The 56,489-nt window shown below is 67.5% G+C and carries 52 protein-coding genes and 2 pseudogenes (1 of these 54 running past the window's edge); 39 read left to right on the top strand and 15 right to left on the bottom strand.

Translation table 11 applies throughout. The features are described from left to right. From AP428_RS11925 to ptsP (AP428_RS11900), 6 genes are all read left to right on the top strand, one after another. Nucleotides 1–1,021: the 3' portion of an ammonium transporter gene (locus AP428_RS11925; protein ID WP_006477712.1), read on the top strand. The gene continues 482 nt to the left of window position 1, outside the view; the window shows 1,021 of its 1,503 coding nt (coding positions 483–1,503); its start codon lies off the left edge, out of view; the stop codon is at nt 1,019–1,021. A gap of 243 nt (nt 1,022–1,264) precedes the next feature. Further along, the gene (gene gshA / locus AP428_RS11920) at nt 1,265–2,554 is read left to right on the top strand and encodes a glutamate--cysteine ligase (RefSeq protein WP_006477713.1); all 1,290 of its coding nucleotides are present in this window, start codon (nt 1,265–1,267) and stop codon (nt 2,552–2,554) included. 27 nt (nt 2,555–2,581) lie between these two features. Beyond that, a complete protein-coding gene (gene gshB / locus AP428_RS11915; RefSeq protein ID WP_054928066.1) occupies nt 2,582–3,538 on the top strand; it encodes a glutathione synthase in 957 nt (318 codons plus the stop codon). 237 nt (nt 3,539–3,775) lie between these two features. Then, a complete protein-coding gene (locus AP428_RS11910) occupies nt 3,776–4,246 on the top strand; it encodes a PTS sugar transporter subunit IIA (protein ID WP_006477715.1) in 471 nt (156 codons plus the stop codon). A gap of 74 nt (nt 4,247–4,320) precedes the next feature. Next, nucleotides 4,321–4,590 carry an HPr family phosphocarrier protein gene (locus AP428_RS11905; RefSeq protein ID WP_006477716.1) on the top strand — a complete coding sequence of 90 codons (270 nt, stop codon included), beginning with the start codon at nt 4,321–4,323 and terminating at the stop codon, nt 4,588–4,590. 201 nt (nt 4,591–4,791) lie between these two features. Next, the gene (gene ptsP, locus AP428_RS11900) at nt 4,792–6,564 is read left to right on the top strand and encodes a phosphoenolpyruvate--protein phosphotransferase (protein ID WP_027807186.1); all 1,773 of its coding nucleotides are present in this window, start codon (nt 4,792–4,794) and stop codon (nt 6,562–6,564) included. Between the two features lie 68 nt (nt 6,565–6,632). Here the strand turns inward: ptsP (AP428_RS11900) and AP428_RS11895 are convergent, their stop codons facing one another. The 3 genes from AP428_RS11895 to gpmA form a co-directional block, all read right to left on the bottom strand. After that, complete coding sequence (locus AP428_RS11895; RefSeq protein ID WP_054928065.1) at nt 6,633–7,385, bottom strand: molybdopterin-synthase adenylyltransferase MoeB; 753 nt, start codon at nt 7,383–7,385, stop codon at nt 6,633–6,635. Nucleotides 7,386–7,489: 104 nt separating this feature from the next. Beyond that, entirely contained in the window at nt 7,490–9,037 is a 1,548-nt protein-coding gene (locus AP428_RS11890) for a S41 family peptidase (RefSeq protein WP_011546283.1), read from the bottom strand. Nucleotides 9,038–9,293: 256 nt separating this feature from the next. Continuing rightward, complete coding sequence (gpmA, locus tag AP428_RS11885; RefSeq protein WP_012329275.1) at nt 9,294–10,040, bottom strand: 2,3-diphosphoglycerate-dependent phosphoglycerate mutase; 747 nt, start codon at nt 10,038–10,040, stop codon at nt 9,294–9,296. 135 nt (nt 10,041–10,175) lie between these two features. Here gpmA and AP428_RS11880 point away from each other — a divergent pair, with 135 nt between their 5' ends. The 5 genes from AP428_RS11880 to AP428_RS11860 all read left to right on the top strand — a co-directional run bounded on the left by AP428_RS11880 (nt 10,176) and on the right by AP428_RS11860 (nt 13,099). After that, nucleotides 10,176–10,598: a rhodanese-like domain-containing protein gene (locus AP428_RS11880; protein WP_006477721.1), complete on the top strand. Its 423-nt coding sequence runs from the start codon at nt 10,176–10,178 to the stop codon at nt 10,596–10,598. Further along, nucleotides 10,595–10,855, top strand: coding sequence for a glutaredoxin 3 (gene grxC / locus AP428_RS11875; protein ID WP_006477722.1), 261 nt, complete (start codon nt 10,595–10,597; stop codon nt 10,853–10,855). Before AP428_RS11880 ends, grxC begins: the two co-directional genes overlap by 4 nt. Before the next feature lie 107 nt (nt 10,856–10,962). Next, nucleotides 10,963–11,457 (top strand): protein-export chaperone SecB, encoded by a 495-nt coding sequence (gene secB / locus AP428_RS11870; RefSeq protein ID WP_006477723.1) that lies wholly within the window; start codon nt 10,963–10,965, stop codon nt 11,455–11,457. A 26-nt stretch (nt 11,458–11,483) separates the two neighbouring features. After that, nucleotides 11,484–12,482, top strand: a complete 999-nt coding sequence (locus tag AP428_RS11865; protein WP_054928064.1) for an NAD(P)H-dependent glycerol-3-phosphate dehydrogenase — start codon at nt 11,484–11,486, stop codon at nt 12,480–12,482. A gap of 92 nt (nt 12,483–12,574) precedes the next feature. Beyond that, on the top strand, nt 12,575–13,099 hold the full coding sequence (locus AP428_RS11860) for an O-acetyl-ADP-ribose deacetylase (protein WP_027807188.1): 525 nt from the start codon (nt 12,575–12,577) through the stop codon (nt 13,097–13,099). A gap of 34 nt (nt 13,100–13,133) precedes the next feature. On the opposite strand, the gene trmL is transcribed toward AP428_RS11860, so the two are convergent. Both trmL and AP428_RS11850 read right to left on the bottom strand, forming a co-directional pair. Then, a complete protein-coding gene (gene trmL / locus AP428_RS11855; RefSeq protein ID WP_006477726.1) occupies nt 13,134–13,604 on the bottom strand; it encodes a tRNA (uridine(34)/cytosine(34)/5-carboxymethylaminomethyluridine(34)-2'-O)-methyltransferase TrmL in 471 nt (156 codons plus the stop codon). A 95-nt stretch (nt 13,605–13,699) separates the two neighbouring features. Further along, nucleotides 13,700–14,497 (bottom strand): ComF family protein, encoded by a 798-nt coding sequence (locus AP428_RS11850; RefSeq protein WP_054928063.1) that lies wholly within the window; start codon nt 14,495–14,497, stop codon nt 13,700–13,702. 81 nt (nt 14,498–14,578) lie between these two features. Here AP428_RS11850 and AP428_RS11845 point away from each other — a divergent pair, with 81 nt between their 5' ends. From AP428_RS11845 to AP428_RS11815, 8 genes are all read left to right on the top strand, one after another. Next, a complete protein-coding gene (locus AP428_RS11845; RefSeq protein WP_011546278.1) occupies nt 14,579–15,544 on the top strand; it encodes a methyltransferase domain-containing protein in 966 nt (321 codons plus the stop codon). Nucleotides 15,545–15,739: 195 nt separating this feature from the next. Then, nucleotides 15,740–16,264: a DUF2244 domain-containing protein gene (locus tag AP428_RS11840; RefSeq protein WP_011546277.1), complete on the top strand. Its 525-nt coding sequence runs from the start codon at nt 15,740–15,742 to the stop codon at nt 16,262–16,264. Between the two features lie 56 nt (nt 16,265–16,320). Further along, a complete protein-coding gene (gene coxB / locus AP428_RS11835) occupies nt 16,321–17,919 on the top strand; it encodes a cytochrome c oxidase subunit II (RefSeq protein WP_011694413.1) in 1,599 nt (532 codons plus the stop codon). Between the two features lie 43 nt (nt 17,920–17,962). Further along, complete coding sequence (gene ctaD, locus AP428_RS11830) at nt 17,963–19,570, top strand: cytochrome c oxidase subunit I (protein WP_006477731.1); 1,608 nt, start codon at nt 17,963–17,965, stop codon at nt 19,568–19,570. 80 nt (nt 19,571–19,650) lie between these two features. Further along, a complete protein-coding gene (locus AP428_RS37160; protein WP_011546274.1) occupies nt 19,651–19,791 on the top strand; it encodes a cytochrome oxidase small assembly protein in 141 nt (46 codons plus the stop codon). A 35-nt stretch (nt 19,792–19,826) separates the two neighbouring features. Next, a complete protein-coding gene (locus AP428_RS11825) occupies nt 19,827–20,435 on the top strand; it encodes a cytochrome c oxidase assembly protein (RefSeq protein ID WP_006477732.1) in 609 nt (202 codons plus the stop codon). Between the two features lie 16 nt (nt 20,436–20,451). Then, complete coding sequence (locus tag AP428_RS11820) at nt 20,452–20,652, top strand: DUF2970 domain-containing protein (RefSeq protein ID WP_011546273.1); 201 nt, start codon at nt 20,452–20,454, stop codon at nt 20,650–20,652. A gap of 182 nt (nt 20,653–20,834) precedes the next feature. After that, entirely contained in the window at nt 20,835–21,692 is an 858-nt protein-coding gene (locus tag AP428_RS11815) for a cytochrome c oxidase subunit 3 (protein WP_006477734.1), read from the top strand. Nucleotides 21,693–21,866: 174 nt separating this feature from the next. Here AP428_RS11815 and AP428_RS11810 read toward each other — a convergent pair whose 3' ends face one another. After that, a complete protein-coding gene (locus AP428_RS11810; RefSeq protein ID WP_006477735.1) occupies nt 21,867–22,076 on the bottom strand; it encodes a twin transmembrane helix small protein in 210 nt (69 codons plus the stop codon). A gap of 84 nt (nt 22,077–22,160) precedes the next feature. Between AP428_RS11810 and AP428_RS11805 the strand changes: the two genes are divergently transcribed. From AP428_RS11805 to AP428_RS11785, 5 genes are read left to right on the top strand one after another with little or no spacing between them, the layout of a single operon-like run. Next, entirely contained in the window at nt 22,161–22,871 is a 711-nt protein-coding gene (locus tag AP428_RS11805) for an SURF1 family protein (RefSeq protein WP_054928079.1), read from the top strand. Between the two features lie 60 nt (nt 22,872–22,931). Next, a complete protein-coding gene (locus AP428_RS11800; RefSeq protein ID WP_006477737.1) occupies nt 22,932–23,558 on the top strand; it encodes a cytochrome c oxidase subunit I in 627 nt (208 codons plus the stop codon). 25 nt (nt 23,559–23,583) lie between these two features. Beyond that, nucleotides 23,584–24,696: a heme A synthase gene (locus tag AP428_RS11795; protein ID WP_011546270.1), complete on the top strand. Its 1,113-nt coding sequence runs from the start codon at nt 23,584–23,586 to the stop codon at nt 24,694–24,696. An 8-nt stretch (nt 24,697–24,704) separates the two neighbouring features. Continuing rightward, nucleotides 24,705–25,607 (top strand): heme o synthase, encoded by a 903-nt coding sequence (cyoE, locus tag AP428_RS11790; protein WP_006477738.1) that lies wholly within the window; start codon nt 24,705–24,707, stop codon nt 25,605–25,607. A gap of 18 nt (nt 25,608–25,625) precedes the next feature. Then, nucleotides 25,626–26,243: an SCO family protein gene (locus tag AP428_RS11785; protein ID WP_050014818.1), complete on the top strand. Its 618-nt coding sequence runs from the start codon at nt 25,626–25,628 to the stop codon at nt 26,241–26,243. Nucleotides 26,244–26,396: 153 nt separating this feature from the next. Here AP428_RS11785 and AP428_RS11780 read toward each other — a convergent pair whose 3' ends face one another. Next, nucleotides 26,397–26,687: a YciI family protein gene (locus AP428_RS11780; RefSeq protein ID WP_006477740.1), complete on the bottom strand. Its 291-nt coding sequence runs from the start codon at nt 26,685–26,687 to the stop codon at nt 26,397–26,399. A gap of 227 nt (nt 26,688–26,914) precedes the next feature. Here AP428_RS11780 and AP428_RS11775 point away from each other — a divergent pair, with 227 nt between their 5' ends. Both AP428_RS11775 and AP428_RS11770 read left to right on the top strand, forming a co-directional pair. After that, nucleotides 26,915–28,552: a methyl-accepting chemotaxis protein gene (locus AP428_RS11775; RefSeq protein ID WP_011546269.1), complete on the top strand. Its 1,638-nt coding sequence runs from the start codon at nt 26,915–26,917 to the stop codon at nt 28,550–28,552. Between the two features lie 211 nt (nt 28,553–28,763). Continuing rightward, a complete protein-coding gene (locus AP428_RS11770; protein WP_006477742.1) occupies nt 28,764–29,579 on the top strand; it encodes a MetQ/NlpA family ABC transporter substrate-binding protein in 816 nt (271 codons plus the stop codon). A 79-nt stretch (nt 29,580–29,658) separates the two neighbouring features. Here the strand turns inward: AP428_RS11770 and AP428_RS11765 are convergent, their stop codons facing one another. Further along, a complete protein-coding gene (locus AP428_RS11765; protein WP_011694411.1) occupies nt 29,659–29,967 on the bottom strand; it encodes a VF_A0006 family four-cysteine protein in 309 nt (102 codons plus the stop codon). Between the two features lie 333 nt (nt 29,968–30,300). On the opposite strand from AP428_RS11765, the gene AP428_RS11760 reads away from it, so the two are divergent. The 11 genes from AP428_RS11760 (at nt 30,301) to nagE (ending at nt 46,388) form a co-directional block, all read left to right on the top strand. Next, complete coding sequence (locus AP428_RS11760) at nt 30,301–31,266, top strand: ABC transporter substrate-binding protein (protein WP_006486371.1); 966 nt, start codon at nt 30,301–30,303, stop codon at nt 31,264–31,266. A gap of 139 nt (nt 31,267–31,405) precedes the next feature. Beyond that, a complete protein-coding gene (locus AP428_RS11755) occupies nt 31,406–32,302 on the top strand; it encodes an ABC transporter permease (RefSeq protein WP_011546267.1) in 897 nt (298 codons plus the stop codon). 1 nt (nt 32,303) lies between these two features. Then, nucleotides 32,304–33,098: an ABC transporter ATP-binding protein gene (locus AP428_RS11750; protein ID WP_006477746.1), complete on the top strand. Its 795-nt coding sequence runs from the start codon at nt 32,304–32,306 to the stop codon at nt 33,096–33,098. Nucleotides 33,099–33,264: 166 nt separating this feature from the next. Then, nucleotides 33,265–33,972, top strand: a complete 708-nt coding sequence (gene imuA, locus AP428_RS11745) for a translesion DNA synthesis-associated protein ImuA (RefSeq protein WP_053525953.1) — start codon at nt 33,265–33,267, stop codon at nt 33,970–33,972. Continuing rightward, the gene (locus AP428_RS11740) at nt 33,905–35,401 is read left to right on the top strand and encodes a DNA polymerase Y family protein (RefSeq protein ID WP_054928062.1); all 1,497 of its coding nucleotides are present in this window, start codon (nt 33,905–33,907) and stop codon (nt 35,399–35,401) included. Before imuA ends, AP428_RS11740 begins: the two co-directional genes overlap by 68 nt. Nucleotides 35,402–35,407: 6 nt before the next feature. Beyond that, entirely contained in the window at nt 35,408–38,623 is a 3,216-nt protein-coding gene (locus AP428_RS11735; RefSeq protein ID WP_054928061.1) for an error-prone DNA polymerase, read from the top strand. 312 nt (nt 38,624–38,935) lie between these two features. Next, nucleotides 38,936–39,670: a GntR family transcriptional regulator gene (locus tag AP428_RS11730; protein WP_011546263.1), complete on the top strand. Its 735-nt coding sequence runs from the start codon at nt 38,936–38,938 to the stop codon at nt 39,668–39,670. 122 nt (nt 39,671–39,792) lie between these two features. Beyond that, nucleotides 39,793–40,896: an N-acetylglucosamine-6-phosphate deacetylase gene (nagA, locus tag AP428_RS11725; RefSeq protein WP_011546262.1), complete on the top strand. Its 1,104-nt coding sequence runs from the start codon at nt 39,793–39,795 to the stop codon at nt 40,894–40,896. Then, nucleotides 40,889–41,920, top strand: coding sequence for an SIS domain-containing protein (locus AP428_RS11720; RefSeq protein WP_011546261.1), 1,032 nt, complete (start codon nt 40,889–40,891; stop codon nt 41,918–41,920). Before nagA ends, AP428_RS11720 begins: the two co-directional genes overlap by 8 nt. A 15-nt stretch (nt 41,921–41,935) precedes the next feature. After that, complete coding sequence (gene ptsP, locus AP428_RS11715) at nt 41,936–44,518, top strand: phosphoenolpyruvate--protein phosphotransferase (RefSeq protein ID WP_011546260.1); 2,583 nt, start codon at nt 41,936–41,938, stop codon at nt 44,516–44,518. 100 nt (nt 44,519–44,618) lie between these two features. After that, the gene (nagE, locus tag AP428_RS11710; RefSeq protein WP_054928060.1) at nt 44,619–46,388 is read left to right on the top strand and encodes an N-acetylglucosamine-specific PTS transporter subunit IIBC; all 1,770 of its coding nucleotides are present in this window, start codon (nt 44,619–44,621) and stop codon (nt 46,386–46,388) included. A gap of 193 nt (nt 46,389–46,581) precedes the next feature. Here the strand turns inward: nagE and AP428_RS11705 are convergent, their stop codons facing one another. From AP428_RS11705 to rpoH, 6 genes and pseudogenes are all read right to left on the bottom strand, one after another. Beyond that, nucleotides 46,582–49,068, bottom strand: a complete 2,487-nt coding sequence (locus AP428_RS11705; protein ID WP_054928059.1) for a family 20 glycosylhydrolase — start codon at nt 49,066–49,068, stop codon at nt 46,582–46,584. 545 nt (nt 49,069–49,613) lie between these two features. Continuing rightward, nucleotides 49,614–49,736, bottom strand: a complete 123-nt coding sequence (cydX, locus tag AP428_RS34350) for a cytochrome bd-I oxidase subunit CydX (protein WP_006477761.1) — start codon at nt 49,734–49,736, stop codon at nt 49,614–49,616. 62 nt (nt 49,737–49,798) lie between these two features. Next, nucleotides 49,799–50,935: a cytochrome d ubiquinol oxidase subunit II gene (gene cydB / locus AP428_RS11700; protein ID WP_006477762.1), complete on the bottom strand. Its 1,137-nt coding sequence runs from the start codon at nt 50,933–50,935 to the stop codon at nt 49,799–49,801. A gap of 31 nt (nt 50,936–50,966) precedes the next feature. Next, nucleotides 50,967–52,547, bottom strand: coding sequence for a cytochrome ubiquinol oxidase subunit I (locus AP428_RS11695; RefSeq protein ID WP_006477763.1), 1,581 nt, complete (start codon nt 52,545–52,547; stop codon nt 50,967–50,969). Next, a complete protein-coding gene (gene cydP, locus AP428_RS11690) occupies nt 52,537–52,818 on the bottom strand; it encodes a cytochrome oxidase putative small subunit CydP (protein ID WP_027806881.1) in 282 nt (93 codons plus the stop codon). The genes AP428_RS11695 and cydP overlap by 11 nt, the downstream gene beginning before the upstream one ends. A gap of 361 nt (nt 52,819–53,179) precedes the next feature. Beyond that, nucleotides 53,180–54,116, bottom strand: a pseudogene (gene rpoH, locus AP428_RS11685) (RNA polymerase sigma factor RpoH). A 360-nt stretch (nt 54,117–54,476) separates the two neighbouring features. Here rpoH and pagL point away from each other — a divergent pair. Continuing rightward, nucleotides 54,477–55,046, top strand: coding sequence for a lipid A 3-O-deacylase PagL (gene pagL, locus AP428_RS11680; protein WP_011546256.1), 570 nt, complete (start codon nt 54,477–54,479; stop codon nt 55,044–55,046). 45 nt (nt 55,047–55,091) lie between these two features. Next, nucleotides 55,092–55,475: a nuclear transport factor 2 family protein gene (locus AP428_RS11675; RefSeq protein ID WP_006477767.1), complete on the top strand. Its 384-nt coding sequence runs from the start codon at nt 55,092–55,094 to the stop codon at nt 55,473–55,475. Between the two features lie 143 nt (nt 55,476–55,618). Here AP428_RS11675 and AP428_RS11670 read toward each other — a convergent pair. Continuing rightward, nucleotides 55,619–56,489 (bottom strand): annotated as a pseudogene (locus tag AP428_RS11670) (2-isopropylmalate synthase); the annotation flags it as partial.

The following is a 56,489-nucleotide window of genomic DNA, read 5'->3' as shown; positions in this document are numbered from 1 at the left end:
GCCGGGCAACGGCTTCATCGGCGGCCTGTCGCGTGCGTTCCTACACGGCATGAACTACATCAAGGGCGACAAGGCGACGACGCTGACCGTCAGCCATCTCGCGTCGACGATTCCGGAATCGGTCTACTTCGTCTACCAGATGACGTTCGCGATCATCACGCCGGCTCTGATCTGCGGCGCGTTCGCCGACCGGATGAAGTTCTCGGCGATGCTCGTGTTCATGACGCTCTGGTCGCTGATCGTCTATGTGCCGATCGCGCACATGGTGTGGGAGCCGACCGGCTGGCTGTCGGCCGACGGCGTGCTCGACTTCGCGGGCGGCACGGTGGTGCACATCAACGCCGGTATCGCGGGCCTCGTGTCGTGCCTCGTGCTCGGCAAGCGCGTCGGCTACGGCCGTGAATCGATGGCGCCGCACAACCTGGTGCTGACGATGATCGGTGGCTCGATGCTGTGGGTCGGCTGGTTCGGCTTCAACGCGGGCTCCGCGGTCGCGGCCGACGGCCGTGCCGGCTTCGCGATGCTGACCACGCAAGTGGCGACCGCCTGCGCGGCGCTCGGCTGGATGTTTGCCGAGTGGATCGCGAAGGGCAAGCCGTCGGTGCTCGGCATCGTGTCGGGCGCGGTCGCGGGTCTCGTGGCGATCACGCCGGCCGCCGGTTTCGTCGGCGTGGCGGGCGCACTGGTGATCGGTATCGCGGCGGGCGTCGTCTGCTTCTGGTCGGCTACCTGGCTCAAGTCCAAGCTCGGCTACGACGATTCGCTCGACGCGTTCGGCGTGCACGGCATCGGCGGGATTCTCGGCGCGCTGCTGACGGGCGTATTCGCGGTCAAGGACATCGGCGGCTTCGACGGCAGCCTGCTGCTGCAGGCCAAGGGCGTGCTGATCACGCTGGTCTACAGCGGCGTGCTGAGCTTCGTGCTGCTGAAGCTGATCGACCTGACGATCGGCCTGCGCGTGACCGAAGAGGAAGAGCGCGAAGGTCTCGACGTGATCCTGCACGGCGAGCACGTGGAATAAGTCACACGAATCAACGGCGGGCCGCCGCGACGACGGCGCCCGCCCCGAATGAGCGCAGCGACTTCGGCCCGCCTACCCGGCGGGCTTTTTTTCTCCTGTCACCCGCTGCCGTAGCGGATAACCCTTCACTCTATCGGGTCAATAGCCGAAAAGTTCCTCGATATCCTTGCGAAGCCGGGAACAATCCCCAAATGGGCAAGGCAATTGCTCTACAATCTTCATTCTCCCGCTCGCGAGTGATTCATGGTTCCCCACCTCGTTACCGCGTTGAACGGTCCGCTGCTCGAACTCGAGCAGAAGATCCTCGACGCGACGCCTGCGATCGAACGCTGGTTCAGGCTCGAATGGCAGGAACACACCCCGCCGTTCTATTGTTCGGTGGACCTGCGCAATGCCGGCTTCAAGCTGGCGCCCGTCGACGCGAACCTGTTTCCCGGCGCGTTCAACAATCTGCCGTCCGAAGTGCTGCCGCTCGCCGTGCAGGCCGCGATGGCCGCGATCGAGAAGATCTGCCCGGACGCGAAGAATCTGCTCGTGATTCCCGAGCTGCCGACCCGCAACGCGTTCTACCTGGAAAACGTCGCGCGCCTCGCGACGATCATGCGCCAGGCCGGCCTGAACGTGCGCTTCGGCTCGCTCGACCCGAGCATCACCGACATGACGCCGATCACGCTGGCCGACGGCCAGAAGATCGTGCTCGAGCCGCTCGAGCGTTCGCAGCGCCGCCTCGGCCTGAAGAATTTCGATCCGTGCTCGATCCTGCTGAACAACGACCTGTCGGCCGGCATTCCGGCCGTGCTGGAGAACCTGCACGAGCAGTACCTGCTGCCGCCGCTGCACGCGGGCTGGGCCGTGCGCCGCAAGTCGACGCATTTCTCGTGCTACGACGACGTCGCGAAGAAGTTCGCGAAGATGGTCGGCGTCGATCCGTGGATGGTGAATCCGTATTTCGCGCACGTGGAAGGCGTCGACTGGCAGGCGCATGAAGGCGAGCAGGCGCTCGCCGACGCGATCGACGGCGTGCTGAAGAAGATCGCGCGCAAGTATCGCGAATACGGGATCAGCGAGAAGCCGTACGTCGTCGTGAAGGCCGACGCGGGCACCGCGGGCCGTGGCGTGATGACCGTGCACGACGCGGCGGAGATCGGCCGCATGACGAAGGCCGAGCGCGCGCAGATGGCCGAATCGAAAGCCGGCCTCGCGGTGCGCGACGTGATCGTGCAGGAAGGCGTCTACACGTTCGAGCGCGTCGGCGACGAAGTGGCCGAGCCCGTCGTGTACATGATCGACCGCTACGTGGTCGGCGGCTTCTACCGCACGCACGGCGGCCGCGAGCGCGACCAGAACCTGAACGCGCCCGGCATGCACTACGTGCCGCTCGGCTTCGAGCACACCGCGCTGCCGGATGCAGGCGCCAAGCCGGGCGCCGCGCCGCCGAACCGTTTCTACATGTACGGCGTCGTCGCGCGGCTGTCGCTGATCGCGTCGTCGATCGAACTGGAAAAGACCGATCCCGAAGCCATCCAGGTGTAACGGACCTTCGCTACGTACAGGACCCGCATGGACATTCTTTTTATCGCCGACCCGCTCGAGCATTTCAAGATCTACAAGGATTCGACCTACGCGATGATGGCGGAGGCCGCCCGGCGCGGGCATGCGGTGTACGCGTGCGAGCCGCGCCATCTCGCCTGGACGGGCTCGGCCGTCGAGGCCGACGTGCGGCGCATCACGTTCGTCGGCGAGCTGGACGACCTGCATCGCGACATCTGGTTCGAAGCGGGCCCGGTCGACGCGCGCCGTCTCGAATCGTTCGGCGCGGTGCTGATGCGCAAGGACCCGCCGTTCGACATGGAGTACGTGACGTCGACGTGGCTGCTCGAGCTGGCCGAGCGTGCGGGTGCGCGCGTGTTCAACAAGGCGCAGTCGATCCGCGACCATTCGGAGAAGCTCGCGATCGGCGAGTTTCCGCAGTTCGTCGCACCGACGCTCGTCACGCGCGACGCGAAACGGTTGCGCGCGTTCCACGCCGAGCATGGCGACGTGATCCTGAAGCCGCTAGACGGAATGGGCGGGATGGGCGTGTTCCGCGTGAAGCCGGACGGCATGAACCTCGGCTCGATCGTCGAGATGCTGAGCCACGACGGCACGCGCTCGGTGATGGCGCAGAAGTTCATTCCCGAGATCAAGGCCGGCGACAAGCGCATCCTGCTGATCGGCGGCGAGCCGGTGCCGTATTCGCTCGCGCGGATTCCGCAGGGCAGCGAGGTGCGCGGCAATCTCGCCGCGGGCGGGCTCGGCGTCGCGCAGCCGCTGACGACCCGCGACCGCGAGATCGCCGACACGCTCGGGCCCGTGCTGGCGTCGCGCGGGCTGCTGCTGGTCGGGCTCGACGCGATTGGCGACTGGCTGACCGAGGTGAACGTCACGAGCCCGACGTGCTTCCGCGAGATCATGGAGCAGACGGGCTTCGACGTCGCCGCGATGTTCATTGACGCGCTGGAGCGCGCGGCCGCGTAGGCCCGACCCGTTTCCCGCGCAACCCCGGCGGCGGCCGCGCAGGTCCCCCGTCGCCGGAGCAGCTTGACCGGCCTGCTACAATGCCCGCTTGCCCGGTGCCGTGATCGGCGCACCGAAGGCCCGGCGGTCGGGCCGACACTGTTGCAAGGCTGAACATGAAACGTTCCCCACACTCGCTACGCTCATTGCCCCGCCGCGGGGTATCGGCCCGCCAGGGGCGGCCGGGAGCGATCTGACATGGCCGGAATCCTGATTATCGCGCACGCTCCGCTCGCCACCGCGCTGCGGGACTGCATCGCGCACATCTACGGCGGCGTGCCCGCCCGCATCGGCTGCATCGACGTGACGGCGGACAGCGATCCGGCCCAGGTGATGGCCTTCGCGCACGCGGAACTCGCGCGGCTCAAGGAAGAGAACGGCGTGGTCGTGCTGACCGACATGTATGGCGCGACGCCCGCGAACATCGCGGGCCAGCTCGCGAAGCTCGACAACGTGCGCGTGCTGGCCGGCGTGAACCTGCCGATGCTCGTGCGGGCCGTCTGCTACCGCACCGTGCCGCTCGACAAGCTGGTCGACAAGGCGCTGTCCGGCGGCGCGAAGGGTGTCCACGAGGTGTCGGCCGGCACGCCGCCGCCGCCGTCGGAAACCGGCTGCGGCCAGTGCGCGCCGATTCCGCCCGAACCGCAGCCGCGCACCGAATCGCACTGACCGCCCCGTTTTCCGTTTTAGACTGACCCGCCGACGCCCGTCGCCGGCGGCCTCGACCGACCCGACCGAGAATCATGCTTCAACAAGAAACCACCATCGTCAATAAATTGGGGCTCCATGCACGCGCATCGGCCAAGCTTACGCAACTGGCCGGCAACTTCCAGTCGGAAGTCTGGATGACACGCAACGGGCGCAAGATCAATGCGAAGAGCATCATGGGCGTGATGATGCTGGCGGCCGGCATCGGCAGCACCGTGACGATCGAGACCGAAGGGCCCGACGAGCGGGAAGCGATGGACGCGCTGCTGAAGCTGATCGCCGACAAGTTCGGCGAAGGCCAGTGATCGCCACGCGGAATCATTGCCGTTTCCAGTCAGAATGCCGCGGATGTCGCGGCATTTTTTTCGTCGGAAGCATTGATGCGGAATGCGCAATGCTGCGCTGCATGCAGTCAGCAGGGAGTCGCGGAATTTATAATCGCTAACCGGGGTCATAAGCGCATCGCAGCAGTGTGCCGCGGCTTTACTTGTACAGAGGAGGTGCGCGTGTCCTTCACGCTGCATGGCATTCCCGTCTCACGAGGTATCGCGATCGGGCGAGCGTATCTGATCGCGCCGGCGGCGCTCGACGTCGCCCATTACCTGATCGAGGCCAACCGGACCGACGCCGAAGTGGAGCGATTCCGCACGGCGCTCGACGTCGTGCGTCGCGAGCTCGAAGCGCTGCGCGCCGACCTGACCGACGACACCCCGAGCGAAGTCGGTGCATTCATCGACGTCCACACGATGATCCTGAGCGACGAGATGCTCGTGCAGGAAACCATCGACCTGATCCGCACGCGCCGCTACAACGTCGAATGGGCGCTGACCGAGCAGCTCGAACTGCTGACGCGCCATTTCGACGACATCGAGGACGAATACCTGCGCGAGCGCAAGGCCGACATCGAGCAAGTGGTCGAGCGCGTGCTGAAGGCGCTCGCCGGTGCGCCGTCCGCGTCGCAGGCGCTCGACGGCGCGGCCAGGAACGGCACGAACGACATGATCGTCGTCGCGCACGACATCGCGCCGGCCGACATGATGCAGTTCAAGACGCAGTCGTTCCAGGCGTTCGTCACCGATCTCGGCGGGCGCACGTCGCACACGGCGATCGTCGCGCGCAGCCTCGGCATTCCGGCCGCGGTCGGCGTGCAGCATGCGAGTTCGCTGATCCGCCAGGACGACCTGATCATCGTCGACGGCGACCAGGGCATCGTGATCGTCGATCCGGCGCCGATCGTCCTCGAGGAATATTCGTACCGCCAGTCCGAGAAGCTGCTGGAGCAACGCAAGCTGCAGCGCCTGAAGTTCTCGCCGACGCAAACGCTGTGCGGCACGAAGATCGACCTGTACGCGAACATCGAGCTGCCCGACGACGCGAAGGCGGCCGTCGAGGCCGGCGCGGTCGGCGTCGGCCTGTTCCGCTCCGAGTTCCTGTTCATGCACGAGAAGGAGATGCCGGAAGAGGAGGAGCAGTTCGCCGCGTACAAGCGGGCCGTCGAGTGGATGAAGGGCATGCCGGTGACGATCCGCACGATCGACGTCGGCGCCGACAAACCGCTCGAGGCGCTCGACGAAGGCTACGAAACGGCGCCGAACCCGGCGCTCGGGCTGCGCGCGATCCGCTGGAGCCTGTCCGAGCCGCAGATGTTCCTCACGCAGTTGCGCGCGATCCTGCGCGCCTCCGCGTTCGGCCAGGTGAAGATCCTGATCCCGATGCTCGCGCACGCGCAGGAGATCGACCAGACGCTCGACCTGATCCGCGAGGCGAAGCGGCAGCTCGACGACGCGGGGCTCGCATACGATCCGAACGTGCGCCTCGGCGCGATGATCGAGATCCCGGCCGCGGCGATCGCGCTGCCGCTGTTCCTGAAGCGCTTCGATTTCCTGTCGATCGGCACGAACGACCTGATCCAGTACACGCTCGCGATCGATCGCGCCGACAACGCGGTCGCGCACCTGTACGACCCGCTGCATCCGGCCGTGCTGCACCTGATCGCGTACACCTTGCGCGAGGCGAAGCGCGCGGGCGTGTCGGTGTCGGTGTGCGGGGAGATGGCGGGCGACCCGGCGCTCACGCGCCTGTTGCTCGGGATGGGGCTCACCGAGTTCTCGATGCACCCGAGCCAGTTGCTCGTCGTGAAGCAGGAGATCCTGCGCGCGCACCTGAAGGCGCTCGAGAAGCCGACGGCCGACGTGCTGGCCGCGTTCGAGCCGGAGGAAGTGCAGGCGGCGCTGCAGCGGCTGGCGGTCGCCGAGCCGCGGGCGGACGCGGCCGCGTAGGCGTTTTCGGCGTCGCTAACTGTAGCGAAGTGTCACGCATGGGCCGTTTGGCGCATGCCCGTCGCGCGTCAGTGCCGGTCCCCGCATACGGGGCAGTCGGCCTGGCGCGCGATTTTCATCGTCGTCCATTCCATCCGCAGCGAATCGAGCATCATCAGCCGCCCGTTGAGCGTCTTGCCGATGCCGCCGATCACGCGCAGCGCCTCGGCCGCCTGCATCGCGCCGATGATCCCGACGGTGGGCGCGAACACGCCCATCGTCGAGCACGCGACTTCCTCGAACGGCTGGTCTTCCGGAAACACGCACGCATAGCAGGGCGCGGCCGCGTCGCGGAAGTCGAACGTGCTGATCTGGCCGTCGAAGCGCAGCGCGGCGCCCGACACGAGCGGCACGCCGTGCGCGACGCACGCGCGGTTGATCGCATGCCGCGTCGCGAAGTTGTCGGTGCAGTCGAGCACGACGCTCGCGTGCGGCACGTGTGCGTCGAGCCACGCGTCGTCGACGCGTTCCGCGACCGCGTTCACCGTCACCTCGGGGTTCAGCTGCGCGAGCGTGTCGCGTCCCGATTCGACCTTGCTGCGGCCGACCGATGCCGTCACGTGCAGGATCTGCCGCTGCAGGTTCGTGAGGTCGACCGTATCGGCGTCGACGAGCGTGAGCGTGCCGACCCCCGACGCCGCGAGATACATCGCGGCCGGCGAGCCGAGGCCGCCCGCGCCGACGACGATCGCATGCGCGTCGAGAAAGCGCTGCTGCGCCTCGATGCCGATCTCGTCGACGAGGATGTGGCGGGAGTAGCGAAGGAGTTGATCGTCGTTCATGGGGAGTCGTGAGCGAGGCGGGCGGACGTTCGTTATTTTAGGCGCGCATGAAAAACGGGCCATCGCGGTCTTCCCGCGATGGCCCGTTGGATGCCGGCTGGCGCTTACTTTGGCGCGGATGCCGGCTTCGGTGCGGAAGCCGGCTTCGCGGCGCTGGCGCCCGATGCCTTCGCGGCTGCCTTGGCGGCCGGGCTCTTCGCCGTGCTCTCGGCGAGCAGCGACTTCGATTCCTGGACCGGCTTGCCTTCGAGCTTGTTGAGCGCCTGCTGCATCATGAAGTCGTCGGCGCTGCCGAACTCGATCGGCTTGCGATCGCGATCCTTCTGGCGCTGCTCCGGCGTCTTCTTGTCGTTCTGCTCTTCGAGAACGCGCAGCTGATCCATCCGGCGCTGCTCGCGCTCTTCCTGTTCCTTCTTCTCGTTCGGATCCTGCGTGTTCGCGAGGTGGTTCGTGTAGTCGACCTCGCGCGTCACGAGCACGTCGTCCGGATCGCCGTCCGCGTACTGATCGACCGGCACGTCCGGCGTGATGCCCTTGTTCTGGATCGAACGGCCGCTCGGCGTGTAGTAGTACGCGGTGGTCAGGCGCAGCGCGGTGTCGGCCGTCATCGGGCGGACCGTCTGCACCGAACCCTTGCCGAACGTCGTCTTGCCCATGATCTGTGCGCGCTTCGAATCCTGCAACGCACCGGCGACGATTTCCGACGCGGACGCCGAATATGCGTTCGTCAGCACGATCATCGGCACGGTCTTGAAGACCGGCGGCAGGTTCTTCAGCGGATCGCCGTCGAAGGACGGCAGGCGATAGTTGTCGTACGTATCGCGGTAGACCTGCTTCGAATCGGGGATCTGGCCGTTGGTCGACACGACGACCGAGTCGGGCGGCAGGAACGCGCCGGCCACGCCGACCGCGCTCTGCAGCAGGCCGCCGCCGTTGTTGCGCAGGTCGAGGATGAGGCCCTTCAGGTTCGGCTGCTGGCGCGCGATGTCCTGCAGCTTCTGCGCGAGATCGGGCGTCGTGCGCTCCTGGAAGCTCGTGATGCGGACATACGCGTAGCCCGGGTCGAGCATCTTCATCTTCACGCTCTGGACCTTGATGATCGCGCGCGTGACCGTGACCGGGAACGTGCGGTCGTCGCTCTTGCGGAAGATCGTCAGCGTGACCTTGGTGCCCGGCTCGCCGCGCATCTGCTTGACGGCCTTGTCGAGCGTCATGCCGCGCACCGGCTTGTCGTTGATGCGCGTGATCAGGTCGCCCGGACGGATGCCGGCGCGGAACGCGGGGGTGTCCTCGATCGGCGAGATCACCTTGACGAGGCCGTCTTCCTGCGAGATCTCGATGCCGAGGCCCGCGAAGCGGCCCTTCGTCTGCTCCTGCAGTTCGTCATAGTCGGTCTTGTCGAGGAACGACGAGTGCGGATCGAGGCTCGACACCATGCCCTTGATCGCCGCCGTCAGCAGCTTCTTGTCGTCGACCGGTTCGACGTACTCGCGCTTGATCTGCCCGAATACTTCCGCGAACAGGCGGAGCTGGTCGAGGGGAAGCGGCGCCGTGGCGGTCTGCTCGGCCGATGCGGAAACCTGCAGCGTGGCGAACACGCCCGTGGCGAGGCCCGCGGCAATCAGGCCGATGTTCTTCAAATTCATTCGCATAGAGAGTCTGGTGCGGTCGGGAAGCGCGTGGCGGTAGCGGGGATGTAGCGGACAAGTATAACTGTTCGTCCGATAACTCAGTGGAACGGCGCGAAAAGCGTCGAAAAGGCCGCAGAGGCCCCGGCGGGGCACCGCCAGGCGCGCTGCGGGGTTCGAAAGCGGGTTCGACCGCAGCGGGGCCGGGAAGGTTCGCGCGGCGTGCGGGCCGGGGCCCGGCACGCCGCGCCGGAACGCGGCCTGCTCGCCGCGCCGGGCGTCAGCCCGCCTTGCCCTGCTTCGCGACGGCGGCCTGCGCCTGCGCGATCGCGTCCTGGTCGCCGAGGTAATAGTGCTTGATCGGCTTCAGGTTCTCGTCGAGTTCATACACGAGCGGTACGCCGTTCGGGATGTTCAGGCCGACGATGTCGCTGTCCGAGATGCCGTCGAGGTACTTGATCAGCGCGCGCAGCGAGTTGCCGTGCGCGGCGATCAGCACCTGCTTGCCGGCGCGCACCGCCGGCGCGATCGACTCGTTCCACAGCGGCAGCACGCGCGCGACCGTGTCCTTCAGGCACTCGGTGAGCGGCAGTTGCTCGCGCGGCACCTTCGCGTAGCGCGGGTCGTTGAACGGCGCGCGCTCGTCGGTCGGCTCGAGCGCGGGCGGCGGCGTGTCGTAGCTGCGGCGCCACACGAGCACCTGCTCGTCGCCGAACTTCGCGGCCGTTTCCGCCTTGTTCAGGCCCGACAGCGCGCCGTAGTGGCGCTCGTTCAGGCGCCACGAGTGGACGACCGGCAGGTACATCAGGTCCATCTTGTCCTGCACGTGCCACAGCGTGCGGATCGCGCGCTTGAGCACCGACGTGTACGCGATGTCGAACGTGTAGCCGGCCTCCTTGAGCAGTTCGCCGGCCTGGTAGGCCTCGTTGCGACCCTGTTCGGTCAGGTCGACGTCGACCCAGCCGGTGAAGCGGTTTTCCTTGTTCCACGTCGATTCGCCGTGGCGGATGAGAACGAGTTTGTACATGGATCTTGCGGTCGGTAGTGATGGGAAGCGGGGCGCGCCGCACGGGACCGAACCGGGGCCCGACATCGCGCAAGACGGTTATTTTATAATGGCGGGATTGTCCTCATCCGATTTCTCTTTTTCCGGCGGCATTCCGTGACGTTCTTTACCAATTACACGAACCTGGCCCTTATCGCGATCCTGCTGGTTTCCGGCGGCCTGCTGGCATGGCCGGCCCTGCGCCGCGGCCGCGGCGGGCTGTCGGCTGCGGAAGCGACGCAGCTCATCAATCGCCGCAACGCGGTCGTGATCGACCTGCGTGCCGCCGCCGATTTCGCCGCCGGCCACCTGCCGTCGGCGCGCCAGGTCGCGGCGGGCGAGATCGGCGCGAAAATTGCGCAGGTCGCGAAGAACAAGAGCACCCCGGTGCTGCTCGTCTGCCAGAATGGCCAGCAGTCGCAGAAGGCGGCGCGCGAGGTCGAGGCGGCGGGCTACGCCGAGGTGCACGTGCTCGAAGGCGGCGTGGCCGCCTGGCAGCAGGCCGGGATGCCGGTCGTCAAACAAGGAGTGGCGAAGTGAACAAGGTTTTGATGTACAGCACGCAGGTGTGTCCGTATTGCATGCAGGCCGAGCGCCTGCTGAAGCTGCGCGGCGTCGAGCAGATCGAAAAGGTGCTGATCGATCGCGATCCGGCCCGCCGCGAGGAAATGATGACGCGCACGGGGCGCCGCACGGTGCCGCAGATCTATATCGGCGACACGCACGTCGGCGGCTACGACGATCTGTCGAAGCTCGACCGCGAAGGCGGCCTCGTGCCGCTTCTGCAAGCGGCCTGATTAGGGCAGAATGGCCGCCGGCCGCGCCGCGGGTCGGGCGCGCAGGATTCATCCGTGGCGGCCGGCGAACAGCCGGACCGCCCCGTCACCACTTTTAGGGAAACACCATGTCCGACGTCGAAAACCAACCGTTCTTCAACATCCAGCGCGTCTACCTGAAGGATATGTCGCTCGAGCAGCCGAATTCGCCGGCGATCTTCCTCGAGCAGGACATGCCGTCGGTTGAAGTCGAAGTCGACGTCAAGGCCGACCGTCTCGCGGAAAGCGTGTTCGAAGTCGTCGTGTCGGGTACCGTCACCGCGAAGGTGAAGGACAAGGTCGCATTCCTGATCGAAGCGAAGCAGGCTGGCATTTTCGACATCCGCAACATTCCGGACGAACAGCTCGATCCGCTCGTCGGCATCGCATGCCCGACGATCCTGTTCCCGTACCTGCGCTCGAACATCGCCGACGCGATCACGCGCGCCGGCTTCCCGCCGATCCACCTCGCGGAAATCAACTTCCAGGCGCTGTACGAGCAGCGTCTCGCGCAGCTTCAGCAGCAAGCCGGCGCCGCAGCAGGCGCACCGAACGGCGCGCCGAATGGCACGACGCTGAACTGACGTTTCACTCCGGACCGGTGCTGGGTATGAAAGTAGCCGTTCTCGGCGCCGGTGCCTGGGGCACCGCGCTCGCGGGCCATCTGGCCGCGCGGCACGATACGCTTCTGTGGGCGCGCGACGCCGCGCTCATCGCCGGGCTGCAGGCCCGGCACGAAAATTCCCGCTATCTGGACGGCATCGCGCTGCCTGACGCGCTGCGCTACGACGCCGATCTCGGCGCCGCGCTCGCGCATGGCGCCGCGGACGACGCGCTGTGCGTGATCGCCGCGCCGGTGGCCGGGCTGCGCACGCTGTGTCACGCGATGCGCGACGCGGGCTATGTGCCCGCGCACGTCGTCTGGGTCTGCAAGGGCTTCGAGGCCGACACGCATCTGCTGCCGCATCAGGTGATCGCGGCCGAACTGCCCGAACAGCAGAGCAACGGCGTGCTGTCGGGCCCGAGCTTCGCGCGCGAGGTCGGACAGTCGTTGCCCGTCGCATTGACGGTGGCCAGCGCGTCGGCCGAATGCCGCGAGCGCACGCTCGCCGCGTTCCATCACGGCGCGATGCGGATCTATACGGGCGACGACGTGGTCGGCGTCGAGGTCGGCGGCGCGGTGAAGAACGTGCTGGCGATCGCGACCGGCATTTCCGACGGCCTCGGCCTCGGGCTGAACGCGCGCGCCGCGCTGATCACGCGCGGCCTCGCCGAAATGTCGCGGCTCGGCGTGGCGCTCGGCGGCCGCGCGGAAACCTTCACGGGCCTCACGGGCCTCGGCGACCTGATCCTCACCGCGACGGGCGACCTGTCGCGCAACCGCACGGTCGGGCTGCAACTGGCGGCCGGCCGCACGCTGAACGACATCCTCGGCGCGCTCGGCCACGTGGCCGAAGGCGTGCGCTGCGCGCAGGCCGTGCTGGCGCTCGCGCGCGCGCAATCGATCGATATGCCGATCACGCAAGCCGTGTGCGGCGTGCTGTTCGATGGCATCGCACCGCGCGACGCCGTCAGCGGCCTGCTGCGCCGCGACGCACGCGCCGAGTAGCACGGGCTGGGTTCGCCCGGCACGGTTGCGCCGGGCGCGCGGCGCCAAAGCGGACTACGCTTGAACAGTCTTCGGCGTTCCGCGAGGTTGTCATGCTGCAGATCCATTCCACCACGCTCGATGCGCAGGTCGTCGACATCACGACGCTCGATGTCGATGCGATCGTCAACGCCGCGAACGGTTCGCTGCTCGGCGGGGGCGGCGTCGACGGCGCGATTCACCGCGCGGCCGGCCCCGGCCTGCTCGCCGAGTGCCGCACGCTCGGCGGGTGCGACACCGGCGACGCGAAGCTCACGCGCGGCCACGGGTTGCCGGCGCGCTACGTAATCCACGCGGTCGGGCCGGTCTGGTACGGCGGCGCGCGCGGCGAGGCCGAGCTGCTCGCGTCGTGCTACCGGCGCGCGATCGAGCTGGCCGAAGAGGTTGCCGCGACGTCGATCGCGTTTCCGGCGATCAGTTGCGGCGTCTACCGCTATCCGGCCGAAGCCGCCGTCGACATCGCGGTCGGCACCGTCGTCGAGATGCTCGCGCAGGCGCCGAACCTAGCACGCGTGGTGTTCGCGTGCTTTTCCCCCGACATCTACGACCTGTACCGCGCGCGGCTCGCGCGGACCTGACGCGTTCCGCGCCGCGGGCTACACCCGGCGAGTGTCAGGCGCCGCCTTCGAAGCCGGCCTGGCGCCACGCCTCGAACACGACCACCGCGACCGTGTTCGACAGGTTCAGGCTGCGGTTGTCCGGCCGCATCGGCAGGCGCACGCGCTGCTCGTTCGGGAAGCGTTCGAGCAGTTCGGCCGGCAGGCCGCGCGTTTCCGAGCCGAACACGAACCAGTCGCCGGGCAGGAACGCATGATCGTGGAAGCGGCCCGAGCCGCGCGTCGTGAACGCGAACATCCGCGCGGGATCGGGCGTTTCGGCGGCGACGAACGCATCCCAGTCGCGGTGCACGCGCATCTGCGCATACTCGTGATAGTCGAGGCCGGCGCGGCGCATCCGCGCGTCGTCGAGCGGAAAGCCGAGCGGCTCGATCAGGTGCAGATGCGCGCCGGTGTTCGCGCACAGGCGGATCACGTTGCCGGTGTTCGGCGGAATTTCGGGGGCGACGAGAACGACGTTGAACATGTTTCGGTTTGGCTGGGGCGGCCGGAGCGGCGCAATGCGCGTGCATCCGGCTGGCCGGTTCGTGACGGCCGCATGCGGGCGGCCTCTCTATCTAATTAATCCCTGGCGGTGCGCAGCGCAACCAGATTCGTCACGCGCGCGGCGCCCGCCGCCTTCAGCGCCTGCGCGGCCGCCGCGAGCGTCGCGCCGGACGTCATCACGTCGTCGACGAGCGCGATGTGGCGGCCGGCGACGCCGCCTGCCACCGCGAAAGCCGCCATCACGTTGTCGCGTCGTGCGTGCCGATCGAGCCGCGACTGCGGCGCGGTGTCGGCGACGCGCGTGAGCAAGGCTGCCTCCGCTGGCACGCCGAGCCGGCGCGCCAGCGGACGCGCGATCGCCCACGCCTGGTTGTAGCCGCGCGCGACGAGCCGCCGGTGCGACAGCGGTACCGGCGCGACGAGGTCGAAGCCCCCCGCGCCGCGCGTATCGTCGACCAGCCGTGCAAGCCGGGCTGCGAATTCACCACCGAGCGCGAGCTGTGCGTGAAATTTCAGGCCGCGCGCGAGCCCGTCGAGCGGCGCGCGGTAATCGGCAAGCGCGAGCGTCGCGTCGAACGGCGGCGGCGCGGTGCGGCACGCGTCGCACTGGTACAGGCCCGCGCGGCCGGCGCCGAGGCGACCGCCGCCGGCCGATCGCGCGTGTCCGACACCGAGCGGCAGCGCGCAGACCTCGCAGCGCAACTGCGCTTCATTCCAGTACGCGGCATCGCAGGCGCCGCAAATCACGGCGTGTGACAAATTGCCGCATAACGCGCAGCGATTCGGCAACGTGGCGGCGGCGACGCGCACGGCCAGCGTTCGAACCTGCGACAAAACGACGCGCAACGTGCGCTCGGCGGAACCGCGGACCATCGCAACACTCCTGGCACGCCGCCTCAATGAAGCTTGCGAGGCGAGCGAGTATACTTCGGGCTCTTCGCCAGTGTGCCCGACATGTCCCCAGCTTCGACTTCAACCGGCCGTCCGGCCAATGACACCAGGCGCCTGCGGCGGATCTTCGATCGCCGTGCCGCCACGTTCGATGCGGTTGCGTTCCTGCCGCGCGAGATCGCGCAGCGGATGAACGAGCGCCTCGAATACATCAAGGTGAGCCCCGCGGCCGTGCTCGATGCGGGCTGCGGCCCGGGCGACGACCTGCCGGCGCTGCGCGCGCGTTTTCCCGAAGCGCCGGTGTTCGGCGTGGACCTGTCCGGCGCGATGCTCGCGCGGGCCGGTCAGCGTGAAGTCGAGCAGACCACCTGGCGCCGCTGGCTGCCGGCGTCGCTCGGCCGGGCGCTGGGCCAGCGCGGCCCGCGCGTCGCGCAGGCCGATTTCGCCGCACTGCCGTTCCCGGGCGGCGCGTTCGACCTGATCTGGTCGAATCTCGCGCTTCACTGGCATTCGCGTCCCGATACCGTCTTCCCCGAATGGCAGCGCGTGCTGCGCGTGAACGGGCTGCTGATGTTCAGCACGCTCGGCCCCGACACGCTGCGCGAACTGCGCGCGGCCTGCGCGGACGCCGAAGCGGCGCTCGGCATCGCCCCGCCCGCCGCCCGCGTGATCGATTTCGTCGACATGCACGACCTCGGCGACATGCTCGTCGAGAGCGGCTTCGAGATTCCCGTGATGGACCAGGAAGTGCTGACCGTCACCTACAAGTCCCCCGATTCCCTGCTGGCCGACGTGCGCCGCTGGGGCGCCTATCCGTTCGAGCGGGCGACGCCGCAGCACGCGACGCGGCGCTTTCGCGCGGCGCTCGGCGACGCGCTGGACGCGCGCCGGCGCGAGGACGGCACGATTCCGCTGACGTTCGAGGTGATCTACGGCCACGCGTGGAAGGCCGTGCCGCGCACGACCGCCGAAGGGCACGGGATCGTGCGCATCGAGGACATCGGCAAGGGGCGTCCGAAGAATCGGTAAAGCGGTAAAGAGGGGTTTTGTTATGTCTGAAATTAGCGGCGCAAAGCGGGGTCGAATTGGCGGCCAAAACGGCCGGAAAGCTTGTCGCGCTTGGCTTGGCGGGCGATAGGCGCTTGCTTGTGGATGCCATTGAACCCGCCTATAATGCGTCAGCTTGTCGTCCCGGGGTCCCCGCAATACGGGGCGACGAGTCCGATGCAGGCATGCATCGCATGCCATTCGCGTGAGGCGGCGATGGAAGCAGCGAGGGTTTTGGCGGAGACGGCGGACAGCGAACCGGTCCTCGAAGACTGGCTCATGAAACGCAACTGTTCGGTGTCGCCACGCCAGTTCGTGCTGTTTTACGCGTCGCTCGCGGGCTTCTCGCTGGCGATCGCGGCGTTGCTGTTGTGGAGAGGGGTCTGGCTCGTCATGCCCTTTACCGGAATCGAGTTGCTGGCGGTGGGTGTCGCATTTGCGATCTATGCTCGCCATGCGGTCGATTACGAGCGCATCAGGCTGTTTCCGCACCGGCTCGTGATCGAGCGGATGGATGCGGAGCGGCTCACGCAGATCGAATTCAACCCGCGCTGGGTGCGGGTCGAGCCGGGTGCGACGCCACGCGATCCGATTCGGCTGGTATCGCGCGGGCAGACCGTCGTAATCGGGCAGCATCTCGCGCAGTACAAGCGTGCGCAGTTCGCCGACGAGCTGCGCGTGTCGCTCAGGCGCTGCGGCTGACGAGGCGCGGTCATTGGCCGGACGAGGCTGGTGGCTTGCGACGGGGGAGGGTTTGAATGGAAATTTTGGGTAAGGATGCTATGAAAACAATCAAGCGAGCCCTCACGGGCGTGCTGGCATGCAGCGGATTGCTCTTTGCCGGTGCGGCCCTGGCGGTCGGTGATAGCCCGGGCGGCCCCCGTGTCAACGAGATCAACTTTCAGCCGCCTGTCACGAAGATCGCCGAGGAGCTCTACGATCTCCACACGATGATGCTGATCCTGTGTACGGTGATCTTCGTCGGCGTGTTCGGCGTGATGTTCTATTCGATCTTCGCGCACCGCAAATCCAAGGGCCACAAGGCCGCCAATTTCCATGAAAGCACGACCGTCGAGATCATCTGGACGATCGTGCCGTTCGTCATCGTCGTGCTGATGGCGCTGCCGGCGACGAAGGCCGTCGTCGCGATGAAGGACACGACGAACGCCGATCTCACGATCAAGGTCACCGGCTACCAGTGGAAGTGGGGCTACGACTACGTGAAGGGCCCGGGCGAGGGCATCGGCTTCCTGTCGACGCTGACCACCCCGCGCGACGAAGTGATGGGCAAGAAGCCGATCACCGACACCTATCTGCAGGAAGTCGACAACCCGCTCGTCGTGCCGGTCAACAAGAAGATCCGCATCATCACGACCGCCAACGACGTCGTCCACTCGTGGTACGTGCCCGCGTTCGGCGTGAAGCAGGATGCGATCCCCGGCTTCGTGCGCGATACGTGGTTCAAGGCCGACAAGGTCGGCACGTTCCGCGGTTTCTGTACCGAGCTGTGCGGCAAGGAGCACGCGTACATGCCGGTCGTCGTCGAAGTCCTGTCGGACGACGACTACGCGAAGTGGGTCAGCGCGCAGAAGGCGAAGCTGGCCAGCGCGGCGGTCGACCCGAACAAGGTCTACACGATGGCCGAACTCGTCGCGCACGGCGAGGAAGTCTACAAGGCGAACTGCGCGGCCTGCCACCAGGTGAACGGCAAGGGCCTCGGCGCGTTCCCGGCGATGGACGGCAGCCCGATCGTGAACGGCCCGATCGCCGCGCACGTCGAGCGCGTGCTGCACGGCAAGGGCGCGATGCCGTCGTGGGCGTCGCTGTCGGACCTCGACATCGCTTCGGTCGTCACGTACGAACGCAACTCGTGGGGCAACCACAAGAACGACCTGCTGCAGCCGAAGCAAGTGGCTGACGCACGCAACGGCAAGCTGCCGGAAGACACGGCGGGCGCGGCAACGGCAGCGGCCCCGGCAGAAGCGGCTTCGGCACCGGCGCAAGCCGCGTCGGGCGCCGAGCAGCCGGCGGCAGCGGCATCGGCCGCGCTGTCGACGATCTACTTCGAGACGGGCAAGAGCGTGCTGCCGGCCGACGCGAAGGCGGCGATCGCCGCCGCGGCCGACTATGCGAAGGCACATCCGGACGCGAAGCTCGCGCTGTCGGGCTTCACCGACAAGACGGGCTCGGCCGACGCGAACGCCGAACTGGCGAAGCATCGCGCGCAGGCCGTGCGCGATGCGCTGAAGGCAGCAGGCGTGGCGGAAGACCACATTATTCTCAAAAAGCCGGAAACGATCACGGGCGGGGCTGACGCGAAGGAAGCCCGGCGTGTCGAGATCGGCCCGGCGGCTTGACGTGTCGCTGAGTTAGTCGACGTATTCGCATTAGGAGATTCTCATGTCTAGCATCGGGCACGACGTAGCCGCGGACCACGCGCACGACGACCACGCGCACGAAGCCCCGCACGGCTGGCGTCGCTGGCTGTTCGCCACCAACCACAAGGACATCGGTACGCTGTACCTGCTGTTCTCGTTCATCATGTTCCTGTCGGGCGGCGTGATGGCGCTCGGCATCCGTGCCGAGCTGTTCGAGCCGGGCCTGCAGATCATGCGTCCGGAGTTCTTCAACGAACTCACGACGATGCACGGCCTGATCATGGTGTTCGGCGCGATCATGCCGGCGTTCGTCGGCTTCGCGAACTGGATGATTCCGCTGCAGATCGGCGCATCCGACATGGCGTTCGCGCGGATGAACAACTTCAGCTTCTGGCTGCTGCCGGTCGCGGCCGTGCTGCTGGTCGGCTCGTTTTTCGCGCCGGGCGGCGCGACGGCCGCCGGCTGGACGCTGTACGCACCGCTGTCGACGCAGATGGGCCCGGGCATGGACTTCGCGATCTTCGCGGTCCACATCATGGGCGCATCGTCGATCATGGGCGGGATCAACATCGTCGTGACGATCCTGAACATGCGCGCACCGGGCATGACGCTGATGAAGATGCCGATGTTCGCGTGGACGTGGCTGATCACCGCGTACCTGCTGATCGCCGTGATGCCGGTTCTGGCGGGCGCGATCACGATGGTGCTGTTCGACCGCCACTTCGGCACGTCGTTCTTCAACGCGGCAGGCGGCGGCGACCCGGTGATGTACCAGCACATCTTCTGGTTCTTCGGCCACCCCGAGGTGTACATCATGATTCTGCCGGCGTTCGGGATCGTGTCGCAGGTGATCCCGGCGTTCGCACGCAAGACGCTGTTCGGCTACAGCTCGATGGTGTACGCGACGGCATCGATCGCGATCCTGTCGTTCATGGTCTGGGCGCACCACATGTTCGCCACGGGCATGCCGGTCACCGGCCAGCTGTTCTTCATGTACGCGACGATGCTGATCGCGGTGCCGACGGGCGTGAAGGTGTTCAACTGGCTCGCGACGATGTGGCGCGGCTCGATGACGTTCGAAACCCCGATGCTGTTCGCGATCGGCTTCCTGTTCGTGTTCACGTTCGGCGGCCTGACGGGCCTGATGCTCGCGATGGCGCCGCTCGACATCCAGTATCACGGCACCTACTTCGTGGTCGCGCACTTCCACTACGTGCTGGTGGCCGGCTCGCTGTTCGCGCTGTTCTCGGGCTGGTACTACTGGGCGCCGAAGTGGACGGGCTGGATGTACAACGAGACGCGCGGCAAGATCCACTTCTGGGCGTCGATGATCTTCTTCAACCTGACGTTCTTCCCGATGCACTTCGTCGGTCTCGCGGGCATGCCGCGCCGCTATGCGGATTACCCGGCGCAGTTCACGGACTTCAACCAGGTGGCGACGATCGGCGCATTCGGCTTCGGCCTCGCGCAGGTGTACTTCCTGTTTGCGGTCGCGCTGCCGGCCTACCGTGGCGGCGGCGAGCTGGAAAAGGCGTCGGACAAGCCGTGGGATGGCGCGACGGGCCTCGAGTGGACGGTACCGAGCCCGGCTCCGTTCCACACGTTCGAGCAACCGCCGCACGTCGAATAAGTTTCACCGAGCGTTCCGCCGCTGCCTGCCGCGCAGGCAGGCGCGGCGGGCGCGGAACGGAAGTTTCAGCGAAGTTTCAGATGACCCGGAATCCACCAGAAAGACGAACGCCCGAGCAGATCCGCGCGGGCAACAAGCGGCTCGGCCTCACCCTGCTCGTCATCGCCGCCGTTTTTTTCGTGGGTGTCGTGATCAAGCAGTGGTGGCTGTCCACCCACTGATGCAGTAACTGACGCAGTAGCGAGGAAGTCGTCGTATGTCGAAGCCGGAAGAGGGCGCCGTGGATCGTGCGTTCAATCGTTCGATGCTGGTGAAGCTCTTCGTCGTGGCCGGGCTGATGTTCGGTTTCGGCTTCGCGCTGATCCCGATGTATCGGGCGATCTGCCAGATCACCGGCATCAACAACCTGGTGCAGCGCGATGTCAGCGAGCGCGAGGTGAAGAACTCGCAGGTCGACACCAGCCGCACGGTGTCGGTCGAGTTCGATGCGAACGCGCGCGGGCCACTCGGGTTCAAGCCGGAGCACAACAGCCTCGACGTGCATCCGGGCGAACTGACGACGATCGTGTACGACGTGACGAACGGGCAGGGCCGGCCGGTCGTCGCGCAGGCGATTCCGAGCTACGCGCCGAAGCAGGCCACGGAGTTCTTCAAGAAGATCGAGTGCTTTTGCTTCACGCAGCAGACGCTGACCGCGAACGAGTCGCGCAAGATGCCGGTGGTGTTCGTGATCGACCCGAAATTGCCGAAGGACGTGAAGACGATCACGCTGTCGTACACGTTCTTCGAGCTGAATACTCCGGCCACGCCGGCACCGGCGCAGCGCAGTACGGCGGCGCAGGGTGCGGCGAAGCCGGACGCATGACGAAGGAGACGGGGCGATGACGGAGGTCAAGCGGAGCGGAACGTTCGGTCAGGCGCTGAAAGCGGTGCTGTGGTCGTTCTTCGGGGTGCGCAAGCGGCGCGACCTGGAGGCCGACGCGACGCAGCTCAATCCGCTGCACGTGCTGATCGTCGCGTTGCTCGCGGCCGGCGTGTTCATCGGCGTGCTGATCCTGATCGTGCGTGCCGTCGTGGGTTGAGGGCGCACGGCTAGTGGCGTGCGGCTAGCGGCGCACGGCTTAGCGGCTAGCAACGACGAAAGAATGCAGTGCGCGGCGCCACGGCGCGGCGTGCGGGAAAGCGCGGCGGCGGTCTCGCCGCGCAAGAAATAAAGCCGGAGCGGTTTCCGGTACACAAATTGGACTGAAGTGGAGAATCAAGCATGAGCGGTCAAAACCAGACCCCGTACTATTTCGTGCCGCATCCGTCGCAGCATCCGATCAGCGCGGCCATCGGCCTGCTGGTCATGCTCGGGTCGGCCGCGCTGTGGATCAACGGTCACGACTGGGCGCCGTTTACGGCGCTGCTCGGCCTGCTGTGGTTGCTCTTCACGCTGTATCACTGGTTCGGCGACGCGATCGCCGAATCGGAAGGCGGTCATTACGGCAAGAACGTCGACAAGTCGTACCGCTGGAGCATGAGCTGGTTCATCTTCTCGGAAGTCATGTTCTTCGGCGCATTCTTCGGCGCGCTGTTCTATGCGCGTGAAATCGCGCTGCACCAGCTCGGCAGCCTCGATTACAAGCTGATCTGGCCGGACTTCTCCGCCGTGTGGCCGAACGAAGGCCCCGCCGCGCTCGCCGGTCACTTCAAGACGATGGGTCCGTGGCCGATCCCGACGCTGAACACCGCGTTCCTGCTGTCGTCGGGCGTGACGCTGACGATCTCGCACCACGCGCTGCGCGACGATCATCGCAAGAAGGCGATCGCCTGGCTGGCCGCGACGCTCGTGTTCGGTATCTGCTTCCTGTTCCTGCAGGGTTTCGAGTACTACCACGCGTACAACGAACTGAACCTGACGCTGAACTCGGGCGTGTACGGTTCGACGTTCTTCCTGCTGACGGGCTTCCACGGCTTCCACGTGTTCCTCGGCGGCACGATGCTCGCGGTGGTCCTGGTGCGGATGATCCGCGGCCACTTCAAGCCCGATCATCACTTCGCCTTCGAAGGCGCCGCGTGGTACTGGCACTTCGTCGACGTCGTCTGGCTCGGCCTGTACGTCGTCGTCTACTGGCTGTAAATGGAACGACGGCCCGCGCAGCGATGCGCGGGCCGTTTTCATTGGTGTCGTGGCCGCGGCGGCGAAGCCGCGAGCGATACCACCCTGGCGCCGCCGCGACTCAGTCAGGCGGCGCTTTTGCTTGGTGGCGCGGCCGTGCGGCTAAATGTCACAGCGGCCGGCGCGGCAACGGCATCAACGCCCGATCGGCAGGCCGGTCGAATGGATCCAGCCCATCCAGTTCGCGAACAGGATGAGCAGGAACAGCGACACCGACAGCCCGACGCGGGTGGCGAGCGACCAGACCATGCGCTTCGTATGGCCGCGGTCGTGCATCATGAAGTAGAGCGCCGAGCCCATGCTGGCAATGATGAGGACGAAGGCGATGGGAACGAGTATGTGCATGACACGAACCGGACGACGGCAATTCGAAAGGAAGAGGATAATTATCGCACTTCGCTTTCGCGCAGGTGCCGGGCGGGCCGCATGATGAAGATCCGCTGGCTGCCCGCGCTGCTGATCCTCGTCGTCGTCGCCGTCACGATCCGTCTCGGCTTCTGGCAGCGCGACCGCGCGCACCAGAAGGAAACGCTGCAGGCGAGCATCGAGCGCTACGAACGGGCGGCGCCCGTCGACATCGGCGCGCAGCCGGTGCCGCTCGCGTCGATCGAGTTTCATCGCGTACGGGCAAAGGGCCGTTTCATGCCCGAGCAGGCGGTGTTCCTCGACAATCGGCCGTATAACGACCAGCCGGGTTTTTACGTCGTGATGCCGTTTAAACTCACGGGCGGCGGCGTCGTGCTCGTGAACCGCGGCTGGCTGCCGCGCAACATCGCCGATCGCACGGCGATCGAACCGTTCGCGACGCCGGCGGGCGACATCGAGATCGTCGGCATCGCACGCGCCGACGCGTCGCGCGCGTTCGAGCTCGGCGAAGGCGGGTCGGCCGCGCATCAGAAGATCCGGCAGAACCTCGACGTCGCCGCGTATGCGAAGGAAACGGGGCTGCCGCTGCAGCCGTTCGTGATCCAGCAGACGAGCGACGACGGCGACAAGCTCGTGCGCGACTGGCCGGCGGCGACGACCGGCGTCGAGCGCAATTACGGTTACATGTTTCAGTGGTGGGCGATGGCGGCGGCCGCGCTCGGCTTCGGCCTGTACGCCGCGCGGCGTGCGGCGAAGAAGTCGGCCGGCGCGTGAGCGTCATGCCAGGACGCGGCGCCGGCGCCGCGGGTTCGTTTCGAGAGGTCTGATTTGTCCATGCAATCTCCCCGTCAGGGTCCGGCCGCTGCGCCGATGTCGCCCGCGGCCCGCAAGCGCGGCCGCTGGATGCTCGTGCTGCTGGGTCTCGTGTGCGCCGCGCCGATGATCGCGTCGTACTTCACCTATTACGTGATCAAGCCGAAGGGCGGGTCGACGAACTACGGCACGCTGATCGAGCCGCAACGCCCGATCCCGGCGGATCTGCAGGTCACCGACGAAACCGGCAAGACGGTGCCGCTGTCGTCGCTGCGCGGCGTCTGGCTGTTCGTGATGACCGACCGCAGCGCGTGCGACGACGCCTGCGCGCAGAAGCTCTATTTCATGCGCCAGATCCGCGTCACGCAGGCGGGCGAACGGCACCGGATCACGATGGTGTGGCTGCGCAGCGATGCGGGCGCGGTGCCGCAGAAGGTGCTGGACGCGTATCCGGACACGCGCCGGCTCGTCGCCGATCCGGCCGCGGTGGCCGCGTGGCTGCCGGCCGATGCCGGCACGAAGGACAGCGACCACATCTACATGGTCGACCCGAACGGCAACCTGATGATGCGTTTCCCGAAAGACCCGAATCCCAGCAAGATCAAGTCGGACGTGACGAAGCTGCTGAAGTGGTCGAGCATCGGTTAAGGCGAGAGAACGAGGCACCATTCCGATGTCGTATCTACTGCAACTCGGCCTGATCGGCTTGTGCATCGCGCTGCTGCCGCTGTCGTACGTGTGGGTGAAGGCCGACGACGACAAGTTCCGCAAGCTCGTGTGGATCACCACGTTCCTGACGCTCGACCTCGTGATGTTCGGCGGCTTCACGCGGCTGACCGATTCGGGCCTCGGCTGCCCCGACTGGCCCGGCTGCTACGGTACGTCGTCGCCGTTCATCGCGCACGCCGCGATCACGGCCGCGCACCAGGCGATGCCGACCGGGCCGGTCAGCATGACGAAGGCGTGGATCGAGATGATCCACCGCTATTTCGCGATGGCGATCGGCGTGCTGATCATCGCGCAGACGGTGATCGCATGGGCCGCGCGGCTGCGCCGCCGCCCGCTGCACGTGTCGCCATGGTGGCCGACGAGCCTGCTGCTGCTGATTCTCGTGCAGGGCGCGTTCGGCGCATGGACGGTCACGATGAAGCTGCAACCGGTGATCGTCACGATCCACCTGCTGCTCGGCCTCACGCTGCTCGGCACGCTGGGCTGGCTCGCGGCGCGGCAGACGCCGCTGCCGTCGTATGACCCCGAGGCCGGGCGTTACCGTGCGGCCGCGCTCGCGGCGCTCGTGCTGCTGGTCGTGCAGATCGCGCTCGGCGGCTGGGTGAGCACCAACTACGCGGTGCTCGCGTGCACCGACTTCCCGACCTGCAACGGCCAGTGGATTCCGCCGATGGACTTCCAGCACGGCTTCCACCTGTGGCGCGCGCTCGGAATGACGAAGGACGGCGACGCGATCACGCAGGACGCGCTGGTCGCGATCCACTGGACGCACCGCACGTTCGCGTTCGTCGTGGTCGCGTATCTGGTCGCGTTCGCGCTGAAGATGCGCCGCTTCGACTCGCTGCGGCGGCCCGCGAACGGCGTGCTGCTGGTCGTCCTGCTGCAGTTCGTGACGGGCCTGACCAACATCGTGCTGCAGTGGCCGCTGCCCGTCGCCGTCGCGCACAACGGCGGGGCCGCGATCCTGCTGCTGCTCGTCGTCATGTTAAACTTTCGCATCCTTTCAAGCCGCCCCGGCCGTGTCGCGCAGCCTGCGCGCGACGCCGCCCCGGCGTGACCGTCCCCATGCAAAGCACCCTCTCCCAATCGCCCGGTAGCCGCTTTTCCCAGTACATGGCGCTGACGAAGCCGCGTGTCACGCAGCTCGCGGTGTTCTGCGCGGTGATCGGCATGTTCCTCGCGACGCCGGGTATGGTGCCGTGGCATGTGCTGATCGGCGGCACCGTCGGCATCTGGCTGCTGGCCGGCGCCGCGTTCGCGATCAACTGCCTCGTCGAACAGAAGATCGACGCGATGATGCGCCGCACCGCGTGGCGTCCGTCCGCGCGCGGCGAGATCACGACGCCGCAGATCCTGCTGTTCTCGGCCGTGCTCGGCAGCGTCGGCGCATGGACGCTCTATACGTTCACGAACCCGCTGACGATGTGGCTGACGATCGCGACGTTCGTCGGCTACGCGGTGATCTACACGCTGCTGCTCAAGCCGATGACGCCGCAGAACATCGTGATCGGCGGCGCGTCGGGCGCGATGCCGCCGGCGCTCGGCTGGGCCGCCGTCACCGGCGCGGTGCCGGGCGACGCGTGGATCCTCGTGCTGATCATCTTCGTCTGGACGCCGCCGCATTTCTGGGTGCTCGCGCTGTATCGCCGCAAGGATTACGAGAACGCCGGGCTGCCGATGCTGCCCGTCACGCACGGCGAGAAGTTCACGCGGCTGCACATCCTGCTGTACACGGTGATCCTGTTCGCGGTCACGCTGATGCCGTTCATTTCCGGGATGAGCGGGGCCGTCTACCTGACGAGCGCGGTGCTGCTCGGCGCGGTGTTTCTCGCGTATGCGTGGAAGATCCATCGCGACTATTCGGACGAACTCGCCCGCAAGGCCTTCCGCTATTCGATCGTCTATCTGTCGCTGCTGTTTGCCGCGCTGCTCGTCGATCACTATGCACGCCCGCTGCTCGGCGTGTAACCGCACGGTTTGAACGCAATGCTTCCATCACGGTTCGGGCGCCGCGCGCGCCAAGGCTGGATGCTCGCGTGCGCATTCACGGCAGCGCTGCTGCTCGCCGGATGCGACAACGCGCCGAAATTCCAGAATCTCGACATCACCGGCAACACGCAGTTCGGCTCCGATTTCTCGCTGCCCGATACCACCGGCAAGGTGCGCACGCTCGCCGACTTCAAGGGTAAGGCCGTCGTGATGTTCTTCGGCTATACGCACTGCCCGGACGTGTGCCCGACCACGATGGCCGAATTGTCCGAAGCGCTGAAGCAGCTCGGCCCCGACGCCGCGAAGCGCGTGCAGGTGCTGTTCGTCACCGTCGATCCGGAACGCGACACGCCGGCGCTGCTCGGCCAGTACGTGCCCGCGTTCGATCCGTCGTTCATCGGCCTGCGGCCGGCCGACGAAGCGGCGCTGAAGAAGGTCACGAAGGATTTCCGCGTGTACTACGCGAAGGTGCCCGGCAAGACGCCCGGCAGTTACACGATGGATCACACGGCCGCGAGCTACGTGTTCGACCGCGACGGCAAGCTGCGCCTGTTCGTGCGCGATGGCCAGGGCCCGGCCCCGTGGGTCCACGACCTGAAGCTGCTGGTCGACTGACCGGCAACCGCCGGGCGCCCGGCCCGGCGGTTCGCGTGACGGCCGTTTTCGCGCCGTCGCGTTTTCCCGCTCTCGTTGTCGTGCGCATGCGCTGCCCGCCGGGCGGCGCGTCGGCATGCGCGCGTATTGCGTGCGTATTGCGCCGACGCCGCGTTACGGCAACGCCGGCACGTTGAAGCCCGACGCGGCGCGCGTGATCCGGAATTCCGTCACGCGATAGGTGGCGAGCCCCTCGGTGACGAACGGGTCGGTTTCGAGGATCGCGTCGAGTTCGTCGCGATCGATGCGGGCCGCGAGGATCACGCCGCCTTCGCGCGGCACCTTCGGCCCCGCCGCGATGAAGATGCCCTTGTCGAACTGCGGCTGCAGGTACGCGCGGTGGCGTTCGAGCGCGTCGTCGATGCGCTCGAGCGACGCGGTGTAGTGGATGTCGATGACGTACATGGATGGCCCTGGAATGATGCCGGCGCCTTGTGCGCCGGTCAGCCGGTCTTTTTAGCACAGCGGATGCGGGCTGTCGCGCCGGCGGGCGGTGCGTTTGTCGATCTCCGGTTCGCCGGGTTCGCGTGTATTCAAGATGTAAGCCTCGTTGCCGTAAATAAAAGAGCAACCGTTTGCGCGCGGCAGGCCGTTCGCGCGCCGGATGCATCGACATCGACAGAGGCACGCAGATGAGCAGAATGAGTTTGAACCGCAAGCTGTGGCTCGCGCTTGCGCTGGTATGGATCGGTCTTCTGGGCGTCGGCGCATGGAGCGCCTACGAGACGCGCGCGACGATGCTCGCCGAACGCAAGGCCGGCATCGCGAATCTCGTCGACTCGGCGGCGGGCATCGTGAAGGCCTATCACGCGCTCGCGCAGAACGGCACGCTGCCCGAGGCCGACGCGAAGCGCGACGCGCTCGCGCGCCTGGCCGCGATGCGCTACGGCGATTCGGGCTATGTGTTCGTGATGGATTCGAAGCCGGTCGTGCTGATGCATCCGACGCTGCCGAAGCTCGTCGACACGCAGGTCGGCGACTATCTCGATCCGGACGGCAAGCCGCTGTTCGTGACGATCCTGAACGCCGCGAAGGCAACCGGCAGCGGATTCGCCGAATATCGCGGGCGCTTGCCGCACAGCGAGACGGCCGTGCCGAAGATCAGCTACGTCACGCGGTTCGCGCCGTGGGACTGGAACATCTCGAGCGGCGTGTTCCTGAAGGACATCGACACCGTCTACTACCGGACGCTGCTCGGCCACCTGGCCGTGGTGTTCGTGATCGGCTTCGTGATCAGCGCGGCGATGCTGGTGATCATCCGCAACGTGCGCGGCAGCCTCGGCGGCGAGCCGGACGAAGCGGCCGCGCTCGCGGCGCGCATCGCGCAGGGCGACCTCACGCTGCCGGTGCCGGTGCGCGCGGGCGACCGCACGAGCATGATGGCCGCGATGCACGACATGCAGGCGCGGCTGCAGGCGACGATCGGCGGGATTCGCCAGTCGGCCGAAGCGATCGCGTCGGCGAGCCGCCAGATCTCGGCCGGCAACGACGACCTGTCGCAGCGCACCGAGGAGCAGGCCGCGTCGCTCGAGGAAACGGCCGCGAGCATGGAGCAGCTGACCGCGACGGTGAAGCAGAACGCCGACAACGCGCGGCAGGCGAGCGGGCTCGCGAACAACGCGTCGGACATCGCGCGCACCGGCAGCGACGTCGTGAACCGCGTGATCGGCACGATGGGCGAGATCGACGACAGTTCGCGCAAGATCGCCGACATCATCGGCGTGATCGAGGGCATCGCATTCCAGACCAACATCCTCGCGCTGAACGCGGCGGTCGAGGCCGCCCGTGCGGGCGAGCAGGGGCGCGGCTTCGCGGTGGTCGCGGGCGAGGTGCGTTCGCTCGCGCAGCGCAGCGCGACGGCCGCGAAGGAGATTCGCGAGCTGATCGTCGATTCGGTCGAGCGCGTGCGCAATGGCTCGACGCTGGTCGGCCAGGCCGGCACGACGATGGGCGAGATCCTGCAGGCGGTCGCGCGCGTGACCGACATCATGGGCGAGATCGCGGCCGCGTCCGAGGAGCAGGCGAGCGGCATCACGCAGGTCGGGCGCGCGGTCACGCAGATGGACCAGGTGACGCAGCAGAACGCGGCGCTGGTCGAGGAAGCCGCGGCGGCGGCCGCGTCGCTGCAGGAGCAGGCCGTACGGCTGCGCGACGCGGTCGGCGCGTTCCGGGTCGGCAATACCGGCGGCGCGTCGCCGCGCGGAGCCGGCGCGCGGGCAGCCGAGCCGGCCTTCGGCAAGCAGACGGCCGACGAGGCGGTGGCGGCGTGACGCGGTCGGTCGACGGACCGATGCGTTGAGTGAGAAATGCAACTAACGGCCGAGTCGACACGTCGGCCGCCAGCACTGCGCTGGTGCATACCCATATGAGCGGGATGTATTTCACTTCGCGCCGATCCTGTGACACCATTTGGCCCTTCCTGCGAGTCCGGGCATACCCGTATCGCGCCCCATTTCAAGTAAGCAAGCAAGCGAGAAACAGATGAAGCGTCGCAGTCTCCTGAAGGTATTTTCCGTGCTGGCCACCGGTGCCGCGCTGACGCTGTCGGCCGGTGCGCACGCCGAAGACAAGGTGATCAAGGTCGGCACGGTCGCCGGCCCGGATTCGGAAGTGTGGCAAGTCGTGCAGAAGGTCGCGAAAGAGAAGGAAGGCCTGAACGTGAAGGTCATCGAGTTCAACGACTACGTGCAGCCGAACGCGGCGCTCGATTCGGGCGACCTCGACGCGAACAGCTTCCAGCACCAGCCCTACCTCGACAGCCAGGTGAAGCAGCGCGGCTACAAGATCGTCAGCGCGGGCCTGACCTACATCTCGCCGATCGGCGTGTACTCGAAGAAGTTCAAGTCGCTGAAGGATCTGCCGCAGGGCGCGAAGCTCGCGGTGCCGAACGATCCGTCGAACGAAAACCGCGCGCTGCTGCTGCTGCAGACGCAAGGCGTGATCAAGCTGAAGGCGGGCGCCGGCACGGGCGGCAACAACGCGACGGTGCTCGACATCGCCGAGAACCCGAAGAAGCTGAAGATCTCCGAACTCGACGCCGCGCAACTGCCGCGCGTGCTGTCGGACGTCGATGCGGCCGTGATCAACACGAACTACGCGCTGGCCGCGAACCTGCAGCCGACCAAGGACGCGATCGCGCTCGAGGCGCTGACGAGTCCGTACGCGAACCTGATCGCCGTGCGCGCGAAGGACAAGGATCAGCCGTGGGTGAAGAAGCTGGTCAAGGCGTACCAGTCGCCGGAAGTGAAGGAATTTATCAAGAAGCAGTTCAAGGGCTCGATGGTCGCGTCGTTCTGAACGCCGCTCACCGGTCGGACCGCTGAACGAACAGGGCCTGCATCGCGCAGGCCCTTTTTCATTGGCGCGGCAGGTGCGCCTACATCTCGCCGCGCCGCGAGCAGATCGACATGATCTGCTGGATCGCGTAGTTGTCGCGCACGCCGGGCAGCGACTGCACGACGCACTCGTGAAAGCGCCGCTCGCGCGGCAGCAGCATCGCGTTGTTGCGGTACAGCGCGTCGCACGAGCGCTGGATCAACTGGGCCGCCGCGCCGTTGCGGCTTTCGCGCAGCGCATTGAGCATGCAGTCGTCGTATGGCGCGCTGCCGTCGGTCAGCGCGAACGCCGCGTCCGGCAGCGCCAGCGCGACGGCGGCGAACGCGACGGCTCGGATACCCCGTTTCATCTGCCCTCCGATGGAGTGGATTGGGTCGGCCGACAGCATAGCGTAAAGCCATGAGCACGGCTGACGCGTTGGCCGCCGCGCGCCGGAGCCGCCACCGGCGGGGCTTTGGACGCCTTCGCGGGGCTTCGGCGAGGGCGGCGTCCGGCGGGCCGTGTGAAAGCGTGGAGTCAGGCGGTGGTCTGCGGAAATGGTATCCTCGTGCGTTCGCCGCTGCATGCTTTCCCGGAGCATGCGCGGGCCGATCGCCCGCGTTTCGTACGCACGGGCGGCGCCCGCCCGACGGCGGCGGGAATCCATCATCCAGAACCGACACAATACGGGGGAGACATACCCATGAAGCGATTCAAGACTTTCGCGATCCGTTCGATCACGGCCGGCGTCGCCGCACTCGCGCTGGCCGGCGCCGCGCATGCCCAGACCGTCAAGGTGCTGTCGATCGTCGACCATCCGGCGCTCGATGCGATCCGCGACGGCGTGCGCGCCGAACTGAAGGCGGAAGGTTACGGCGACGACAAGCTCAAGTGGGAATACCAGAGCGCGCAGGGCAACACGGGCACGGCCGCGCAGATCGCGCGCAAGTTCGTCGGCGACAAGCCCGACGTGATCGTCGCGATCGCGACGCCGGCCGCGCAGTCGGTCGTCGCCGCGACGAAGAGCGTGCCGGTCGTCTACTCGGGCGTGACCGACCCGGTCGCCGCGCAGCTCGTGAAGGGCTGGGGCCCGTCGGGCACCAACGTGACGGGCGTGTCCGACAAGCTGCCGCTCGATCGCCAGGTCGCGCTGATCAAGCGCGTCGTGCCGAATGCGAAGACGGTCGGCATGGTCTACAACCCGGGCGAGGCGAATTCGGTCGTCGTCGTGAAGGAGCTCAAGGAGATCCTCGCGAAGCAGGGGATGACGCTGAAGGAAGCGGCCGCGCCGCGTACCGTCGACATCGGCCCGGCCGCGAAGAGCCTGATCGGCAAGGTCGACGTGATCTACACGAACACCGACAACAACGTCGTGTCCGCGTACGAAGCGCTCGTGAAGGTCGCGAACGAAGCGAAGATCCCGCTTGTCGCGGGCGATACCGACAGCGTGAAGCGCGGCGGCATCGCGGCGCTCGGCATCAACTACGGCGACCTCGGCCGCCAGACGGGCAAGGTCGTCGCGCGCATCCTGAAGGGCGAGAAGCCGGGCGCGATCGCGTCGGAGACGAGCAGCAACCTCGAGCTGTTCGTCAATACGGGCGCGGCCGCGAAGCAGGGCGTCACGTTGTCGCCGGATCTCGTCAAGGAAGCGAAGACGGTCATCAAGTAAGCCGCGGCCCGACCGCCGCGCTGGCAGGCCCGATCCGGGCCTCGACGACATCGCCGGACGGGCGGCCTCCACCCGGGGCCGCCCGTTCGCTTCGCCCGGCCGTACACGTCCGGCCGGGAAGCAACAGGATTTCCCCATCATGTCTCTGTTCTCGTTTCTGGGCGCACTGGAGATCGGCCTGATCTTCAGCCTCGTCGCCCTCGGGGTGCTGATCTCGTTTCGCATCCTCAACTTCCCCGACCTCACCGTCGACGGCAGCTTTCCGCTCGGCGGCGCTGTCGCCGCGACGCTGATCTCGGCCGGCCATGACCCGTTCACGTCGACCGTGATCGCGATCGTCGCGGGCGCGCTGGCCGGCTTCGTCACCGGCTGGCTGAACGTGCGCCTGAAGATCATGGATCTGCTCGCCAGTATCCTGATGATGATCGCGCTCTACTCGGTGAACCTGCGGATCATGGGCCGGCCGAACGTGCCGCTGATCACGGAGCCGACGCTCTTCACCGTGCTGCAGCCCGACTGGATGCCCGATTACGTGCTGCGCCCGGCGCTGCTCGCGATCGTCGTCGTGGTCGCGAAGCTCGGCCTCGACTGGTTCTTCTCGTCGCAGCTCGGCCTCGCGATGCGCGCGACCGGCGCGAACCCGCGGATGGCGCGTGCGCAAGGCATCGCGACCGGCCGTGCGACGCTCGCCGGGATGGCGTTGTCGAACGCGCTCGTCGCGCTCGCGGGCGCCCTGTTCGCGCAGACGCAGGGCGGCTCGGACATCTCGATGGGGATCGGCACGATCGTGATCGGGCTGGCCGCGGTGATCATCGGCGAGACGCTGCTGCCCGCGCGCCGGCTGGTGCTGACGACGCTCGCCGTCGTGCTCGGCGCGATCGTCTACCGCTTCTTCATCGCGCTCGCGCTGAACAGCGAATTCATCGGCCTGAAGGCGCAGGACCTGAACCTCGTGACGGCCGCGCTCGTCACGATCGCGCTGGTGCTGCCGGCGACGCGCAAGAAGCTGTTCGCGCGCAAGAACGGAGGGGCATGACATGCTGTCCGCACACGATCTCAAACTCACGTTCAATCCCGGCACGCCGATCGAGACGCGCGCGCTGCGCGGGCTGTCGCTCGAGATTCCCGACGGCCAGTTCGTCGCGGTGATCGGCTCGAACGGCGCCGGCAAGTCGACCTTCCTCAATGCGGTCAGCGGCGACCAGCGCGTCGATGCGGGGCGCATCGCGATCGACGGCACGGACGTCACGCGCAAGGCCGCGTGGGATCGCGCGCACCTCGTCGCGCGCGTGTTCCAGGACCCGATGGCCGGCACCTGCGAGGCGCTGACGATCGAGGAGAACATGGCGCTCGCGATGGCGCGCGGCACGCGGCGCGGTTTTCGCGCGGCGCTCGACCGGCCGTCGCGCGAGCTGTTCCGTGACAAGCTGCGGCTGCTGAACCTCGGGCTGGAAAACCGGCTGACCGACCGGATCGGGCTGCTGTCGGGCGGCCAGCGGCAGGCGGTGAGCCTGCTGATGGCGTCGCTGCGGCCGTCGCGAATCCTGCTGCTCGACGAGCACACGGCCGCGCTCGACCCGAAGACGGCCGCGTTCGTGCTGGAGCTGACCGCGCGCATCGTCGCCGAGAGCAAGCTGACGACGATGATGGTCACGCACAGCATGCGGCAGGCGCTCGACTACGGCGACCGCACGGTGATGCTGCACCAGGGGCAGGTCGTGCTCGACGTGTCGGGCGAGGCGCGTCGCGGGCTCGACGTGCCGGACCTGCTGCAGATGTTCGAGAAGGTGCGGCACGAGCAGCTCGACGACGACGCGCTGTTGCTCGGCTGACGGGCCGCTGACCGCTGACCAACGGCCGACGGGCCGGCGCGCCGTGGCATGACGGGCGCGTCGGCTTCTCCCTGATTTCTTCCGACGAAAACCGGTTTTACACCGGTGCTGTGCGGCGCGGACGCATTGCCATATACTGTATATCCATACAGTTGTGGGTGGCGTCATGCTCGCATCCTCCATTGCTCCCGAATCCCTTCATCCGTCCCTTTGGCGCGGCTCGCAGCTCGCGCGCGGCGGTCCGCGCACGATCGACACGGGCTTCGCGCCGCTGTCGGCCGAGCTCCCGGGTGGCGGCTGGCCGGTCGGCGGCCTCGTCGAACTGCTGGCCGCGCAGCCGGGCTGCGGCGAGATGCGGCTGCTCGCGCCCGCGCTCGCCCGCAGCGTCAGCGCGCGGCGGCCGCTCGCGCTCGTCGCGCCGCCGCAGTCGCCGCATGCCACCGCGCTCGCCAGTCTCGGCGTGCCGGCCGATACGCTGCTGTGGCTGCGCGCCGGTAGCCGCACCGATGCGCTGTGGGCCGCCGAGCAGGCGCTCAAGACCGGCTGTTGCGGCGCGCTGCTGCTCTGGCAGGACGCGCGGCCCGATGCGCTGCGGCGCCTGCATCTCGCGGCCGCGCGCACCGGCGACACGCTGTTCGTGATGCTGCGTCCGCTGTCGGCCGCGCGGCAGCCGTCGCCGGCCGTGCTGCGCGTCGCGCTGTATCCGGTGCCGGGCGGCGTGTCGCTCGACATCGTCAAGCGTCGCGGGCCCGCGCGCAGCGAGCCGCTCGTGCTCGATTTGCCGTCGCCCATCGTGGAGAGCCGCTATGCGCGTCTTGCTCGGCATCCATCTGCCGCGCCTGCCGCTCGACGTGTGCGCCCCGCCGCCGTCTGACGCGGCGGCCGGCGAGGCCAGCGAGGCAGGCTGCGCGGTGCTCGAGCAGGGGGTCGTGCTGATCGCCGATGCGGCCGCGCGCCGGCAGGGCGTGCGCGCGGGCATGAAGCGCGGCGGCGTGCTCACGCTCGCGCCGGACACGCTGCTCGTCGAACGCGATCCCGCCCGCGAAGCCGATGCGCTGCGCGCGGTCGCGCTCGCGTTGCTGCGCTTCTCGCCGTGCGTCGCGCTCGGCGACGAAGCCACGCTGATCGTCGACGTCGGCCCGAGCCTGCGGCTGTTCGGCGGGCTGCCGTCGCTGTGCCGACAGGTGCGTGCGACGCTCGCGGCGCTCGGCTACGCGGCGCGCCTGTCCGCCGCGCCGACCGGATGCGGCGCGTGGCTGCTCGCGCGCACGTCGGCGCGGGCACGCATCCGGCGCCGTGTCGCGCGCCAGGGCTCGCTCGTCCGCACGCTCGATCGGTTGCCGTGCGTGCTGCTGCCCGATGCGCGTCCGTATGCGGGCTGGTTCGACGGCCTCGGCTGCCGCACGCTCGCCGATCTGCGCCGCCTGCCGCGCGCGGGGCTGCAGCGGCGCTGCGGTCCCGCGCTGCTGGCCGCGCTCGATCGGGCGTACGGCGAAGCGGTCGAGCCGCTCGCGTGGATGGCGGTGCCGCCCGTGTTCGACGTGCGGCTCGAATTGCCGGAGCGCGTCGAATACGCGGAAGCCGTGCTGTTCGCCGCGCGGCGGCTCGTCGTGCAGCTGTGCGGCTGGCTGGCCGCGCGGCAACTGTCGCTGGCCGCGATGACCTTCGATCTCGAGCACGAGCGCGGCCGCCAGGCCGTGCCGCCGACCCCGCTCGAGCTCGCGTTCGCGGCGCCCGTGCGCGACGAAGCGCATTTCATGCGGCTGCTGGGCGAGCGGCTCGCGCGCGTCGAGTTGCCGGCCGCGGTGATCGCGGTGCGGCTGAAGGCCACGCGCGTCGAATCGGTCGCGCCGCCGGCCGACGATCTTTTTCCCGAGCCGGGCGGTACGCGCGAGACGCGCGAGCGGTTGTTCGAACTGCTGGTCGCGCGGCTGGGCGCGGACAACGTGCTGCGCGCGGCGCCTGTCGCCGATTACCGGCCCGAAGCCGCGAACCGTTGGCTACCGCTCGATGCGCAGCCCGGCAAGCCCGCTGCTGTTTCACCCGCCGCGCCGCCGCGTCCCGCGTGGCTGCTGGCCGAACCGCTGCCGTTGCTGATGCGCGGCGAGCGGCCGGTATTTCATACGCCGCTCCGGATGATGTCGTCGGCCGAGCGGATCGAGGCCGGGTGGTTCGACGGGCAGCTCGTTGCACGCGATTACCACGTCGCGCAGGACGAAGAGGGTGCGTGCTATTGGGTGTTCAGGGAGCGGACGAGCAGTCAGGCTGCGCCGCGCTGGTTCCTGCACGGCCTGTTCGGGTGAACGAAGATGGTTGCGGAATTCAGTTTGCTGCCCGATTACGCGGAGTTGTTCTGCCGCTCGAATTTTTCGTTCCTGCATGGCGCATCGCATGCGGAGGAACTGGTCGAGCGTGCGGTGAAACTCGGCTATCGCGGGATCGCGATCACCGACGAATGCTCGCTCGCCGGCGCGCCGCGCATGCATGTCGCCGCTAAAGAGAAAGGGCTGCCGCTCGTCATCGGTTCGTATTTCGACGTCACGCCGGATGAAGTCGCACCCGGCCACGACCCGGGCCCCGGTGCGTTCGGGCTCGTGTTGCTCGCGCAGAACCGCGAAGGGTACGGCAATCTGTCCGAGCTGATTTCATGGCGGCGGATGGAGGCTCCGAAGGGGACGTACAAGCTGACGTCGCGGATGCTGTCGGCGCCGCCAGCGAAGTTTGCACACCTGCGCGGGATGCCCGACTGCTTCGCGATTCTCGTGCCGACGTATCCGGTGCGGGCGGACGTGCTCGATGCGCAGGTCGCGTGGTTTCGCGCGACGTTCGGCGAGCGTGCGCGGCTCGGGCTCGTGCAGTTGCAGCGCGCGCTCGACGGCGTGCAGCGCGACGAGATTCGTGCGGCCGGCAAACGGCGCGGCGTGCGACTCGTCGCGCTCGGCGACGTGACGATGCACGTGCGCTCGTGCAAGCCGCTGCAGGACGTGATGACGGCGATTCGTGTCGGGATGCCGGTGGCCGAGTGCGGCTATGCGCTCGCGCCGAATGCGGAGCAGCATCTGCGTTCGCGCGGGCGGATCGCGAAGTTGTTTTCGGCGGAAGAGATTGGCGAGACGTGCGCGATGCTCGATGCGTGCGATTTCGATCTCGACGATTTGAAGTATGAATATCCACTCGAACTCGTGCCGCGCGGACACACGCCGACCAGTTACTTGAAGCAGGAGACGTGGGCAGGTGTCGCTCGACGCTATTGGAATGGTGTGCCGGAGAAGGTGGCAAAGCAGATCCGGTATGAACTTGCCCTGATCGCGAAACTGGAATACGAGCCGTTTTTCCTGACCGTCTACGACATCGTCAAATACGCGCGCAGTCAGAACATCTTGTGCCAAGGGCGGGGTTCGGCCGCGAACTCGGTGGTCTGCTACTGCCTCGGCATCACCGAAGTGAATCCCGATCAGAGCACGATGCTGTTCGAGCGTTTCATCAGCGAGGAACGCGGCGAGCCGCCTGATATCGACGTCGACTTCGAGCATCAGCGCCGTGAGGAAGTGATCCAGCATATCTACGCGAAATACGGACATGATCGCGCGGCGCTTGCCGCCGCCGTTTCGACGTATCGTCCGCGCGGCGTGCTGCGCGAAACCGGCAAGGCGCTCGGTGTCGATCCGATGCTGGTCGACCGCGTCGCGAAGGGCCATCGCTGGTTCGACGGCAGCCGCGATCTGCTGCAGCAATTCGCGTCGACCGGGCTCGATCCGGCGACGCCGATCATTCAGACATGGGCCGAACTGGCGGGGCGCCTGCTCAACTTTCCGCGCCACCTGTCGCAGCATTCGGGCGGCTTCGTGATCAGCCGCGGCAAGCTCACGCGGCTCGTGCCGGTCGAAAATGCGGCGATGGACGGGCGGCGCGTGATTCAGTGGGACAAGGACGATCTCGAAGCGCTCGGGCTGATGAAAGTCGACGTGCTCGCGCTCGGCATGCTGTCGGCGCTGCATCGCGCGTTCGACCTGCGCACCGCGTGGCGCGGGCCAGCGAAGGATGGCAAGCCATTCACGCTGAAACACATTCCGCAGGATGACAAGGCAACCTACGACATGATCTGCCGTGCCGATACCGTCGGCGTGTTCCAGATCGAATCGCGCGCGCAGATGTCGATGCTGCCGCGGCTGAAGCCTCGCAACTACTACGATCTCGTCGTCCAGGTGTCGATCGTGCGGCCCGGTCCGATTCAAGGCGGCGCGGTGCATCCGTATTTGAAGCGGCGCAGGATCGTGGCCGGAGAAGAGAAGGGGGAGGTCACGTATCCGAGCGACGCGCTCAAGGAAGTGCTCGTTCGCACGCTGGGTGTGCCGATCTTCCAGGAGCAGGTGATGCAGATCGCGATCGTCGCCGCGGGTTTTACACCCGGCGAAGCGGATGGCTTGCGCCGCGCGATGGCCGCGTGGAAGCGCAAGGGTAATCTCGAGAAATATCAGGACAAGATCATCAGCGGGATGCTCGAACGCAACTACACGCGCGAATTCGCCGAACAGATCTTCGAGCAGATCAAGGGCTTCGGCGAATACGGTTTCCCGGAAAGCCACGCCGCCAGCTTCGCGAAACTCGCGTACGCGAGCAGCTGGCTCAAATGCCACGAACCCGCGATCTTCCTCGCCGCGCTGCTGAACAGCCAGCCGATGGGGTTCTACCCGCCGTCGCAGCTCGTGCAGGACGCGAAGCGTCATCGCGTGAAGGTGCTGCCGATCGACGTCACGCAAAGCGGTTGGGAAGCGTCGCTCGAAGCACTGCCCGACCAGCCGCCCCCACATGGTCAACCGGCCGTGCGGCTCGGCCTGTCGCTCGTGCGCGGCCTGAGCGAAGCCGCCGCGCGGCGCATCGAGGCCGCTCGCACCGCCGGCCCGTTCGATAGCATCGACAGCCTTGCCCGCCGCGCGCAGCTCGAACGCCGCGATCTCGAGGCGCTCGCCGCGGCGAACGCGCTCGCGACGCTCGCCGGCCATCGCCGCGATGCGCTGTGGCAGGCCGTCGCCGCGGCGCCGGAGCGCGACCTGCTCGCCGCCGCGCCGATCGACGAGGCGGAGCAGCCCGCGCTCGGCGCGCCGTCGGAAGCCGACGACATCCTCGCCGACTATCACACCACCGGCCTCACGCTGAACCGCCACCCGGTCGCGTTGCTGCGGCCGGCGCTGCGCGCGCAGCGGCTGTCGTCCGCGGCCGAGTTGCGCGACCGTCCCGACGGCCGGCTCGCACGCGCATGCGGACTCGTGATCGCGCGACAGATGCCGGGCACCGCGAAGGGCGTGATGTTCATGACGCTCGAGGACGAAACGGGCTGCGTGAACGTGATCGTCCGGCCCGAACTGCTCGCGCGGCAGCGCCGCGAAACGCTCGATTCGCGGCTGCTTGCGGCGTCCGGCGTGTGGCAGGTCGTGAGCGACGTGCGGCACCTCGTCGCGCAGCATTTCGAGGATCTGACGCCGCTGCTCGGCGGCCTGCGCACGTCGAGCCGCGAATTCCACTGATCCGTGCGTCGCACCGGCGCTCTGTCGTCGATGCATACCAGTCAGTCAAATTGGTTCTATTCTGGTCTCATATTCGTGCCGGAAACCCGGCCGGTCCCCGCACTGGAACTGTCCCTTTGCATACCACTTCGGGTAAATCCCTATCCCGCGCCGCGTTGTAAACAAAGGCTTTGCCGGCACTAAAACGCTTGCCGCGCAAGGCTTTCGGCGATTTCCGCGGCGCTAATACCAGTTCGTTGACTGGTATTATGGTGGTTATATAATGCGTTCACTTTCGACGGTCACGGATCGTCGTCCGACACCCGGAGGCACATGGAAACCGGCTGGTCCGAACTGGCGCCCGACCCCCTCGACGACACGCCGCTCTATTTGCAGCTCGCCCGCAATCTGGCGAGCGCGATCCACGCCGGCGCGTGGCGGGCCGGCGAGGCGCTGCCGTCGGAGCGGCTGCTGTCGGGGTCGGTCGGCGTGTCGCGAATCACCGCGCGTCGTGCGCTCGCGCTGCTGGTCGAGCAGGGCCTGATCAAGCGAGCGCGCGGCGCGGGCAGCTTCATCACGCCGCGCGTCGCCGATCCGCTGTCGCGGCTCGTCGGCTTCACCGCGAAGATGCAGCAGCGCGGCTTCGTGCCCGATTCGGTGTGGCTGTCGCGCACGCTGCGCGCCGCGAGCCGTGACGAGCTCACGCATCTCGGCCTCGCGCCCGGCGCGACGGTGGCGCGGCTCGAACGGCTGCGCCGCGCGGACGGCATCGTGATGGCCATCGAGCATTCGACGCTGCCGGCCGCGGTGGTGCCCGATCCGCAGGCGCTCGGCGCGTCGCTGTACGAATACCTCGATACGCGCGGCATGACCGTCGTGCGCGCGCTGCAGCACTTTCGCGCGGCGAATGCCACGCACGCGATCGCGAAATGGATGGCGGTGAAGCCGGGCTCGGCATTGCTGGTGATCACGCGCGTCGGCTACGGCGCCGACCAGCGTGCGATCGAAGTGACCGAAACGTATTGCCGCGACGACTACTACGACTTCGTCGCCGAACTGAAACGCTGACGCGCGAGACTGCCCGCGCATCCCGCGCGATCGCGATGGAACGCAATCGCGCGCAATGAATCGCAACGGATTGGCACATCACGACGCGGACGCTCGCGTCACCCGATCATCAAGAGAACGTCATGCTGACTGGCAACATCCTCACCCCCGACGGCTGGATTCACGGTTCGCTCGATAGCGAGAACGGCCGCATCACCACGCTCGACGGCACGCCCGTCGATCCCGCGACGAACGACGCGCCGTACATCCTGCCCGGCTTCATCGACCTGCACGTGCATGGCGGCGGCGGCGCAGACGTGATGGAAGGCGGCGACGCGATCGAGACGATCGTCCGCACGCACGCGCAATTCGGCACGACGAGCCTGCTCGCGACGACGATGACCGCGCCGCGCGACGAGCTGATGGAAGTCGTCGCGAACCTCGGCACCGTCGCGCGGAACCGCACGCCGGGCGGCGCGCGCGTGCTGGGCGTGCATCTCGAAGGCCCGTACATCAACCCGGGCAAGCTCGGCGCGCAGCCCGACGCGGCCGTGTCGGCCGTGCTCGACGAGGTGCTGAAGTACCTGTCGATCGCGCCGATTCGCGTCGTCACGCTTGCGCCGGAAATCACGGGCCACATCGAGATCATCGGCGAGATGGCCGCGCGCGGCGTACGCGTGCAGCTCGGCCACTCGCTCGCGACCTATGACGATGCGGTCGCCGCGCTCAAGCACGGCGCATGCGGTTTCACGCACCTGTTCAACGCGATGTCGCCGCTGCATCACCGCAACCCGGGCCTCGTCGGCGCGGCGCTCGCGCACGCCGAATACGCGGAAATCATCCCTGACCTGCTGCACGTCCACCCGGGTGCGATCCGGGCGGCGCTGCGCGCGATTCCGCGCCTGTACGTCGTGACCGACAGCACGTCCGCCACCGGCATGCCCGACGGTGAATACCGACTCGGCAGCCAGCACGTGACGAAGTGCCTCGGCGGCGTGCGGCTCGCCGACGGCACGCTCGCCGGCAGCACGCTGACGATGGACCAGGCGCTGCGCAACCTCGTGTCGCTCGGCCTGCCGATCGCCGACGTGTCGAACCGGATGTCGCGCTACGCGGCCGACTACCTCGGCGTCGCAGATCGCGGCCGCCTCGAGCGCGGCGCCTGGGCCGACCTCGCGGTGTTCGATCGCGACCTGAACCTCACCGCGACCTATGTCGAAGGAGAATCGATTGTCGAATATGCTTAAGGAAGCGCGCGAGTCCGCCCAGGTCGTCGCCGCGCAGATCGCCGACACCACGCGCGTCGAAGCGCTCGCCGGCCAATTGCTCGATCACCCGCCGGCCGTCGCGCTGACGGTCGCGCGCGGCAGCTCGGATCACGCCGCCAGCTATTTCGCGAGCCTGACGATGAGCCGCCTCGGCGTGCCCGTCGCGTCGCTGCCGATGTCGGTCGCGACGCTGCAGCAGGCGCCGCTGAAGGTGCAGGACCAGCTCGCGCTCGCGTTCTCCCAGTCGGGCAAGAGCCCCGATCTCGTCAACACGATGGCCGCGCTGCGCGAAGCCGGCGCGCGTACCGTCGCCGCCGTGAACGTGCTGCCGTCGCCGCTCGCCGATGCGTGCGAGCACCAGTTGCCGCTGCTGGCCGGCCCCGAACTGTCGGTCGCCGCGACCAAGAGCTATATCGCGATGCTGTCGGCTTCCGCGCAGATCGTCGCGTACTGGCAGCGCGACGCCGCGCTGATCACCGCATTGCGCGGCCTGCCCGACGTGCTCGCGCAGGCCGGCCGGCTCGACTGGTCGCCGGCCGTCGCGGCGCTCGCGGGCGTCGAACGGATGATCGTGATCGGCCGCGGGCTGGGCCTCGCGATCGCGCAGGAAGCCGCGCTGAAGCTGAAGGAAACGTCCGGCATCCAGGCCGAGGCGTTCTCGAGCGCCGAAGTCCGCCACGGCCCGATGGAACTGATCGACCGCGACTATCCGCTGCTCGTGTTCGCGCCGCCGGGGCCCGAGCAGGCCGGCCTGCTGCAGCTCGCCGCCGACATGCGCGCACGCGGCGCCGCCGTGCTGCTCGCGGCGCCCGCCGGCACGCCCGGCGTATCGACGCCCGGCGTATCGGGCACCGTGCTGCCGCTCGCGCAGTCCGCCCATTCGGCGCTCGACCCGATCGCCGCCATTCTTTCGTTCTACGTGATGGCGGCGGATCTCGCCGTCGCACGCGGCCGCAATCCCGACACGCCGCGCCACCTGAACAAAGTCACCGAAACGCACTGATAGCCGAGAAAGCCGATGAGACGCGCCGAGGAATCCCAGTTGAAGAGCCCCAACCACGATCAGATCGTTCTGCTTAGCCCGTTGACGGGGCCGATCGTCGCACTGGCCGACGTGCCCGATCCGGTGTTCTCCGGCGGGATGTTCGGCGACGGCATCGGCGTCGACCCGCTCGCGGGCCGGCTTGTCGCGCCGTGCGCGGGCGTCGTGTCGCATCTCGCGCGCACCGGCCACGCGGTGACGATCACGACGCCGCAAGGCGCGGAAGTGCTGCTGCACATCGGCATCGACACCGTCGAGCTGAACGGGCAGGGCTTCATCGCGCACGTCGAAGCCGGCGCGCGCGTCGAAGCGGGCGCGCTGTTGATCGAGTTCGACCAGGACGCGGTGGCGCGAAACGCGCATTCGCTCGTGTCGGTGATCGCGATCGCGAATTCCGACGCGTTCGAGGTGGTCGAGCGCGCGAGCGGTTTCGCGACGGCCGGCGAGACGCCGTTGCTCGCGCTGCGCGGCAAGGGCGAAGCCGCCGCGCAGGCAGCGCAGGCCGGTGCGGCCGCGCACAACGAAGTGCGTCGCGAGATCGTGCTCGCGCAGCCGGGCGGCCTGCATGCGCGGCCGGCCGCGCGGGCACGTGAAGCCGCGCGCGGCTTCGACGCGACCGTCGACGTGCTGTTCGACGGCCGCAAGGCGTCGATCGCGAGCGTCGTCGGCCTGCTCGGCCTCGGCGCCGGCGAAGGCGCGACGGTCGAGCTGGTCGGCCGCGGCGCGCACGCGCAACAGGCCGTCGATGCGGTCGAGCGCGAGTTGCTGCGCGAAGCGCACGGCGAAGTGGAAGAAAAGCCGGCGCGGCTGAAATCGCCCGCGCCGCAGGCGGTCGCACGCCACGCCGGCGCGCCGATTGATCCGAACACGCTCGCCGGCGTGTGCGCGGCGCCCGGCATCGCGGTCGGCACGCTGGTGCGTCTCGACGATGCGGACATCGTGCCGCCCGAGCAGGCGACCGGCACACCGGCCACGGAAAGCCGCCGGCTCGATCAAGCGCTGAAGACGGTCGACGCCGAACTTACCGAAACGGTTCGCAGCGCGTCGGCGCGCGGCGCGGTCGGCGAAGCGGGCATCTTCGCGGTGCATCGCGTGCTGCTGGAAGACCCGACGCTGGTCGACGCGGCGCGCGACCTGATCAGCCTCGGCAAGGGCGCGGGCTTCGCGTGGCGCGCGACGATCCGCACGCAGATCGACACGCTGTCGAAACTCGACGACGCGCTGCTCGCCGAACGCGCGGCCGATCTGCGCGACATCGAGAAGCGCGTGCTGCGCGCGCTCGGCCACACGAGCGGCGCCGCGCGTGTGCTGCCCGACGAAGCCGTGCTCGCGGCCGAGGAATTCACGCCGTCCGACCTGTCGTCGCTCGATCGCGAACGCGTGAGCGCGCTCGTGATGGCGCGCGGCGGCGCGACGTCGCACGCGGCGATCATCGCGCGGCAGCTGGGCATCCCGGCGCTGGTGGCGGTCGGCGATGCGCTGTACGCGATTCCGGACGGCACGCAGGTGGTCGTCGATGCGAGCGCGGGCCGGCTCGAACACGCGCCGACCGCGCTCGACGTCGAGCGCGCGCGGCACGAGCGCCAGCGCCTGGACGGCGTGCGCGAGGCGAACCGGCAACAGGCCGGCGAGGCGGCCGCGACCATCGACGGCCGCGCGATCGAGGTCGCCGCGAACATCGCGACGCTCGACGATGCGAACACCGCGGTCGACAACGGCGCGGACGCGGTCGGCCTGCTGCGCACCGAACTGATGTTCATCCATCGCCAGGCCGCGCCGACGGCGGTCGAGCACCAGCAGAGCTACCAGTCGATCGTCGACGCGCTGCAGGGCCGCACGGCGATCATCCGCACGCTCGACGTCGGCGCGGACAAGGAAGTCGACTACCTGACGCTGCCGCCCGAACCGAACCCGGCGCTCGGCCTGCGCGGCATCCGTCTCGCGCAGGTGCGCCCCGATCTGCTCGACGATCAACTGCAGGGCCTCCTTGCGGTGAAGCCGTTCGGCGCGGTGCGCATCCTGCTGCCGATGGTGACCGACGCGGGCGAGCTCGTGCGGTTGAAAAAGCGCATCGACGAATTCGCGCATGCGCAGGGCCGCACCGAGCCGATCGAGGTCGGCGTGATGATCGAGGTGCCGTCGGCCGCGCTGCTGGCCGATCAGCTCGCGCAGCACGCGGATTTCCTGTCGATCGGCACCAACGACCTCACGCAATACACGCTCGCGATGGACCGCTGCCAGGCCGATCTCGCCGCGCAGTCCGACGGCCTGCATCCGGCCGTGCTGCGCCTGATCGACATCGCGGTGCGCGGCGCCGCGAAACACGGCAAGTGGGTGGGCGTCTGCGGCGCGCTCGGCGGCGATCCGCTCGCGGTGCCGATCCTGGTGGGCCTCGGCGTGACCGAACTGTCGGTCGACCCGGTGTCGGTGCCGGGCATCAAGGCGCGTGTGCGCCGTCTCGATTACCCGTTGTGCCGTCAGCGCGCGCAGGATCTGCTCGCGCTCGATTCGGCACAGGCAGTAAGGGCAGCAAGCCGCGAGGTCTGGCCGCTCGACTGAGCGTCGACGGCAGGTTCGCGGCCCGTTTCACGACGAAGAAGGCAAGTAGGTCAACGACGATTAACGACGATTAATGACGAGACATGGATTGGAGGACTGAATGAACGGGAATCCGTTTCTGAAAATACAGGGCCTGGGCCGGGCACTGATGCTGCCGATCGCAGTATTGCCGGTCGCCGGCATCCTGCTGCGACTCGGCCAGCCGGACGTGTTCAACATCAAGATGATCGCCGACGCCGGCGGCGCGATCTTCGACAACCTGCCGCTCCTGTTCGCGATTGGCGTGGCGGTCGGCTTCGCGAAGGACAACAACGGCGTGGCGGCGCTCGCGGGCGCGATCGGTTACCTGATCGAAACCGCGATCATGAAGGACATCGATCCCAAGCTGAACATGGGCGTGCTGTCCGGGATCATCGCGGGGGTCGTCGCGGGCCTGCTGTACAACCGCTACAAGGACATCAAGCTGCCGGACTACCTCGCGTTCTTCGGCGGCAAGCGCTTCGTGCCGATCATCACCGGGCTGGTCTGCGTGATATTGGGCATCGCGTTCGGGTACGTGTGGCAGCCGATCCAGCATGCGATCGACGCGGCCGGCCAGTGGCTGACGACGGCGGGCGCGATCGGTGCGTTCGTGTTCGGCTTCCTGAACCGCCTGCTGCTCGTCACCGGCCTGCACCACATCCTCAACTCGCTCGCGTGGTTCGTGTTCGGCAACTTCACGCCGCCCGCCGGCGGCGAGATCGTGCACGGCGACCTGCACCGCTTCTTCGCGGGCGACCCGACCGCGGGCACCTTCATGGCGGGCTTTTTCCCGATCATGATGTTCGGCCTGCCGGCCGCGTGTCTCGCGATGCTGCACGAAGCACCGAAGGAGCGCCGCGCGATGGTCGGCGGCCTGCTGCTGTCGATGGCGCTGACGTCGTTCCTGACCGGCGTGACCGAGCCGATCGAATTCAGCTTCATGTTTCTCGCGCCGGTGCTGTACGTGATCCACGCGGTGCTCACCGGGCTGTCGCTCGCGATCTGCCAGATCCTCGGCGTGAAGCTCGGCTTCACGTTCTCGGCCGGCGCGATCGACTACGTGCTGAACTACGGGCTGTCGACGAAGGGCTGGATCGCGATCCCGCTCGGCATCGCGTACGGCGTCGCGTACTACGGGCTGTTCCGCTTCTTCATCCGCAAGTTCAACATGGCCACGCCGGGCCGTGAGCCGGCCTCGGCCGATGCGGCCACGGAGTCGTACGCACCGGGCGGCTTCGTCGCACCGGCCGCGGGCGCGGCTGCGACGGCTGCCGCACCTCGTGCGCAACGCTACATCGCCGCACTCGGCGGGGCCGGCAACCTGTCGGTCGTCGACGCGTGCACGACGCGCCTGCGCCTGACCGTCGTCGATCCGGAGCAGGTATCGGAGCCGGCACTGAAGTCGATCGGCGCGCGCGGCGTGCTCAAGCGCGGCGGCAACAGCGTGCAGGTGATCATCGGGCCCGAGGCCGACATCATTGCCGACGAGATGCGCGCCGCGATTGGTGGCGGTGCGACCGGTGCCGCATCGGCCGCGCCGGCTGCTGCCGCGCAGCCCGTCACGGGCGCGGCCGCCGGCCCGCTCGATCCGGAACCGACCCGCTGGCTCGCGGTGTTCGGCGGGGCGACCAACGTCGCGTCGCTCGATGCGGTGGCCACCACGCGCCTGCGCGTGGTCGTGCGCGACCCGTCGGCGGTCGATCGCGAGCGTCTCGGCGCGCTCGACGTCGCATGGGTGTCGCTCGATACGTTCCACATCGTCTGCGGCAACGCGGCGGCACGCTATGCCGAACAGCTCGGCGCGCGCCTGCCGCCGTCGGGCGGCGGGGCGGCGGCACAACCGGCGTGATGCGGTGAGGCCGGCCTGATCGATCCGCGCGGCGGATACGGGCCGGCGGTCAACAGAGGTCAAAGGAAAACGGCTTGCGACGTGTGCGTCGCAAGCCGTTTTTGCTTTGGCGAAGGCCGTGTGCGATAAGTGTGCGATAAGCGATGCGTGGGTCCGCATCGCCTGCCGCTCAACTGCCTGGCCGTTCACCCGTTCACGGATTCGTCAGCGTGAAGGTCGGCTTCCGGTAGCCGACCCCGGCGCGCTCCAGCTTCGGCAATTCGCGTTGCGTGAGCAGCGTCGCGAAGCCGGCCCAGTCGCGCTGCAGCGCGGCGATGTCGACATGATGCGTGTCGCCGCGCTTGAAGCGCACGCCGGCCGCATACGGCAGCTCCCAGTCGGCCCGGTGCCACGCGCGCTCGGCCAGCGCGAGCAGCCGCGGATAGGTCATGTATTCGAGGAAGGTGTCGTTGCGCATCACCTCGCCCCACGCCTGGCCCTGCATGCCTTCGATGCGCGGCGCGGGGCCCGTGCCCGTCACCTCGAACGGGTTGCCGTCGCGGTCGCCCATCACTTCTGCGTTCTGCGGCAGGTTCTCCGGCGCGAGCGAGAACACCTTGTACTCGTCGGTCGCGTGCGAGCCCCAGTAGTAGCCGCGCTCGCGCGGATTGAGCGTGTACGGGAAGTCGAAGTACAGGTAGTCGGGCAGCGCGAGCACCGTCTGGTAGCCCTTGCCGCTCAGGTCGCGCGCGCTGTCCGACGCACCCCAGAAGATCGTGTCCCACAGCGACACCATCACGTGGCGCGTGCTGAAATCCTGCGGCCCGTTCGCATGCTTGATGCCGTCCTGCCACGCGGCCATCGTGCCGATCCCGTTCGCGTTGACCGCCGCACTCACCTGTTTCGCGAAACGCGTCGGCAGCTCGTCGATCGACTTGATCTCGCCGCGCTGGAGCAGCGCCGTGCAAGCCGGCGACCGTGCCCACGGCTTGTCCTGCGCGGCGAGATCGATGCGCCCCTTGTTCGGATCGGTGCCGTTGAGCGCCTGGAAGCCGCCGCCGAGGAAGATGTTCTTCGCTTCGTCGCCGCCGTAGTGCCAGGTCTGCAGCGGCGCCTGCGCGTCCGCGTGCATCGCCGCGATCTCGCGGATCACCTTCGACGCGAAGTTGAGCGCGCCCGGCACGCACGGGTTCAGGTCGCTGCGCCGATCGTAGAACTGCACCGTCGTCAGGTTCGTCGTGTCCTGCGGGTCGAGCAGCCGGTACGCGTTCGCTTCCTGCTCGCGGCCCGCCGCATGCAGCCGCCGGTAGCGCGCCTCCATCGTCACGACGGCCGCGCGCGCATGCGCGGGCATGTCGATCTCGGGGATGATCTGCACGAAGCGCGCGGCCGCATAGCGCACGAGCGCCACGTAGTCGTCGCGCGTCAGGTAGCCGCCGCCCGAGCGATTGTCGGGGCCGGAGCCGAGCTGCGGCAGCAGGCAGCGCGTCTCGCTCGGGTCGTGGCAGCGGCGCGAGCCGATCTCGGTCAGCTCGGGCAGGCCGGGAATCTCGATGCGCCAGCCTTCGTCGTCGGACAGATGCAGGTGCAGGCGGTTGAGCTTGTACGCGCTCATCTGGTCGATCAGGCGGCGCAGCGTCGCCGGCTGCTTGAAGTTGCGCGCGAGGTCGACGTGCATGCCGCGATGCGTGAAGCGCGGTGCATCCTCGACGAGCATCGCCGGGATCGGGCCGCCGCCGGCCGGCGCGAGCGAGTAGAGCGTCTGTACGCCGTAGTAGAGGCCCGCGCGATCGTAGCCTTCGATCAGCACGCCGCGCGGCCCGATCGCGAGCCGATAGCCGCCCGGTGTCGCGATGTCGGCCGGCAGCCGGCGCGGCGCGACGAAGCCGCGCACCGGCACGCGAGCGCCGTCGAGCCCGAGGGTCGTCGCGCGCTCGTGCAGCGCCGCGACCTGCGCGTCCGGCAGATCCTGCAGCGCGAGTTCGACGCCGCGCAGCTCGAGCGTGCCGGGCAGCGGCAGTTCGCGCTTCACGCTGGGCAGCGCGCGGCCCGGATCGGGTCGTGCGGCCACCGGCGGCGCGTTGCCGGTCGAGTTGTTCTGCGCGTCGGCCGGCAGCGATTCGACGTAGCGCAGCTCGTTGTCGGTGTCGTTGTAGCGCAGCACGGCCGGCGGTGCGCCGTCGACGACGACGTACGGACGCGGAATCACGTCGCTGTAGCGCAGCAGCCAGTATTCGGCGACGAACGGCAGCTCGATGCGCTCGCCGGGCGCGAGCCGCACCGAGCCCGGCTGCGGCGTCAGTTCATACAGGTCGCCGGTGAGCCGCCGCAGCGCGAAGCCGGGCCGGTCGATCCGCAGCAGGCGGCGGATGCTGTGCAGATAGAGCTTCCAGCCGCCGTCGGCGATCGCCTGGTGGCCGCGGTTCTGCAGGATCAGGCGGCCGGTCGCGCAGGCCGCGCCGTCGGCGCCGAGATCGGCGCACGGCACGCCGGCCGCGGCCGCGTGGTTGTTGTCGACGGCGACGCGCAACGCGAGGCCGTTCGACAGCTGCGTCGCGAGGCTGGCTGCTTGTGCGGTGGCCGCCGGCGCGGCGCCGGCGTTCGCGTTGGCGGCGCCCGACGCCGGTACCGCGGCGATCGCGGCAGGCGGCAACACCGCGATCAACAGGCCGGCAATGAGGGATGGCAAGGTACGCTTCATTCGAACTCCTGAGAAAAAGGGGGCGTAGCGACGCCGTGACGCGACGTCGCTGCGATCGGGTCTTTCAGTGGAGCCTGCGGGAGATACCGGCACGCGAGGCGATGCGGCTGCACCACGTGCATTCGGCACGCGGGAGCGTGCGTTACGGAACGGGCGGCGGGCATGCGTGCCGATCGGATCGGCGCGGCGGCGTGCGCGGATTCATCGGCGGCCCATGGCGTTCGCCGCGGCGACGAGGCGGCCACGGCCGGCGGCGCTCGGTTGGCCGCGCACGAGCGCGACGACGGCGCGCGCCGTGGCGCACGGACGTCGAGATGACGCGCAGGCGCACGCCACACACGGGATTCGCATGTCTCCCCCACCCAGAAGGATTCGGCCTGTCAGCGGCCGTGTCCAACGATCTTATGAAACCTTTTATTGGTATTCAAGTGGTATCAATCTGGCGCTAAATTGGCATCGCCGGGCGACGCCTGCCAGCGCGGACAGGACGAAAAAAAACCTCGCACGAAGCGAGGTTCTTTTCCCTTCCGGGCGGCGCCGGTGCGTCAGTCGCGCCGCGCACGCACGGGCGCTTCCTGCGTCTTCTGCCGCGCTTCGAGCCACATCGCGTTGACGATGCCGAACGACAGCGCGACGCCGATACCGAGAATCCAGCTGAAATACCACATGATCCGACTCCTTGCGAAACGGTGGGCGAGGGCGCCCGCGCACCCCGGCCCGGTTCAATGCGTCAATACATCGAGTGCGTGTTCTCTTCGAGCGTCTGGTGCGTGACCTTGCCGCGCATCACGCGATACACCCAGCTCGTGTAGAGCAGCACGATCGGCAGGAACACGATCACCGCGAACAGCATCACCTGCAGCGTCATGTGGCTCGACGTCGAATCCCACACGGTCAGGCTGCTGCGCGGGTCCAGCGACGACGGCATGATGAACGGGAACATCGAGAAGCCCGCGGTCAGGATCACGCCGGTGATCATCAGGCCCGTGCAGAAGAACGCCGTCTTCTCCTGCTTCGAGCCGGCGAGCAGCAGCGCCAGCACGCCGCCCGCGATCCCGACGACGGGCGCCGCGATCATCCACGGATAGTCGCCGTAGTTCGCGAGCCACAGGCCCGAACCGGCGGCGACGTCCTTGAGCAGCGGGTTCGCGACGGTGTCGGTCGGCGCCGCATGGGTGATGTGGAAGCCGCCGATATAGGAGGCTACCAGCACACCGGCCAGCACGAACAGCACGACCGCGAGGAACGACGCGACGCGCAGCGCGATCGACGCACGGCGCGCGATCACGCCGTCGGTCTTCATCTTGATGAACGCGGCGCCGTGCGCGACGAGCATCGTGAGGCTGACGAGCCCGCACAGCAGCGCGAACGGGTTCAAGAGCGCCCAGAAGCCGCCGTAGTAGGTCACGCGCAGGTCGCTGTCGAACTTGAACGGCACGCCCTGCAGCAGGTTGCCGAACGCGACGCCGAACACCAGCGCCGGCACGAAGCCGCCGGCGAACAGGCCCCAGTCCCAGCCCGCGCGCCAGCGCGGGTCCGGCCGCTTGCTGCGGTAGTCGAAGCCCACCGGCCGGAAGAACAGCGCGAACAGCACGAGCAGCATCGCGAAGTAGAAGCCGGAGAACGACGCCGCATAGACGAGCGGCCAGGCCGCGAACATCGCGCCGCCGGCCGTGATCAGCCACACCTGGTTGCCTTCCCAGGTCGCGCCGACCGTGTTGACGATGATGCGGCGCTCCTCGTCGGTCTTGCCGAGGAACGGCAGCAGCGCGGTCGCGCCCATGTCGAAGCCGTCGGTGACGGCGAAGCCGATCAGCAGCACGCCGACGAGCAGCCACCAGATCAGCTTGAGAGTTGCATAGTCCATAGCGATTCCTTGTTCGGTTGCGAGGGCGTGCTCAGACCGCGGCCCGCTCGCCGGCAGCGGCGAGCTCGTGGTGATAGCGGCCGGTATGCAGCGACGACGGGCCGAGGCGTGCGTACTTGAACATCAGCTTGATCTCGATGACGAACAGCGCGGTGTAGAACAGGATGAAGCCGGCGAGGCTCAGGTACAGGTCGCTCGGCTGCAGGCTCGACGCGGACAGGTGCGTCGGCAGCACGCCGGCGATTGTCCACGGCTGGCGGCCGAGCTCGGCGACGATCCAGCCGAATTCGATCGCGATCCACGGCAGCGGGATCGCCCACACCGCGTAGCGCAGGAACCAGCGGCGGTTGTCCTGCAGCAGTTGCCGCCGAGCGCAGAACCAGAACGCGGCAACGAACGTCGCGACGAACAGGAAGCCGAGGAACACCATGATCCGGAACGAGAAGAACACCGGCGCGACGGGCGGGATCGTCTTCTTCGCGGCGGCCTTGATCTGCTCGGGCGTCGCGTCGGTCACGTTCGGCGTGAACTGCTTGAGCATCAGCCCGTAGCCGAGATACTGCTTGTGCTGGTCGAACAGCGCGCGGGTCGCGTCGCTCGTGTCGCCCTGCTTGAGCTTCTGCAGCGCGCCGTACGCGATCATCCCGCTCTGGATGTGCTCCTCGCTGTGCTTCGCGAGATCGCGCAGGCCGATCACCGGTTCGTCGATCGAGCGCGTCGCGATCAGGCCGAGCGCGTACGGGATCTTGATCGCGTAGTCGGTGCGCTGTTCCTCCTGGTTCGGGATGCCGATCAGCGTGAACGACGCGGGCGCCGGCTGGGTTTCCCATTCGGATTCGATCGCGGCGAGCTTCATCTTCTGCACTTCGCCGGTCGTATAGCCCGATTCGTCGCCGAGCACGATCACGCAGAGCGTCGCCGCGAGGCCGAAGCCGGCCGCGACCGCGAACGAGCGCAGCGCGAAATCGACGTCGCGCTTCTTCAGCAGGTACCACGACGACACGCCGAGCACGAACATCGCCGCCGACACGTAGCCGGCCGACACCGTGTGCACGAACTTCACCTGCGCGACCGGGTTGAACAGCACGTCGAACAGGCTCGTCATCTCCATGCGCATCGTCTGGTAGTTGAACTCGGCGCCGACCGGGTTGTTCATCCAGCCGTTCGCGACGAGGATCCACAGCGCCGACAGGTTCGAGCCCAGCGCGACGAGGAACGTGACGATCAGGTGCTTGACCTTCGACAGGCGGTTCCAGCCGAAGAAGAACAGGCCGACGAACGTCGATTCGAGGAAGAACGCCATCAGGCCTTCGACCGCGAGCGGCACGCCGAAGATGTCGCCGACGTAGTGCGAGTAGTACGACCAGTTCGTGCCGAACTGGAATTCGAGCGTGATGCCGGTCGTCACGCCCATCGCGAAGTTGATCCCGAACAGCTTGCCCCAGAACTGGGTCATGTCCTTGTAGACCTGTTTGCCGGTCATCACGTAGACGGCTTCCATGATGACGAGCAGCCAGGACAGGCCGAGCGTCAGCGGCACGAACAGGAAGTGGTAGAGCGCCGTGATGCCGAACTGTAGGCGTGACAGATCGACGACTTCACTACTTATCATGGTGGTCTCCCTCGGTAGAGGCGGGCGCCGGCACCGAGAGCAGCTTCTCGGCGACGGCGGCAGGCGGCAACGACATGTGCTCGGCCTGCGGATGATTGAAGAATGCGTATTTGAGCGACATCAGGAGGATCAGCTTGACGATCAGCACCAGGGTGATGTCGCGGGCGAGGGTCGGTCCGCGTGCCCACGCGGCGATGCGCGCACGCCAGCCGATCGTGCCGGCCGGCCGCGAGGGCGGCGCAGGCTCTTTATTGATCGAGATCAAGGCGATTATCCTGAATCGATTTACGTCGGATTGGGGGCGACTTTACGTCGGATTTATGACGGCCGTGAAGCTGTTTTAATCCTTGTGCGCCTGACATGCCAATTTTAAAAGGACTGCTTTCCGATGCCGAGTGCTGCGCTGCGGCAGACCGTCGCGAAACGCGGGGTAAAAATTGAGGTGGATCAAGGTTATGCGGAAGGGCACCGCAAATGGCGTAATACCCGATGAATCAGGTCAATTAATCGGCGAAGAAACGGAGCGTGAAACGCGTTGAAAAGCGGGGGAAAAGCAGCGGAAAAACGGACGAAAAAAAACCGCTGCCGGGGCAGGCAGCGGTTTTCGATGAAGCGCTCTAAATCGCTGGGATTTACGAGTATTCGGCGAGGGCCGTGCGCATCTTCTTCATCGCGCTCGCTTCGATCTGGCGGATGCGTTCCGCCGACACACCGAACTCGGCGGCGAGATCGTGCAGCGTCGAGCCGCCCGAGCCGTCGTCGTCGACGTGCAGCCAGCGCGCCTCGATGATGCGGCGGCTGCGCGCGTCGAGCGCGTCGAGCGCCTGCGCGATGCCGTCCGTCTGCAGCATGTCGCGCTGACGTGCGGCCAGCACGGCGGTCGGCTCGTTGTGCGAGTCGGCCAGGTAGGCGATCGGCGCGTACGACTCCTCGCCGTCTTCCACCTGGCCTTCGAGCGCGATGTCGCCGCCCGACCAGGCGCGTTTCCATCTCGGTGACTTCCTCGCGCTTGACGTTGAGCTCCTGCGCGAGGCCGTCGATTTCCTCGGGCGTCATCGCCTGCATGCTCTTCTTGTGGCTGCGCAGGTTGAAGAACAGCTTGCGCTGCGCCTTCGTGGTCGCGACCTTCACCATGCGCCAGTTGCGCAGGATGTACTCGTGGATCTCGGCCTTGATCCAGTGAATCGCATACGACACCAGGCGCACGTTTTGCGCCGGGTCGAACCGCTTCACGGCTTTCATCAGGCCGATGTTGCCTTCCTGGATCAGGTCGCCGTGCGGCAGGCCGTAGCCGAGATAGTTGCGCGCGATCGACACGACGAGACGCAGGTGCGACAGCACGAGGCGGCGCGCCGCGTCGAGGTTGTTGTCCTCGCGGAATTCGGTTGCGTAGCGGCGTTCCTCTTCGGCGGTCAGCAGCGGAATGCGATTGACGGCCTGGATGTACGCGTCGATGTTGCCGAGCTGGCCGGGCAACATCGATTGGGCTGCGAGCGCCAGCGAGCCTGCCGATTCGGCCTTGGCCGGCGTCGGGCTCAGCGTGTTCGGGAGGGTCAGGGCGTGGCTCACTAAAAAACTCCTTTGGAATCAGGGACAAACCCCGGTCTCGAATGAGATTCCGTGGGTCATCTTAGCACTCCCGCAATACGAGTGCTAATTCCTTAGAGCGGGCGGGGGCATCGGAGTTCCCGGTTTTTCTATCGAATCGGTTGAGTCGATAGTCTATTCTGCGACAGGGGCGGCGCCGTGAAGTTCCGTAAGCCGTTGTTTCTGATGGGAATCAGTAGACGATTTCGATTTTTGTCGTTTTGGAAGCAAACAATTTCGCTTCGTGATGCCGATCCGAAAAGTCCTTTACCATACCATTCAGTTCGCTCGGGCCCGGCCGTTGCGGCAGGCTCCATTCAACCCACAAAGTTGGAGTGTCAGATGAACAATAAGAAGAATCGCCGGCCCGGCAGCCGGCTGGTGCTGCATGCGATGCTGGCAGCGTCTCTTCTGGGCGGATCCGGTGCGGCTTTCGCGGATCGATGGGGGATCCAGGCGGGCGGCGGGTTTTCGGATCGTCGCGGGATCGACAAGGCCGATATCGGCGTCGTATGGGACCCGGGCTGGAACTGGTGGGAAATCGGCGGCTGGCACTTCGCGTTCGTCGTCGAAGGGCACGCCGGCTACTGGCACACGGGCGGCAACGTCCACGGCAACATCGGCGAGTTCGGCGTCACGCCGATGTTCCGTTTCATCAAGAGCAGCGGGCAGATTCGCCCGTTCATCGAGGCGGGCGGCGGCGTCCGGCTTCTGACGCACCCGACGATCTCGGACAATTTCTCGCTGTCGACCGCGTTCCAGTTCGCGCCGACGGGCGGCGTGGGCGTGCAGTTCGGCCAACGGCAACAGTATCAGGTCGGCTACCGTTTCGAACATGTGTCTAACGCGGGTATCAAAGAGCCGAATCCTGGTATAAATTTCCACCAGTTCTACCTGCAGTACAACTTCTGATCCGTACGCCCGTGCAAGGCGGGCGCGTTGCCGAGGAGTCAGGCGATGGCGAAGGTGGTCGATGCGATCCGCGCGCTCGAGCGCGACCGGTTCCGGGCGATGGTGGACGGCGACGGGGAGGCGCTCGCCGCGCTGCTGTCGGACAAGGTGTTTTTCGTCCATACCAACGGCAAGCGCGAAACCAAGCAGCAGTTCATCGACGCCATCGTCGCCGGCCGCCGCCGCTATCGCCAGATCGAAATCCAGTCGCAGGACGTGCTGCCGGTCGGCGACGAGACCTGCGTCGTCACCGGCCGCGCGTTGATCGAGATGGAAACGAACAACGGCGGCCTCGTCTTCCCGATTGCCTATACGTCCGTCCACACGCACGACCAGGGCCGCTGGTGCCTGTTCGCGTGGCAGGCGACGCGGTGCGCGACCGAGACGTGAGCGCGGGTGACGCGCCTTTTCATGTCCCGACCGAAGCGGCCTTCTGAGCCGCTTTTTGCTGCCTCGTGCGGCGCGGATCGCGCGGCGCACGGGCGGTCACGCACCGCTCGCTGACCTTTCAACCCTGCATCGAAGCCCGGTGCTCAGGCCGCCGCGCGTCGATCGGCGCAGTGCCATGCCGAGCGGTTGATCGCGCTGACGACCGCATCGAGTGCCGCGCTCGCCGCATCGGCGTGCACGCCGACCCCGTGCCGCAGCGGCGCGTCGCCGACCCGGCAGCCGACCGATACCGCGATCCGGCCGTCCGCGGTGCGCGTGTGTTCGCACGACGCGACGTCGATCGCGGCGCCGGCGGCCGTCGCAAATGCCGCGGCGAAACGTCGCACGGCGTCGTCGGGCGTCGCGTCGGCGGCGGGCGCCACCGCGATCTCGCGGTTTTGCCAGCGCGCGCCGCTGCCATGGCGTGCGGCCGGGCCGTCGGTCTCGAAGAATTCGCGGGAGAACAGCGCGCAGATCGCGTCGCCCGTCACTTCCTCGCCCGACGCGTCGGCGAGCGTCTGCACCGCATGACTGAACTCGATCTGGACGCGGCGCGTCGGCGTGAAGCCCATCCCGCGCTCGAGCAGGAACGTCGCGCCGCCCTTGCCAGACTGGCTGTTCACGCGGATCACCGCGTCATAGCTGCGGCCGAGGTCGGCCGGGTCGATCGGCAGGTACGGCACCTCCCAGATCGCATCGGGGCGCTGCTGCGCGAAGCCCTTGCGGATCGCGTCCTGGTGCGAGCCCGAGAACGCGGTGAACACGAGGTCGCCCGCGTACGGGTGGCGCGGATGCACGGGAATCTGGTTGCAGCGCTCCACGACGCGGCGCACCGCGTCGATGTCGGAGAAATCGAGGCCCGGGTCGATGCCTTGCGTGTAGAGGTTCAACGCGAGCGTGACGAGATCGACGTTGCCGGTGCGCTCGCCGTTGCCGAACAGGCAGCCCTCGATGCGGTCGGCGCCCGCGAGCAGC

It is taken from the genome of Burkholderia sp. E168m22, assembly GCF_001319805.1.
GTDB lineage: Bacteria > Pseudomonadota > Gammaproteobacteria > Burkholderiales > Burkholderiaceae > Burkholderia > Burkholderia orbicola.
This window is presented reverse-complemented; position numbering and strand designations above follow the sequence as displayed.

What these genes read in the sequence shown, in the direction of transcription:
- cydB (WP_006477762.1), bottom strand. Translation starts at nt 50,935, where the DNA reads ATGGACTATGCAACTCTCAAGCTGATCTGGTGGCTGCTCGTCGGCGTG.
- AP428_RS11815 (WP_006477734.1), top strand. Translation starts at nt 20,835, where the DNA reads ATGAGCGGTCAAAACCAGACCCCGTACTATTTCGTGCCGCATCCGTCG.
- AP428_RS11755 (WP_011546267.1), top strand. Translation starts at nt 31,406, where the DNA reads ATGTCTCTGTTCTCGTTTCTGGGCGCACTGGAGATCGGCCTGATCTTC.
- pagL (WP_011546256.1), top strand. Translation starts at nt 54,477, where the DNA reads ATGAACAATAAGAAGAATCGCCGGCCCGGCAGCCGGCTGGTGCTGCAT.
- coxB (WP_011694413.1), top strand. Translation starts at nt 16,321, where the DNA reads ATGGAAATTTTGGGTAAGGATGCTATGAAAACAATCAAGCGAGCCCTC.
- trmL (WP_006477726.1), bottom strand. Translation starts at nt 13,604, where the DNA reads ATGTTCAACGTCGTTCTCGTCGCCCCCGAAATTCCGCCGAACACCGGC.
- cydX (WP_006477761.1), bottom strand. Translation starts at nt 49,736, where the DNA reads ATGTGGTATTTCAGCTGGATTCTCGGTATCGGCGTCGCGCTGTCGTTC.
- nagE (WP_054928060.1), top strand. Translation starts at nt 44,619, where the DNA reads ATGAACGGGAATCCGTTTCTGAAAATACAGGGCCTGGGCCGGGCACTG.
- AP428_RS11890 (WP_011546283.1), bottom strand. Translation starts at nt 9,037, where the DNA reads ATGCGAATGAATTTGAAGAACATCGGCCTGATTGCCGCGGGCCTCGCC.
- AP428_RS11730 (WP_011546263.1), top strand. Translation starts at nt 38,936, where the DNA reads ATGGAAACCGGCTGGTCCGAACTGGCGCCCGACCCCCTCGACGACACG.
- AP428_RS37160 (WP_011546274.1), top strand. Translation starts at nt 19,651, where the DNA reads ATGACCCGGAATCCACCAGAAAGACGAACGCCCGAGCAGATCCGCGCG.
- gshB (WP_054928066.1), top strand. Translation starts at nt 2,582, where the DNA reads ATGGACATTCTTTTTATCGCCGACCCGCTCGAGCATTTCAAGATCTAC.
- nagA (WP_011546262.1), top strand. Translation starts at nt 39,793, where the DNA reads ATGCTGACTGGCAACATCCTCACCCCCGACGGCTGGATTCACGGTTCG.
- secB (WP_006477723.1), top strand. Translation starts at nt 10,963, where the DNA reads ATGTCCGACGTCGAAAACCAACCGTTCTTCAACATCCAGCGCGTCTAC.
- AP428_RS11770 (WP_006477742.1), top strand. Translation starts at nt 28,764, where the DNA reads ATGAAGCGTCGCAGTCTCCTGAAGGTATTTTCCGTGCTGGCCACCGGT.
- AP428_RS11895 (WP_054928065.1), bottom strand. Translation starts at nt 7,385, where the DNA reads ATGAACGACGATCAACTCCTTCGCTACTCCCGCCACATCCTCGTCGAC.
- gpmA (WP_012329275.1), bottom strand. Translation starts at nt 10,040, where the DNA reads ATGTACAAACTCGTTCTCATCCGCCACGGCGAATCGACGTGGAACAAG.
- AP428_RS11795 (WP_011546270.1), top strand. Translation starts at nt 23,584, where the DNA reads ATGTCGTATCTACTGCAACTCGGCCTGATCGGCTTGTGCATCGCGCTG.
- cyoE (WP_006477738.1), top strand. Translation starts at nt 24,705, where the DNA reads ATGCAAAGCACCCTCTCCCAATCGCCCGGTAGCCGCTTTTCCCAGTAC.
- AP428_RS11845 (WP_011546278.1), top strand. Translation starts at nt 14,579, where the DNA reads ATGTCCCCAGCTTCGACTTCAACCGGCCGTCCGGCCAATGACACCAGG.
- gshA (WP_006477713.1), top strand. Translation starts at nt 1,265, where the DNA reads ATGGTTCCCCACCTCGTTACCGCGTTGAACGGTCCGCTGCTCGAACTC.
- AP428_RS11705 (WP_054928059.1), bottom strand. Translation starts at nt 49,068, where the DNA reads ATGAAGCGTACCTTGCCATCCCTCATTGCCGGCCTGTTGATCGCGGTG.
- AP428_RS11860 (WP_027807188.1), top strand. Translation starts at nt 12,575, where the DNA reads ATGCTGCAGATCCATTCCACCACGCTCGATGCGCAGGTCGTCGACATC.
- AP428_RS11905 (WP_006477716.1), top strand. Translation starts at nt 4,321, where the DNA reads ATGCTTCAACAAGAAACCACCATCGTCAATAAATTGGGGCTCCATGCA.
- AP428_RS11785 (WP_050014818.1), top strand. Translation starts at nt 25,626, where the DNA reads ATGCTTCCATCACGGTTCGGGCGCCGCGCGCGCCAAGGCTGGATGCTC.
- AP428_RS11910 (WP_006477715.1), top strand. Translation starts at nt 3,776, where the DNA reads ATGGCCGGAATCCTGATTATCGCGCACGCTCCGCTCGCCACCGCGCTG.
- AP428_RS11765 (WP_011694411.1), bottom strand. Translation starts at nt 29,967, where the DNA reads ATGAAACGGGGTATCCGAGCCGTCGCGTTCGCCGCCGTCGCGCTGGCG.
- ctaD (WP_006477731.1), top strand. Translation starts at nt 17,963, where the DNA reads ATGTCTAGCATCGGGCACGACGTAGCCGCGGACCACGCGCACGACGAC.
- AP428_RS11805 (WP_054928079.1), top strand. Translation starts at nt 22,161, where the DNA reads ATGAAGATCCGCTGGCTGCCCGCGCTGCTGATCCTCGTCGTCGTCGCC.
- AP428_RS11825 (WP_006477732.1), top strand. Translation starts at nt 19,827, where the DNA reads ATGTCGAAGCCGGAAGAGGGCGCCGTGGATCGTGCGTTCAATCGTTCG.
- AP428_RS11780 (WP_006477740.1), bottom strand. Translation starts at nt 26,687, where the DNA reads ATGTACGTCATCGACATCCACTACACCGCGTCGCTCGAGCGCATCGAC.
- AP428_RS11740 (WP_054928062.1), top strand. Translation starts at nt 33,905, where the DNA reads ATGCGCGTCTTGCTCGGCATCCATCTGCCGCGCCTGCCGCTCGACGTG.
- AP428_RS11760 (WP_006486371.1), top strand. Translation starts at nt 30,301, where the DNA reads ATGAAGCGATTCAAGACTTTCGCGATCCGTTCGATCACGGCCGGCGTC.
- AP428_RS11720 (WP_011546261.1), top strand. Translation starts at nt 40,889, where the DNA reads ATGCTTAAGGAAGCGCGCGAGTCCGCCCAGGTCGTCGCCGCGCAGATC.
- AP428_RS11800 (WP_006477737.1), top strand. Translation starts at nt 22,932, where the DNA reads ATGCAATCTCCCCGTCAGGGTCCGGCCGCTGCGCCGATGTCGCCCGCG.
- AP428_RS11840 (WP_011546277.1), top strand. Translation starts at nt 15,740, where the DNA reads ATGCAGGCATGCATCGCATGCCATTCGCGTGAGGCGGCGATGGAAGCA.
- AP428_RS11850 (WP_054928063.1), bottom strand. Translation starts at nt 14,497, where the DNA reads ATGGTCCGCGGTTCCGCCGAGCGCACGTTGCGCGTCGTTTTGTCGCAG.
- AP428_RS11675 (WP_006477767.1), top strand. Translation starts at nt 55,092, where the DNA reads ATGGCGAAGGTGGTCGATGCGATCCGCGCGCTCGAGCGCGACCGGTTC.
- AP428_RS11820 (WP_011546273.1), top strand. Translation starts at nt 20,452, where the DNA reads ATGACGGAGGTCAAGCGGAGCGGAACGTTCGGTCAGGCGCTGAAAGCG.
- imuA (WP_053525953.1), top strand. Translation starts at nt 33,265, where the DNA reads ATGCTCGCATCCTCCATTGCTCCCGAATCCCTTCATCCGTCCCTTTGG.
- ptsP (WP_011546260.1), top strand. Translation starts at nt 41,936, where the DNA reads ATGAGACGCGCCGAGGAATCCCAGTTGAAGAGCCCCAACCACGATCAG.
- AP428_RS11695 (WP_006477763.1), bottom strand. Translation starts at nt 52,547, where the DNA reads ATGATAAGTAGTGAAGTCGTCGATCTGTCACGCCTACAGTTCGGCATC.
- AP428_RS11775 (WP_011546269.1), top strand. Translation starts at nt 26,915, where the DNA reads ATGAGCAGAATGAGTTTGAACCGCAAGCTGTGGCTCGCGCTTGCGCTG.
- AP428_RS11750 (WP_006477746.1), top strand. Translation starts at nt 32,304, where the DNA reads ATGCTGTCCGCACACGATCTCAAACTCACGTTCAATCCCGGCACGCCG.
- AP428_RS11735 (WP_054928061.1), top strand. Translation starts at nt 35,408, where the DNA reads ATGGTTGCGGAATTCAGTTTGCTGCCCGATTACGCGGAGTTGTTCTGC.
- AP428_RS11810 (WP_006477735.1), bottom strand. Translation starts at nt 22,076, where the DNA reads ATGCACATACTCGTTCCCATCGCCTTCGTCCTCATCATTGCCAGCATG.
- AP428_RS11865 (WP_054928064.1), top strand. Translation starts at nt 11,484, where the DNA reads ATGAAAGTAGCCGTTCTCGGCGCCGGTGCCTGGGGCACCGCGCTCGCG.